Source organism: Pseudomonas sp. E6002, assembly GCF_013385565.1.
Classification (GTDB): domain Bacteria; phylum Pseudomonadota; class Gammaproteobacteria; order Pseudomonadales; family Pseudomonadaceae; genus Aquipseudomonas.
On sequence record NZ_JACAPT010000029.1, the window covers coordinates 1 to 55491 of the forward strand.

General features: G+C 57.7%; 61 protein-coding genes and 4 tRNA genes (1 of these 65 only partly in view). 56 read left to right on the forward strand and 9 right to left on the reverse strand.

The window, feature by feature from the left end:
* Positions 1–128 precede the first annotated feature (128 nt).
* The 49 genes from birA to bfr all read left to right on the forward strand — a co-directional run bounded on the left by birA (position 129) and on the right by bfr (position 35546).
* Positions 129–1088: a bifunctional biotin--[acetyl-CoA-carboxylase] ligase/biotin operon repressor BirA gene (gene birA, locus HX815_RS23385; RefSeq protein ID WP_003210105.1), complete on the forward strand. Its 960-nt coding sequence runs from the start codon at positions 129–131 to the stop codon at positions 1086–1088.
* Entirely contained in the window at positions 1078–1827 is a 750-nt protein-coding gene (locus HX815_RS23390; protein WP_087692333.1) for a pantothenate kinase, read from the forward strand. The genes birA and HX815_RS23390 overlap by 11 nt, the downstream gene beginning before the upstream one ends.
* 7 nt (positions 1828–1834) lie before the next feature.
* Positions 1835–2281 carry a hypothetical protein gene (locus HX815_RS23395; protein ID WP_087692334.1) on the forward strand — a complete coding sequence of 149 codons (447 nt, stop codon included), beginning with the start codon at positions 1835–1837 and terminating at the stop codon, positions 2279–2281.
* 143 nt (positions 2282–2424) lie between these two features.
* Positions 2425–2509: transfer RNA gene (locus HX815_RS23400), tRNA-Tyr, on the forward strand.
* A gap of 23 nt (positions 2510–2532) precedes the next feature.
* Positions 2533–2606: transfer RNA gene (locus HX815_RS23405), tRNA-Gly, on the forward strand.
* Positions 2607–2632: 26 nt separating this feature from the next.
* Positions 2633–2708, forward strand: a tRNA-Thr gene (locus HX815_RS23410).
* A 163-nt stretch (positions 2709–2871) separates the two neighbouring features.
* Positions 2872–2947: transfer RNA gene (locus HX815_RS23415), tRNA-Trp, on the forward strand.
* 45 nt (positions 2948–2992) lie between these two features.
* Positions 2993–3361 (forward strand): preprotein translocase subunit SecE, encoded by a 369-nt coding sequence (gene secE, locus HX815_RS23420; RefSeq protein WP_003210099.1) that lies wholly within the window; start codon positions 2993–2995, stop codon positions 3359–3361.
* Between the two features lie 9 nt (positions 3362–3370).
* Positions 3371–3904 carry a transcription termination/antitermination protein NusG gene (gene nusG / locus HX815_RS23425; protein ID WP_003176436.1) on the forward strand — a complete coding sequence of 178 codons (534 nt, stop codon included), beginning with the start codon at positions 3371–3373 and terminating at the stop codon, positions 3902–3904.
* 117 nt (positions 3905–4021) lie between these two features.
* The gene (gene rplK / locus HX815_RS23430) at positions 4022–4453 is read left to right on the forward strand and encodes a 50S ribosomal protein L11 (RefSeq protein WP_003210097.1); all 432 of its coding nucleotides are present in this window, start codon (positions 4022–4024) and stop codon (positions 4451–4453) included.
* On the forward strand, positions 4453–5148 hold the full coding sequence (gene rplA, locus HX815_RS23435) for a 50S ribosomal protein L1 (RefSeq protein ID WP_003176434.1): 696 nt from the start codon (positions 4453–4455) through the stop codon (positions 5146–5148). Before rplK ends, rplA begins: the two co-directional genes overlap by 1 nt.
* A gap of 198 nt (positions 5149–5346) precedes the next feature.
* Positions 5347–5847 (forward strand): 50S ribosomal protein L10, encoded by a 501-nt coding sequence (rplJ, locus tag HX815_RS23440; RefSeq protein ID WP_003210095.1) that lies wholly within the window; start codon positions 5347–5349, stop codon positions 5845–5847.
* 78 nt (positions 5848–5925) lie between these two features.
* Positions 5926–6291, forward strand: coding sequence for a 50S ribosomal protein L7/L12 (rplL, locus tag HX815_RS23445; RefSeq protein ID WP_003210093.1), 366 nt, complete (start codon positions 5926–5928; stop codon positions 6289–6291).
* A 220-nt stretch (positions 6292–6511) separates the two neighbouring features.
* The gene (gene rpoB / locus HX815_RS23450; protein ID WP_008436421.1) at positions 6512–10585 is read left to right on the forward strand and encodes a DNA-directed RNA polymerase subunit beta; all 4074 of its coding nucleotides are present in this window, start codon (positions 6512–6514) and stop codon (positions 10583–10585) included.
* 64 nt (positions 10586–10649) lie between these two features.
* Complete coding sequence (gene rpoC, locus HX815_RS23455) at positions 10650–14849, forward strand: DNA-directed RNA polymerase subunit beta' (RefSeq protein WP_003210090.1); 4200 nt, start codon at positions 10650–10652, stop codon at positions 14847–14849.
* A 216-nt stretch (positions 14850–15065) separates the two neighbouring features.
* Positions 15066–15437, forward strand: a complete 372-nt coding sequence (rpsL, locus tag HX815_RS23460) for a 30S ribosomal protein S12 (protein WP_002555494.1) — start codon at positions 15066–15068, stop codon at positions 15435–15437.
* Between the two features lie 118 nt (positions 15438–15555).
* Entirely contained in the window at positions 15556–16026 is a 471-nt protein-coding gene (rpsG, locus tag HX815_RS23465) for a 30S ribosomal protein S7 (RefSeq protein WP_002555493.1), read from the forward strand.
* Positions 16027–16056: 30 nt separating this feature from the next.
* Positions 16057–18162, forward strand: coding sequence for an elongation factor G (fusA, locus tag HX815_RS23470; protein WP_003210087.1), 2106 nt, complete (start codon positions 16057–16059; stop codon positions 18160–18162).
* 30 nt (positions 18163–18192) lie between these two features.
* Positions 18193–19386 (forward strand): elongation factor Tu, encoded by a 1194-nt coding sequence (gene tuf, locus HX815_RS23475; RefSeq protein ID WP_003210085.1) that lies wholly within the window; start codon positions 18193–18195, stop codon positions 19384–19386.
* Between the two features lie 141 nt (positions 19387–19527).
* Positions 19528–19839: a 30S ribosomal protein S10 gene (rpsJ, locus tag HX815_RS23480; RefSeq protein ID WP_003210084.1), complete on the forward strand. Its 312-nt coding sequence runs from the start codon at positions 19528–19530 to the stop codon at positions 19837–19839.
* An 81-nt stretch (positions 19840–19920) separates the two neighbouring features.
* Positions 19921–20556 carry a 50S ribosomal protein L3 gene (gene rplC / locus HX815_RS23485; protein WP_003194649.1) on the forward strand — a complete coding sequence of 212 codons (636 nt, stop codon included), beginning with the start codon at positions 19921–19923 and terminating at the stop codon, positions 20554–20556.
* 12 nt (positions 20557–20568) lie between these two features.
* The gene (rplD, locus tag HX815_RS23490; RefSeq protein WP_003210082.1) at positions 20569–21171 is read left to right on the forward strand and encodes a 50S ribosomal protein L4; all 603 of its coding nucleotides are present in this window, start codon (positions 20569–20571) and stop codon (positions 21169–21171) included.
* Positions 21168–21467, forward strand: a complete 300-nt coding sequence (gene rplW, locus HX815_RS23495; protein ID WP_002555488.1) for a 50S ribosomal protein L23 — start codon at positions 21168–21170, stop codon at positions 21465–21467. Before rplD ends, rplW begins: the two co-directional genes overlap by 4 nt.
* Positions 21468–21481: 14 nt before the next feature.
* Positions 21482–22306, forward strand: coding sequence for a 50S ribosomal protein L2 (gene rplB, locus HX815_RS23500; RefSeq protein ID WP_003210080.1), 825 nt, complete (start codon positions 21482–21484; stop codon positions 22304–22306).
* A gap of 16 nt (positions 22307–22322) precedes the next feature.
* A complete protein-coding gene (gene rpsS, locus HX815_RS23505; RefSeq protein ID WP_002555486.1) occupies positions 22323–22598 on the forward strand; it encodes a 30S ribosomal protein S19 in 276 nt (91 codons plus the stop codon).
* Between the two features lie 13 nt (positions 22599–22611).
* Positions 22612–22944 (forward strand): 50S ribosomal protein L22, encoded by a 333-nt coding sequence (gene rplV / locus HX815_RS23510; RefSeq protein WP_003210077.1) that lies wholly within the window; start codon positions 22612–22614, stop codon positions 22942–22944.
* A gap of 13 nt (positions 22945–22957) precedes the next feature.
* Positions 22958–23644, forward strand: coding sequence for a 30S ribosomal protein S3 (gene rpsC, locus HX815_RS23515; RefSeq protein ID WP_003176422.1), 687 nt, complete (start codon positions 22958–22960; stop codon positions 23642–23644).
* Positions 23645–23656: 12 nt separating this feature from the next.
* On the forward strand, positions 23657–24070 hold the full coding sequence (rplP, locus tag HX815_RS23520; RefSeq protein WP_003210075.1) for a 50S ribosomal protein L16: 414 nt from the start codon (positions 23657–23659) through the stop codon (positions 24068–24070).
* Positions 24070–24261 (forward strand): 50S ribosomal protein L29, encoded by a 192-nt coding sequence (gene rpmC / locus HX815_RS23525; protein WP_002555481.1) that lies wholly within the window; start codon positions 24070–24072, stop codon positions 24259–24261. The genes rplP and rpmC overlap by 1 nt, the downstream gene beginning before the upstream one ends.
* Before the next feature lie 2 nt (positions 24262–24263).
* Positions 24264–24530 (forward strand): 30S ribosomal protein S17, encoded by a 267-nt coding sequence (rpsQ, locus tag HX815_RS23530; RefSeq protein WP_003176419.1) that lies wholly within the window; start codon positions 24264–24266, stop codon positions 24528–24530.
* Positions 24531–24553: 23 nt separating this feature from the next.
* Positions 24554–24922 (forward strand): 50S ribosomal protein L14, encoded by a 369-nt coding sequence (gene rplN / locus HX815_RS23535; protein ID WP_002555479.1) that lies wholly within the window; start codon positions 24554–24556, stop codon positions 24920–24922.
* 11 nt (positions 24923–24933) lie between these two features.
* The gene (gene rplX, locus HX815_RS23540) at positions 24934–25248 is read left to right on the forward strand and encodes a 50S ribosomal protein L24 (protein WP_007896770.1); all 315 of its coding nucleotides are present in this window, start codon (positions 24934–24936) and stop codon (positions 25246–25248) included.
* Positions 25249–25268: 20 nt separating this feature from the next.
* On the forward strand, positions 25269–25808 hold the full coding sequence (gene rplE, locus HX815_RS23545) for a 50S ribosomal protein L5 (RefSeq protein ID WP_003210069.1): 540 nt from the start codon (positions 25269–25271) through the stop codon (positions 25806–25808).
* Between the two features lie 13 nt (positions 25809–25821).
* A complete protein-coding gene (gene rpsN, locus HX815_RS23550; RefSeq protein ID WP_003176414.1) occupies positions 25822–26127 on the forward strand; it encodes a 30S ribosomal protein S14 in 306 nt (101 codons plus the stop codon).
* A 208-nt stretch (positions 26128–26335) separates the two neighbouring features.
* Positions 26336–26728, forward strand: coding sequence for a 30S ribosomal protein S8 (gene rpsH, locus HX815_RS23555; RefSeq protein ID WP_003186040.1), 393 nt, complete (start codon positions 26336–26338; stop codon positions 26726–26728).
* A gap of 12 nt (positions 26729–26740) precedes the next feature.
* Complete coding sequence (gene rplF / locus HX815_RS23560) at positions 26741–27274, forward strand: 50S ribosomal protein L6 (RefSeq protein ID WP_003176412.1); 534 nt, start codon at positions 26741–26743, stop codon at positions 27272–27274.
* A 10-nt stretch (positions 27275–27284) separates the two neighbouring features.
* Entirely contained in the window at positions 27285–27635 is a 351-nt protein-coding gene (gene rplR, locus HX815_RS23565; RefSeq protein ID WP_003186037.1) for a 50S ribosomal protein L18, read from the forward strand.
* A gap of 3 nt (positions 27636–27638) precedes the next feature.
* Complete coding sequence (gene rpsE, locus HX815_RS23570) at positions 27639–28139, forward strand: 30S ribosomal protein S5 (protein ID WP_003186035.1); 501 nt, start codon at positions 27639–27641, stop codon at positions 28137–28139.
* 2 nt (positions 28140–28141) lie between these two features.
* Positions 28142–28318 (forward strand): 50S ribosomal protein L30, encoded by a 177-nt coding sequence (rpmD, locus tag HX815_RS23575; protein ID WP_003186033.1) that lies wholly within the window; start codon positions 28142–28144, stop codon positions 28316–28318.
* A 4-nt stretch (positions 28319–28322) separates the two neighbouring features.
* Positions 28323–28760 (forward strand): 50S ribosomal protein L15, encoded by a 438-nt coding sequence (gene rplO, locus HX815_RS23580; RefSeq protein WP_177028962.1) that lies wholly within the window; start codon positions 28323–28325, stop codon positions 28758–28760.
* A complete protein-coding gene (secY, locus tag HX815_RS23585) occupies positions 28761–30089 on the forward strand; it encodes a preprotein translocase subunit SecY (RefSeq protein ID WP_003210064.1) in 1329 nt (442 codons plus the stop codon). It begins immediately after the preceding gene.
* A gap of 27 nt (positions 30090–30116) precedes the next feature.
* A complete protein-coding gene (gene rpmJ, locus HX815_RS23590) occupies positions 30117–30233 on the forward strand; it encodes a 50S ribosomal protein L36 (protein WP_002555468.1) in 117 nt (38 codons plus the stop codon).
* 129 nt (positions 30234–30362) lie between these two features.
* Positions 30363–30719, forward strand: coding sequence for a 30S ribosomal protein S13 (rpsM, locus tag HX815_RS23595; RefSeq protein ID WP_003210063.1), 357 nt, complete (start codon positions 30363–30365; stop codon positions 30717–30719).
* A gap of 30 nt (positions 30720–30749) precedes the next feature.
* Positions 30750–31139, forward strand: coding sequence for a 30S ribosomal protein S11 (gene rpsK, locus HX815_RS23600; protein WP_002555466.1), 390 nt, complete (start codon positions 30750–30752; stop codon positions 31137–31139).
* Between the two features lie 18 nt (positions 31140–31157).
* The gene (gene rpsD / locus HX815_RS23605; RefSeq protein ID WP_003210056.1) at positions 31158–31778 is read left to right on the forward strand and encodes a 30S ribosomal protein S4; all 621 of its coding nucleotides are present in this window, start codon (positions 31158–31160) and stop codon (positions 31776–31778) included.
* A 22-nt stretch (positions 31779–31800) separates the two neighbouring features.
* Entirely contained in the window at positions 31801–32802 is a 1002-nt protein-coding gene (rpoA, locus tag HX815_RS23610) for a DNA-directed RNA polymerase subunit alpha (protein WP_003176403.1), read from the forward strand.
* Between the two features lie 41 nt (positions 32803–32843).
* Entirely contained in the window at positions 32844–33230 is a 387-nt protein-coding gene (gene rplQ / locus HX815_RS23615) for a 50S ribosomal protein L17 (RefSeq protein WP_003210053.1), read from the forward strand.
* 247 nt (positions 33231–33477) lie between these two features.
* A complete protein-coding gene (locus HX815_RS23620; RefSeq protein ID WP_008436430.1) occupies positions 33478–34926 on the forward strand; it encodes a catalase in 1449 nt (482 codons plus the stop codon).
* A 155-nt stretch (positions 34927–35081) separates the two neighbouring features.
* The gene (bfr, locus tag HX815_RS23625; protein WP_003210048.1) at positions 35082–35546 is read left to right on the forward strand and encodes a bacterioferritin; all 465 of its coding nucleotides are present in this window, start codon (positions 35082–35084) and stop codon (positions 35544–35546) included.
* A 68-nt stretch (positions 35547–35614) separates the two neighbouring features.
* Here the strand turns inward: bfr and uvrA are convergent, their stop codons facing one another.
* On the reverse strand, positions 35615–38449 hold the full coding sequence (uvrA, locus tag HX815_RS23630) for an excinuclease ABC subunit UvrA (RefSeq protein ID WP_003210046.1): 2835 nt from the start codon (positions 38447–38449) through the stop codon (positions 35615–35617).
* Positions 38450–38627: 178 nt separating this feature from the next.
* Between uvrA and HX815_RS23635 the strand changes: the two genes are divergently transcribed.
* Complete coding sequence (locus HX815_RS23635; protein ID WP_003210044.1) at positions 38628–40022, forward strand: MFS transporter; 1395 nt, start codon at positions 38628–38630, stop codon at positions 40020–40022.
* A 9-nt stretch (positions 40023–40031) separates the two neighbouring features.
* Positions 40032–40550: a single-stranded DNA-binding protein gene (locus HX815_RS23640; RefSeq protein WP_003210042.1), complete on the forward strand. Its 519-nt coding sequence runs from the start codon at positions 40032–40034 to the stop codon at positions 40548–40550.
* Between the two features lie 91 nt (positions 40551–40641).
* On the opposite strand, the gene HX815_RS23645 is transcribed toward HX815_RS23640, so the two are convergent.
* On the reverse strand, positions 40642–41550 hold the full coding sequence (locus HX815_RS23645; protein ID WP_177028963.1) for a LysR family transcriptional regulator: 909 nt from the start codon (positions 41548–41550) through the stop codon (positions 40642–40644).
* A gap of 103 nt (positions 41551–41653) precedes the next feature.
* On the opposite strand from HX815_RS23645, the gene tam reads away from it, so the two are divergent.
* Positions 41654–42415 carry a trans-aconitate 2-methyltransferase gene (gene tam, locus HX815_RS23650; RefSeq protein WP_102370003.1) on the forward strand — a complete coding sequence of 254 codons (762 nt, stop codon included), beginning with the start codon at positions 41654–41656 and terminating at the stop codon, positions 42413–42415.
* 12 nt (positions 42416–42427) lie between these two features.
* Here the strand turns inward: tam and HX815_RS23655 are convergent, their stop codons facing one another.
* The gene (locus HX815_RS23655) at positions 42428–42979 is read right to left on the reverse strand and encodes a cysteine hydrolase family protein (protein ID WP_102370002.1); all 552 of its coding nucleotides are present in this window, start codon (positions 42977–42979) and stop codon (positions 42428–42430) included.
* A 95-nt stretch (positions 42980–43074) separates the two neighbouring features.
* Here HX815_RS23655 and HX815_RS23660 point away from each other — a divergent pair, with 95 nt between their 5' ends.
* The 3 genes from HX815_RS23660 to HX815_RS23670 all read left to right on the forward strand — a co-directional run bounded on the left by HX815_RS23660 (position 43075) and on the right by HX815_RS23670 (position 46078).
* Positions 43075–44055 carry a GlxA family transcriptional regulator gene (locus tag HX815_RS23660; RefSeq protein WP_177028964.1) on the forward strand — a complete coding sequence of 327 codons (981 nt, stop codon included), beginning with the start codon at positions 43075–43077 and terminating at the stop codon, positions 44053–44055.
* 171 nt (positions 44056–44226) lie between these two features.
* Positions 44227–45336 (forward strand): DUF3182 family protein, encoded by a 1110-nt coding sequence (locus HX815_RS23665; protein WP_177028965.1) that lies wholly within the window; start codon positions 44227–44229, stop codon positions 45334–45336.
* Positions 45326–46078: a S9 family peptidase gene (locus tag HX815_RS23670; RefSeq protein ID WP_177028966.1), complete on the forward strand. Its 753-nt coding sequence runs from the start codon at positions 45326–45328 to the stop codon at positions 46076–46078. Before HX815_RS23665 ends, HX815_RS23670 begins: the two co-directional genes overlap by 11 nt.
* Here the strand turns inward: HX815_RS23670 and HX815_RS23675 are convergent.
* From HX815_RS23675 to HX815_RS23695, 5 genes are all read right to left on the reverse strand, one after another.
* On the reverse strand, positions 46065–47045 hold the full coding sequence (locus HX815_RS23675; protein ID WP_177028967.1) for a lysylphosphatidylglycerol synthase domain-containing protein: 981 nt from the start codon (positions 47043–47045) through the stop codon (positions 46065–46067). The genes HX815_RS23670 and HX815_RS23675 overlap by 14 nt on opposite strands.
* Positions 47023–48321, reverse strand: coding sequence for a cardiolipin synthase ClsB (gene clsB, locus HX815_RS23680; protein WP_177028968.1), 1299 nt, complete (start codon positions 48319–48321; stop codon positions 47023–47025). The genes HX815_RS23675 and clsB overlap by 23 nt, the downstream gene beginning before the upstream one ends.
* On the reverse strand, positions 48318–49094 hold the full coding sequence (locus tag HX815_RS23685) for an endonuclease/exonuclease/phosphatase family protein (RefSeq protein ID WP_003210026.1): 777 nt from the start codon (positions 49092–49094) through the stop codon (positions 48318–48320). Before HX815_RS23685 ends, clsB begins: the two co-directional genes overlap by 4 nt.
* Positions 49091–50017 (reverse strand): DUF72 domain-containing protein, encoded by a 927-nt coding sequence (locus tag HX815_RS23690; protein ID WP_177028969.1) that lies wholly within the window; start codon positions 50015–50017, stop codon positions 49091–49093. Before HX815_RS23690 ends, HX815_RS23685 begins: the two co-directional genes overlap by 4 nt.
* Before the next feature lie 213 nt (positions 50018–50230).
* Positions 50231–51433, reverse strand: coding sequence for an MFS transporter (locus HX815_RS23695; RefSeq protein ID WP_177028970.1), 1203 nt, complete (start codon positions 51431–51433; stop codon positions 50231–50233).
* Positions 51434–51610: 177 nt separating this feature from the next.
* Between HX815_RS23695 and HX815_RS23700 the strand changes: the two genes are divergently transcribed.
* A complete protein-coding gene (locus tag HX815_RS23700) occupies positions 51611–53725 on the forward strand; it encodes a mechanosensitive ion channel family protein (protein WP_087692343.1) in 2115 nt (704 codons plus the stop codon).
* Between the two features lie 131 nt (positions 53726–53856).
* Here the strand turns inward: HX815_RS23700 and HX815_RS23705 are convergent, their stop codons facing one another.
* Positions 53857–55491, reverse strand: the final stretch of a protein-coding gene (locus HX815_RS23705; RefSeq protein WP_177028971.1) for a DEAD/DEAH box helicase. It continues 2646 nt past the right edge of the window; 1635 of the gene's 4281 nt are visible here — the last part of the coding sequence; the start codon falls outside the window, past its right edge — the gene reads right to left on this strand; its stop codon occupies positions 53857–53859.

Sequence of the window (55491 nt, forward strand, 5' to 3'; positions counted from 1 at the left end):
TTTGTTTTGCGCGGTCGGAAAATTTGGGCGGTCGAATTTCAAGCATCTTCAATGCTAACGTCCTGCCTTTCTATGCAATGGCCTAATGCATGGCTATCATGCGTGCCTCATTGTGAGGCGAGACCTGCATGCTGACGTTGTTGAAACTTCTAAAAGATGGTCGATTCCACTCCGGGGAGGCGCTCGGTGCTGCCTTGGGTGTCAGTCGCAGTGCTGTATGGAAGCAGCTTCAGCATCTCGAGGCGGAATTGGGTCTACCTATCCATAAAGTGCGCGGCAGGGGGTATCAGTTGGCTGCGCCCCTGATACTGTTAAGTGCCGATGAAATAGCTCGGCATGTACCTGTTCCTGCATGGCCTGTTCATATCTCTGACTCCATTGACTCTACCAATGCCGAGGCATTGCGGCTGATTGAATCGGGTCGCACTGCGCCATTTCTTGTGCTTTCAGAGCAGCAAACTGCAGGCAGGGGAAGGCGCGGACGAAAGTGGGTCAGTCCTTTCGCTCAAAACGTCTACTACAGCCTTGTGATGCGGATCGAAGGCGGCATGCGTCAGTTGGAAGGGCTAAGCCTGGTGGTCGGACTTGCAGTTATGCAGGCGCTGCGCGACGCGGGTGTTCGTGGTGCAGGATTGAAGTGGCCAAATGACGTTTTGGTCGGGCAGAAAAAAATCGCCGGAATTCTCCTGGAACTGGTCGGGGATCCCGCTGACGTCTGTCACGTCGTTATTGGTATCGGCATCAACGTGAACATGCAGAAGGCGGATGAGGTCGATCAGCAATGGAGCTCCGTACAGTTGGAGAGCGGCAGTGCTGTTGATCGCAACTACCTGGTAGCGCGTCTTGGAGTGCAGCTGCAGGCTTATCTTGAGCGTCACCAGGCATCTGGATTTTCGGCAATCCAGGGTGAGTGGGAGCAAAGCCATTTATGGCAGGGCCGGCCTGTATCGCTCATCGCGGGCGTGAACCAGATTGACGGCGTGGTGCTGGGGGTCGATGGGCAAGGTGCATTGCGGTTGAGCGTGGATGGTGTTGAGAAAGTATATAGCGGTGGTGAGCTAAGCCTGAGGTTGCGTGATGATTCTTGAGCTCGACTGTGGGAATAGCTTTATCAAATGGCGGGTACTTGAGTCGGATAAGGCTCGTATCTTTGCCGAAGGTGTCGTTGGGTCGGATGCCTCGCTGATCGACAGCTTGTTCGCGCTCACGGGGCTCGCGTTAAAAGACTGCCGGCTGGTGAGTGTTCGCGCTTCGGATGAGACAAGTCAACTGGTCGCTACCCTGGTCGAGGCATTTGGCGTCAAGGTGCTGTGTGCTGCTTCGGCGAGGCAGATGGGTGGGGTGCGGAACGGGTACGAAGATTTCGAGCGCCTGGGACTGGATCGTTGGCTCGCGATGCTGGGTGGGTTTCAGCTGGCGTCGGGCGCGTGCCTGGTGCTCGATTTTGGCACCGCCGCAACAGCAGACTTCATTTCCGCAGACGGTGAGCATCTCGGCGGTTTCATTTGTCCGGGGATGCCGCTGATGCGTAATCAGCTTCGAACACATACCCGCAAAATACGCTATGACGATATCGCCGCTGAACGGGCTCTTGAGGCACTGTCTCCAGGGCGCACAACTGTGGAGGCGGTAGAGCGCGGCTGTACGCTCATGCTGAGGGGCTTTGTGTTGACCCAGCTGGAGTTGGCTCGAAGCTATTGGGGGAGCGATTTTACCGTCTTCCTTACCGGTGGGGATGCTGAGCTCGTGGCTGACGCTGTGCCTCACGGTAGGCTTGTCCCTGATCTGGTTTTTGTTGGCTTGGCGATGGCGTGCCCTTTGTCCTGAGGTTTTTATGCGTTGGCTGTTTCTGCTTTTGCTGGTCCTCAATGTCTTCTATTACATCTGGCATCAGCAGGAGGCCCCTCTGCGCGCTAAAGATGTCACGCCTTTGGCTCTCTATCGTGGTTCTCAGCAAGATATCCGCCTGTTGAGCGAATCGGCTGATGCGATGGTTCGGCGAGACAGGGCAAAAGCGCCTGATGCGCAGGCGACGTGCTTGTATATCGGCGGTTTGCCTGATCAGAAAGAGGCTCAGTCCGTTGAGCAGCGCCTCACCAGCCTGGATATCAAGGTCAGGCTGCAGTCTCTGAACCTGCCTGATGCGTCGGGATACTGGCTGCGAGTGGCCCCTGAAAGCAGGCGTCTGGCCGATGATCTGCCCTTTGAAAACCTTGCTAATGAATTCAATGAGTTAAAACATAAAATAATGCCGTGCGAAGGCATTGCAACCTTCGAATAGTTTGCATAGAATGGCGCCCGCTTCGCAGTGAAGACCTTCTAGGTCGACACGGTGAAGTGAAGGTCAACGCAGCTAACCTCATATTTTTTAATGAGAAAATGCTTGACAGAAGGCTGGCATGATGTAGAATGCCGGCTCGCTTAGGAGGGGTTCCCGAGCGGCCAAAGGGATCAGACTGTAAATCTGACGTCTACGACTTCGAAGGTTCGAATCCTTCCCCCTCCACCATTTTAGCGTGAGCTGCAAGCTCCGCGGGTATAGTTTAGTGGTAGAACCTCAGCCTTCCAAGCTGATGATGCGGGTTCGATTCCCGCTACCCGCTCCAAGTTTGCAGGTTGTGCAAGTTGTTTCGCTCTTGTAGCTCAGTTGGTAGAGCACACCCTTGGTAAGGGTGAGGTCAGCGGTTCAAATCCGCTCAAGAGCTCCATATAACAAGGCAGATATGAAAATATCTGCCTTTGTTTTAACAGCTACCTCCGGTTGAATATGCCCTCTCTCGCTGTTTTGTTTGGGTGGGTTTCAGGTCTGCAGGGGTTTGTTGTTGTAAAGTCTTTTTCAGATCGGCATAATTGTCGGCCTGATTTTGTTTTAGGTCAGTAGCTCAATTGGCAGAGCGACGGTCTCCAAAACCGTAGGTTGGGGGTTCGATTCCCTCCTGACCTGCCAGATTCACTTGGTGTGTCTGGCTTTCTTTTCACAGGATCTTCATAGATGACTCCTAAGGCTGAAGCTCAAGGCTCTCGCTTCGATCTGCTCAAGTGGCTTGTAGTAGTCGCTGTTGTGGTTGTAGGCGTTGTTGGCAACCAGTACTACTCTGGGTCGCCAATCCTGTACCGTGTCCTCGCATTGCTCGCCCTTGCTGCTGTTGCTGCCTTTGTTGGCCTGCAGACTGCAAAAGGCAAGTCGTTTGCGGTCCTGGTGAAGGAAGCTCGTACCGAGATCCGTAAAGTCGTTTGGCCGACTCGCCAAGAAACCACGCAGACCACGTTGATCGTGGTAGCTGTTGTTCTGGTTATGGCGTTGCTGTTGTGGGGGCTTGATTCCCTGCTCGGCTGGCTTGTTTCCTTGATTGTTGGCTAAGGGTGTCCCGTGGCTAAGCGTTGGTACGTTGTGCATGCTTACTCGGGTTACGAGAAGCATGTCATGCGCTCTTTGCTAGAGCGCGTAAAGCTGGCAGGCATGGAAGATGGCTTCGGCGAAATTCTGGTTCCCACTGAAGAAGTGGTTGAAATGCGTAATGGCCAGAAACGCAAAAGCGAACGTAAGTTCTTCCCTGGCTACGTGCTGGTTCAAATGGATATGAATGAGGGTACTTGGCACTTGGTCAAGGACACTCCTCGCGTCATGGGTTTCATCGGCGGTACCGCTGATAAGCCTGCTCCGATCACTGACAAAGAAGCAGAAGCAATTCTGCGTCGCGTTGCTGATGGTAGCGACAAGCCCAAGCCGAAGACGTTGTTCGAGCCGGGTGAGGTTGTTCGTGTCACAGATGGTCCGTTCGCTGATTTTAACGGCACCGTCGAAGAAGTTAACTACGAAAAGAGCCGGATCCAAGTGGCAGTGCTCATTTTCGGTCGCTCTACTCCGGTAGAGCTAGAGTTCAGCCAGGTCGAAAAAGTCTAGCTGAGCAAGCATCCCAACCCCGCAGCCTTAGGCTGTGGGGTTTTGTCGTCACTGGGATAAACGCGCAAGTAACCGGGGAGCCTTTCGAGGCGTTCGAACCCGTAATTGGAGTGCCTCATGGCCAAGAAGATTACCGCTTACATCAAGCTGCAAGTGAAGGCCGCTCAGGCCAACCCAAGCCCACCTGTTGGTCCAGCTCTGGGTCAGCACGGCGTGAACATCATGGAATTCTGCAAGGCCTTCAACGCCCGTACTCAGGGTATTGAGCCAGGTCTGCCGACTCCAGTGATCATCACTGTATACAGCGACCGTAGCTTCACCTTCGAAACCAAGTCGACCCCGGCTTCGGTTCTGTTGAAGAAAGCTGCTGGTCTGACTAGCGGTTCCGCTCGTCCTAACACCGTTAAGGTTGGCACCGTGACCCGTGCTCAGCTGGAAGAAATCGCGAAAACCAAAAACGCGGATCTGACTGCAGCTGATATGGATGCAGCCGTGCGTACCATCGCCGGTTCTGCTCGTAGCATGGGCCTTAACGTGGAGGGTGTGTAATGGCTAAGCTGACCAAGCGCCAAAAGGCTATCGCCGGCAAAATCGAAGCGGGCAAGTCCTACAATTTTGTAGACGCTGCTGCTCTGCTGACCGAGCTGTCGACTGTCAAGTTCAGCGAGTCTGTTGACGTTGCTGTAAACCTGGGCGTTGACCCACGTAAATCCGACCAGGTCGTTCGTAGCGCTACTGTGCTGCCACACGGTACTGGCAAGACCGTACGTGTAGCTGTCTTCACCCAAGGCCCAGCAGCTGAAGCTGCTCTGGCCGCCGGCGCCGATCGCGTTGGCATGGACGACCTGGCTGCCGAAATGAAAGGCGGCGACCTGAACTATGACGTCGTAATTGCTTCCCCGGATGCAATGCGCGTTGTAGGTCAGCTGGGTCAGATCCTTGGTCCACGTGGTCTGATGCCTAACCCTAAAGTCGGCACCGTGACTCCAGACGTAGCTACCGCGGTTAAAAACGCCAAGGCTGGTCAGGTTCGTTATCGCACCGACAAAAACGGCATCATTCACACCTCCGTTGGCAAAGTCGGCTTTGATGCCGTCAAGCTGAAGGAAAACGTTGAAGCCCTGATCGCTGATCTGAAGCGTATCAAGCCAGCTTCCTCGAAAGGTATCTACGTCAAGCGCGTTACCCTGAGCACCACTATGGGCCCAGGTCTGGTCATCGACCAAGGCTCGCTGGACGTATAAGACACAAATTGGCGCAAGTAATTGCGCCAATTGAAAGATTGGGGTCCCTGCCTGGCGGGGGCTATCCAAGACCGTAGGCGACGCAAGTCTTAAACCACAAGCCTACGCAGATGGTGCTCCCGGTTCCTTACCGAATCAGACACCAAAACGACATCCGGCCCAGGCCAGATGAAACGGTAACAAGCAGGAGTTAAACCCGTGGCAATTAATCTCGAAGACAAGAAGGCCATCGTCGCTGAAGTCAACGAGGCTGCCAAAGCTGCTCTGTCCGCTGTCGTGGCTGATGCCCGTGGTGTGACAGTAAGCGCTATGACCGGACTCCGTAAAGAGGCTCGTGAAGCTGGCGTATACGTACGTGTTGTACGTAACACCCTGCTCAAGCGCGCTGTTGCTGACACTGAATACAGTGTCCTCAACGACGTGTTCACTGGCCCGACCCTGATTGCGTTCTCCAAGGAACATCCTGGCGCTGCTGCCCGTTTGTTCAAGGAATTCGCCAAGGGTCAGGATAAGTTCGAGATCAAGGCAGCTGCGTTCGAGGGCAAGTTCCTCGCAGCTAACCAAATCGACGTACTGGCAACACTGCCGACCCGTAACGAAGCTATTTCTCAGCTGATGAGCGTGATTCAAGGCGCTACCAGCAAGTTGGCTCGTACTCTGGCCGCAGTTCGCGAGCAAAAAGAAGCTGCCGCAGCCTAAGGCTGAGCATCTCCTCTCGCGTATTTTTGTTTATTTCGATGGCCGCGTAGGCCGTCCCCCAATTCAGGAATTACAGCAATGTCTATCTCCCAAGACGATATCCTCAACGCCGTAGCTGAAATGTCGGTTCTGCAGGTTGTTGAGCTGATCAAAGCTTTCGAAGAAAAATTCGGTGTTTCCGCTGCCGCTGCTTCGGCTGGCCCAGCTGTTGCCGCTGTTGCTGCTGAAGAGCAAACCGAATTCAACGTCATGCTGCTGGAAGCTGGCGAGAAGAAAGTAAACGTGATCAAGGCAGTACGTGAACTGACCGGTCTGGGCCTGAAAGAAGCCAAGGCAGTAGTTGACGGCGCCCCTGCCCAGGTTCTGGAAGCAGTGTCGAAAGACGCAGCTGACAAAGCTAAAGCAGTGCTGGAAGAAGCAGGCGCTAAAGTCGAGCTGAAGTAAGCATCGACCTTGCGTCTCCAGCCCAAGCGTTAAGCTGAAGGCTGATGGCTGGTGGCTCTTGCCACCGGCCTTTTTCCGTTATTGGCAATCGACTCGGTCGTCGCCTATAACGCGCTGTAACCACCCGATGCGGTGGCGCAAACCATGGGGTTTGCAAGATTTTCTGGCTGCTCCCGTCGGGAGGGGCCAAACAAGCAGGTGACCAAGCTGGGGAACGCTGATGGCTTACTCATATACTGAGAAAAAACGTATCCGCAAGGACTTTAGCAAGTTGCCGGACGTCATGGATGTCCCGTACCTTCTGGCTATCCAGCTGGATTCGTATCGTGAATTCTTGCAGGCGGGAGCGACCAAAGATCAGTTCCGCGACGTGGGCCTGCATGCGGCCTTCAAATCCGTTTTCCCGATCATCAGCTACTCCGGCAATGCTGCGCTGGAGTACGTCGGTTATCGCCTGGGCGAACCGGCATTTGATGTCAAAGAATGCGTGTTGCGCGGTGTTACGTACGCCGTACCTTTGCGGGTAAAAGTCCGTCTGATCATCTTCGACAAAGAGTCGTCGAACAAAGCGATCAAGGACATCAAAGAGCAAGAAGTCTACATGGGTGAAATCCCCCTGATGACTGAGAACGGTACCTTCGTTATCAACGGTACCGAGCGCGTTATCGTTTCCCAGCTGCACCGTTCCCCGGGCGTGTTCTTTGACCACGACCGCGGCAAGACGCACAGCTCCGGCAAGCTCCTGTACTCCGCGCGGATCATTCCGTACCGCGGTTCGTGGTTGGACTTCGAGTTCGACCCGAAAGACTGCGTGTTCGTGCGTATCGACCGTCGTCGCAAGCTGCCGGCCTCAGTACTGCTGCGCGCGCTCGGCTATACCACTGAGCAAGTGCTGGACGCTTTCTACACCACTAACGTATTCCACCTGAGCGGCGAAACCCTCAGCCTGGAGTTGGTGCCTCAGCGCCTGCGTGGTGAGATTGCCGTTCTGGACATCCAGGACGACAAAGGCAAGGTCATCGTTGAAGCCGGCCGTCGTATTACCGCGCGCCACATCAACCAGATCGAAAAAGCCGGTATCAAGACGCTGGAAGTGCCTCTGGACTACGTCCTGGGTCGCACCACCGCCAAGGTCATCGTGCACCCGGCCACCGGCGAAATCCTGGCTGAATGCAACACCGAGCTGAACACCGAGATCCTGGCGAAAATCGCCAAGTCCCAGGTTGTTCGCATCGAGACCCTGTACACCAATGACATCGACTGCGGCCCGTTCGTCTCCGACACCCTGAAGATCGACTCCACCAGCAACCAATTGGAAGCGCTGGTCGAGATCTATCGCATGATGCGTCCTGGCGAGCCACCAACCAAAGACGCTGCCGAGACCCTGTTCAACAACCTGTTCTTCAGCCCTGAGCGCTATGACCTGTCTGCGGTCGGCCGGATGAAGTTCAACCGTCGTATCGGTCGTACCGAGATCGAAGGTTCGGGCGTGCTGTGCAAGGAAGACATCGTCGCGGTACTGAAGACCCTGGTCGACATCCGTAACGGCAAAGGCATCGTCGATGACATCGACCACCTGGGTAACCGTCGTGTTCGCTGCGTAGGCGAAATGGCCGAGAACCAGTTCCGCGTTGGCCTGGTACGTGTTGAGCGTGCGGTCAAAGAGCGTCTGTCGATGGCCGAAAGCGAAGGCCTGATGCCGCAAGACCTGATCAACGCCAAGCCAGTGGCTGCGGCGGTGAAAGAGTTCTTCGGTTCCAGCCAGCTCTCGCAGTTCATGGACCAGAACAACCCGCTCTCCGAGATCACCCACAAGCGCCGTGTTTCCGCACTGGGCCCGGGCGGTCTGACTCGTGAGCGTGCAGGCTTTGAAGTCCGTGACGTACACCCGACTCACTACGGTCGTGTATGCCCGATTGAAACGCCGGAAGGTCCGAACATCGGCCTGATCAACTCCCTGGCTGCCTATGCGCGCACCAACCAGTACGGCTTCCTCGAGAGCCCGTACCGCGTGGTGAAAGACGCACTGGTCACCGACGAGATTGTGTTCCTGTCCGCCATCGAAGAAGCTGATCACGTGATCGCTCAGGCTTCGGCCACGATGAACGACAAGAAAATGCTGATCGACGAGCTGGTAGCTGTTCGTCACTTGAACGAGTTCACCGTCAAGGCGCCGGAAGACGTCACCTTGATGGACGTATCGCCGAAGCAGGTAGTTTCGGTTGCAGCGTCGCTGATCCCGTTCCTGGAACACGATGACGCCAACCGTGCGTTGATGGGTTCCAACATGCAGCGTCAAGCTGTACCGACCCTGCGCGCTGACAAGCCGCTGGTAGGTACCGGCATGGAGCGTAACGTAGCCCGTGACTCCGGCGTTTGCGTCGTGGCTCGTCGTGGCGGCGTGATCGACTCCGTTGATGCCAGCCGTATCGTGGTTCGTGTTGCCGATGACGAAGTTGAAACTGGCGAAGCCGGTGTCGACATCTACAACCTGACCAAATACACCCGCTCCAACCAGAACACCTGCATCAACCAGCGTCCGCTGGTCAGCAAGGGTGATCGGGTTCAGCGCAGCGACATCATGGCAGACGGTCCGTCCACCGATATGGGTGAGCTGGCACTGGGTCAGAACATGCGCATCGCGTTCATGGCCTGGAACGGTTACAACTTCGAAGACTCCATCTGCCTGTCCGAGCGTGTGGTTCAGGAAGATCGCTTCACCACGATCCACATTCAGGAACTGACCTGTGTGGCGCGTGACACCAAGCTTGGGCCAGAGGAAATCACTGCAGACATCCCGAACGTGGGTGAAGCTGCACTGAACAAGCTGGACGAAGCCGGTATCGTTTACGTAGGTGCTGAAGTTGGCGCAGGCGACATTCTGGTAGGTAAGGTCACTCCGAAAGGCGAGACCCAACTGACTCCGGAAGAGAAGCTGTTGCGTGCCATCTTCGGTGAAAAAGCCAGCGACGTTAAAGACACTTCCCTGCGTGTACCTACCGGTACCAAGGGCACTGTCATCGACGTACAGGTCTTCACCCGTGACGGCGTTGAGCGTGATGCTCGTGCGCTGTCCATCGAGAAGACCCAACTCGACGAGATCCGCAAGGATCTGAACGAAGAGTTCCGTATCGTTGAAGGCGCGACCTTCGAACGTCTGCGTTCCGCCCTGGTAGGCCACAAGGCTGAAGGCGGCGCAGGTCTGAAGAAAGGTCAGGACATCACCGACGAAGTACTCGACGGTCTTGAGCACGGGCAGTGGTTCAAACTGCGCATGGCTGAAGATGCTCTGAACGAGCAGCTCGAGAAGGCCCAGGCCTACATCGTCGATCGTCGCCGTCTGCTGGACGACAAGTTCGAAGACAAGAAGCGCAAACTGCAGCAGGGCGATGACCTGGCTCCAGGCGTGCTGAAAATCGTCAAGGTTTACCTGGCAATCCGTCGCCGCATCCAGCCGGGCGACAAGATGGCCGGTCGTCACGGTAACAAAGGTGTGGTCTCCGTGATCATGCCGGTTGAAGACATGCCGCACGATGCCAATGGCACCCCGGTAGACGTCGTCCTCAACCCGTTGGGCGTACCTTCGCGTATGAACGTTGGTCAGATCCTTGAAACCCACCTGGGCCTCGCGGCCAAAGGTCTGGGCGAGAAGATCAACCGTATGATCGAAGAGCAGCGCAAGGTCGCAGACCTGCGTAAGTTCCTGCACGAGATCTACAACGAGATCGGCGGTCGCAACGAAGAGCTGGACACCTTCTCCGACCAGGAAATCCTGGATCTGGCGAAGAACCTGCGCGGCGGCGTTCCAATGGCTACCCCGGTGTTCGACGGTGCCAAGGAAAGCGAAATCAAGGCCATGCTGAAACTGGCAGACCTGCCAGAAAGCGGCCAGATGCAGCTGTTCGACGGCCGTACCGGCAACAAGTTTGAGCGCCCGGTTACTGTTGGCTACATGTACATGCTGAAGCTGAACCACTTGGTAGACGACAAGATGCACGCTCGTTCTACCGGTTCGTACAGCCTGGTTACCCAGCAGCCGCTGGGTGGTAAGGCTCAGTTCGGTGGTCAGCGTTTCGGGGAGATGGAGGTCTGGGCACTGGAAGCATACGGTGCTGCTTACACTCTGCAAGAAATGCTCACAGTGAAGTCGGACGATGTGAACGGTCGGACCAAGATGTACAAAAACATCGTGGACGGCGATCACCGTATGGAGCCGGGCATGCCCGAGTCTTTCAACGTGTTGATCAAAGAAATTCGTTCCCTCGGCATCGATATCGATCTGGAAACCGAATAACACGTGACGCGAATCGAGAGCGGGGCTGTTTAGCCCGCTCTCTGCTCCGCCAGGAGGAAAGGCCTTGAAAGACCTACTGAATTTGCTGAAAAACCAGGGTCAAGTCGAAGAGTTCGACGCCATCCGTATTGGGTTGGCATCGCCTGAGATGATCCGTTCGTGGTCGTTCGGTGAAGTTAAAAAGCCGGAAACCATCAACTACCGTACGTTCAAACCAGAGCGTGACGGCCTGTTCTGCGCCAAGATCTTTGGCCCGGTAAAGGATTACGAGTGCCTGTGCGGTAAGTACAAGCGCTTGAAGCACCGTGGTGTGATCTGCGAGAAGTGCGGCGTTGAAGTTGCACTGGCCAAGGTTCGTCGTGAGCGCATGGCGCACATCGAGCTGGCTTCGCCGGTTGCCCACATCTGGTTCCTGAAATCACTGCCGTCCCGTATCGGCTTGCTGATGGACATGACCCTGCGTGATATCGAACGCGTTCTCTACTTCGAGAGCTATGTCGTTATCGATCCAGGCATGACCACCCTTGAAAAGGGTCAGCTGCTGAACGACGAGCAGTATTTCGAAGCGCTGGAAGAGTTCGGCGACGATTTCGATGCCCGCATGGGTGCCGAAGCTGTCCGCGAACTGCTGCACGCTATCGACCTGGAACACGAGATTGGCCGTCTGCGTGAAGAAATTCCGCAAACCAACTCCGAAACCAAGATCAAGAAACTGTCCAAGCGTCTGAAGTTGATGGAAGCCTTCCAGGGTTCCGGCAACTTGCCAGAGTGGATGGTGCTGACCGTTCTGCCGGTTCTGCCGCCAGACCTGCGTCCGCTGGTACCGTTGGATGGTGGTCGCTTCGCGACTTCCGACCTCAACGACCTGTACCGTCGCGTGATCAACCGTAACAACCGCTTGAAGCGTCTGCTCGACCTGTCCGCTCCGGACATCATCGTGCGCAACGAAAAGCGTATGTTGCAGGAAGCTGTCGATGCCCTGCTCGACAACGGTCGTCGTGGCCGCGCTATCACCGGTTCGAACAAGCGTCCTCTGAAATCCCTGGCTGACATGATCAAGGGTAAGCAGGGTCGTTTCCGTCAGAACTTGCTCGGTAAGCGTGTTGACTACTCCGGTCGTTCGGTAATTACCGTAGGCCCGACCCTGCGTCTGCACCAGTGCGGTCTGCCGAAGAAGATGGCTCTCGAGCTGTTCAAGCCGTTCATTTTCGGCAAGCTGGAAATGCGTGGTCTCGCGACCACCATCAAAGCTGCCAAGAAAATGGTCGAGCGCGAGCTGCCAGAGGTTTGGGACGTTCTCGCTGAAGTGATCCGTGAACACCCGGTTCTCCTCAACCGTGCACCGACCCTTCACCGTCTGGGTATCCAGGCGTTTGAACCAGTACTGATCGAAGGTAAGGCTATCCAGCTGCACCCGCTGGTCTGTGCTGCGTACAACGCCGACTTCGACGGCGACCAAATGGCCGTGCACGTACCGCTGACGCTGGAAGCCCAGCTGGAAGCGCGTGCGTTGATGATGTCGACCAACAACATTCTGTCGCCAGCCAACGGTGAGCCAATCATCGTTCCGTCGCAGGACGTTGTATTGGGTCTGTACTACATGACTCGTGAAGCGATCAACGCCAAGGGCGAAGGTCGTGTGTTCGCGGATCTGCAGGAAGTTGACCGTGTGTTCCGTGCCGGCGAAGCCGCACTGCACGCCAAGGTTAAAGTCCGCATCCACGAAACTATCAACGATCGTGACGGTGGCAGCGTCAAGAACACCCGTATTGTCGACACCACTGTCGGCCGTGCGCTGCTGTTCCAGGTTGTTCCGCCTGGCCTGTCGTACGACGTGGTCAACCAGCCAATGAAGAAAAAGGCGATCTCCAAGCTGATCAACCAGTGCTACCGCGTGGTTGGTTTGAAAGAGACCGTTATCTTCGCTGACCAGTTGATGTACACCGGTTTTGCTTATTCGACCATTTCCGGCGTTTCCATCGGTGTTAACGACTTCGTTATCCCGGACGAGAAAGCCGCCATCATCGGTGCTGCCACCGATGAAGTGAAAGAGATCGAAAGCCAGTACGCCTCCGGCCTGGTAACCCAGGGCGAGAAGTACAACAAAGTGATCGACCTTTGGTCCAAGGCCAACGACGAAGTGTCGAAGGCGATGATGTCGAACCTCTCGAAAGAGCGTGTTATCGACCGTCATGGCGTGGAAGTCGATCAAGAGTCGTTCAACTCGATGTACATGATGGCCGACTCGGGCGCACGGGGTTCTGCTGCGCAGATCCGTCAGCTCGCCGGTATGCGTGGCCTGATGGCCAAGCCGGACGGTTCCATCATCGAAACGCCGATTACTGCGAACTTCCGTGAAGGTTTGAGCGTACTTCAGTACTTCATCTCGACTCACGGTGCTCGTAAAGGTCTGGCGGATACCGCGTTGAAAACCGCTAACTCCGGTTACCTGACTCGTCGTCTGGTAGACGTTGCGCAAGACTTGGTTGTGACTGAAGTTGACTGCGGCACCGAACACGGTCTGCTGATGACTCCGCACATCGAAGGCGGCGACGTTGTAGAGCCGTTGGGTGAGCGCGTACTGGGTCGAGTAATCGCCCGTGACGTATTCAAGCCAGGTACCGAGGAAGTCATCGTTCCTGCCGGCACCCTGGTAGACGAGAAGTGGGTCGAGTTCATCGAACTCAACAGCATCGACGAAGTGATTGTTCGCTCGCCGATCAGCTGCGAAACCCGCTACGGCATTTGTGCCAAGTGCTACGGCCGTGACTTGGCTCGTGGTCACCAGGTGAACATCGGTGAAGCGGTCGGCGTTATCGCTGCCCAGTCCATCGGTGAGCCGGGTACCCAGCTGACCATGCGTACGTTCCACATCGGTGGTGCGGCAAGCCGGACCTCCGCAGCCGACAGCGTTCAGGTGAAGAATGGCGGTACCGTCCGTCTGCACAACCTGAAGCACGTTGAGCGAGTGGATGGCCACCTGGTTGCTGTGTCCCGTTCCGGTGAGCTGGCAATCGCTGATGACTACGGTCGTGAGCGCGAGCGTTACAAGCTGCCGTACGGTGCTGTGATTTCGGTTAAAGAAGGTGACAAGGTCGACGCTGGCGCAATCGTGGCCAAGTGGGATCCGCACACTCACCCAATCGTTACCGAAATGAAAGGTACCGTGACCTACGTGGGCATGGAAGAAGGCATCACGATCAAGCGTCAGACTGACGAATTGACCGGTATGACCAACATTGAAGTACTCGACGCCAAAGACCGTCCAGCTGCAGGCAAAGATATCCGTCCTGCCGTGAAGATGGTTGATGACAACGGCAAGGATCTGTTGCTGCCAGGCACTGACGTTATCGCTCAGTACTTCCTGCCAGCCAACGCCCTGGTCGGTGTTGCGGATGGTGCGAAGATCGCGATCGGTGATGTTATCGCTCGTATCCCGCAAGAAACTTCGAAGACCCGTGACATCACCGGTGGTCTGCCGCGTGTTGCCGACTTGTTCGAAGCTCGTCGTCCGAAAGAAGCGTCGATTCTGGCTGAAGTCAGCGGCACCATCGCGTTCGGTAAAGAGACCAAGGGCAAGCGCCGCCTGGTTATCACCCCGAACGACGGTAGCGATCCGTACGAAGAGCTGATTCCGAAGTGGCGTCACCTGAACGTTTTCGAAGGCGAACAGGTAAACCGCGGCGAAGTTATCTCCGACGGCCCGAGCGATCCACACGACATCCTGCGTCTGCTGGGTGTGAGTGCGCTGGCCAAGTACATCGTTAACGAGATCCAGGACGTTTACCGTCTGCAAGGCGTGAAGATCAACGATAAGCACATCGAGACCATCCTGCGTCAGATGCTGCGTAAAGTTGAAATCGCTGAATCCGGCGATTCGAGTTTCATCAAGGGCGACCAGATGGAACTGACTCACGTACTGGTAGAGAACGAGCGCCTGGCGAACGACGAGAAATTCGTTTCCAAGTTCACTCGTGTGTTGCTGGGTATCACCAAGGCGTCGTTGTCCACTGAGTCGTTCATCTCGGCGGCCTCCTTCCAGGAGACCACTCGCGTACTGACCGAAGCAGCGGTAACCGGCAAGCGCGATTACCTGCGCGGCCTGAAAGAAAACGTGGTTGTGGGTCGTCTGATCCCGGCCGGTACCGGTTTGGCCTACCACAGCGAGCGTAAGCGTCGCCGTGAACTCGACAAGCCGTTGCGCGTAAGCGCCAGTGAAGTGGAAGCTGCACTGACCGAAGCGCTGAACTCAAGCGGTAACTGAGTTCTGCGGTAAATAAGACCGGGCCCTGGCAGCCCCGTTCGTCGGATCGAGACAGATTTGTCCCGGTTCGATGGAAGGGGAGGTCGGGGCCTTGCCTTGACTGGGGACAAGATCCTCTTTAGACTCTTGTACCCCTAAATTTGGCGGGAATTCGTTCCTGCCATTTTGCTTTTCTTGCAAGACAATAGCGTCGCAAGACAACAGTGGAGCTAGTAGATGGCAACTATCAACCAGCTGGTACGTCAGCCGCGTAAGCGTATCGTCGAGAAATCCGACGTGCCTGCGCTGCAGAACTGCCCGCAACGTCGTGGCGTATGCACTCGCGTGTATACCACTACGCCGAAAAAACCTAACTCGGCACTGCGTAAAGTATGCCGTGTGCGCCTGACCAACGGTTTCGAGGTTTCCTCGTACATCGGCGGTGAAGGTCACAACCTGCAAGAGCACAGCGTGGTACTGATCCGCGGCGGTCGTGTAAAAGACTTGCCAGGTGTTCGTTACCACACCGTACGCGGCTCCTTGGATACTTCCGGCGTTAAAGGTCGTAACCAGGGTCGTTCGAAGTACGGTACCAAGAAGCCTAAGTAGTAGCGGCTTTTTGTAAAACTGAATCATCTTATTTTCTGAGTCGATAAGAGTAAGGTCGGAGGCGTCCCGAAAGGGCACCGATTCCGAGCGAACCTGAAGACCGTTTGAGGGCTTATCCATGCCAAGAAGACGCGTAGCAGCCAAGCGCGAAGTGCTTGACGATCCAAAATACGGAAGCCAAATCCTGGCCAAGTTCATGAACCACGTAATGGAAAGCGGCAAGAAAGCCGTTGCCGAGCGTATCGTTTATGGCGCGCTGGAAAAGGTTAAAGAACGCAAGAACAGCGACCCCCTGGAAATCTTCGAGAAAGCTCTCGACGCCATCGCTCCGCTGGTCGAAGTGAAGTCGCGCCGTGTAGGCGGTGCTACTTACCAGGTTCCGGTTGAAGTTCGCCCGTCCCGTCGTAACGCTTTGGCAATGCGCTGGTTGGTAGACTTCGCCCGTAAGCGCGGCGAGAAGTCTATGGCCCTGCGTTTGGCTGGCGAACTGTTGGACGCTGCTGAAGGTAAAGGTGCTGCTGTTAAGAAGCGTGAAGACGTGCACCGTATGGCTGAAGCCAACAAAGCTTTCTCGCACTACCGCTTCTAATTCTAGCTTCACTAATTTTGCGAGGGCTTTATGGCTCGTACTACTCCGATTAGCCGCTACCGTAACATCGGTATCGTTGCTCACGTGGATGCTGGTAAAACCACCACCACCGAGCGCGTACTGTTTTACACCGGCAAAAGTCACAAAATGGGCGAGGTGCATGACGGCGCCGCGACCACAGACTGGATGGTTCAGGAGCAGGAGCGTGGTATTACCATTACTTCTGCTGCTATTACCGCCTTCTGGAAAGGTTCCGAGAAGCAGTACAAGGACGAGCACCGCTTCAACGTAATCGATACCCCGGGCCACGTAGACTTCACCATTGAAGTTGAGCGTTCCCTGCGTGTACTCGACGGCGCTGTCGTTGTGTTCTGCGGTACTTCGGGTGTTGAGCCTCAGTCGGAAACCGTATGGCGTCAGGCCAACAAGTACGGCGTTCCACGTCTTGTTTACGTAAACAAGATGGACCGTGCTGGTGCCAACTTCCTGCGCGTGATCGGTCAGATCAAACAGCGTCTGGGTCATACTCCGGTGCCAATCCAGTTGGCTATCGGTTCCGAAGACAACTTCCAGGGTCAGATCGATCTGATCAACATGGAAGCTGTTTACTGGAATGACGCTGACAAAGGCATGGTTCCTGTTCGTAAGCCTATCCCTGCAGAGCTGCAGGAGCTGGCTGACGAGTGGCGTAACAACATGGTTGAGGCTGCTGCCGAAGCCAGCGAAGAGCTGATGAACAAGTACCTCGAAGGTGAAGAACTCACCAACGTGGAAATCAAGGCCGCTCTGCGTCAGCGTACTATCGCTGGTGAGATCGTTCTGGCTGTTTGCGGTTCTTCCTTCAAGAACAAGGGTGTTCCCCTGGTTCTCGACGCCGTTATCGACTACCTGCCTGCTCCAACCGACATTCCTGCTATCAAGGGTACCAACCCTGATAACGAGGAAGAAGAGATGGAGCGTCACGCCGATGACAGCGAGCCGTTCTCGGCTCTGGCGTTCAAGATCGCTACTGACCCATTCGTGGGTACTTTGACCTTCGTCCGCGTTTACTCGGGCGTGTTGGCCTCCGGCGACGGCGTGATCAACTCGGTTAAAGGCAAGAAAGAGCGTGTGGGTCGTATGGTGCAAATGCACGCAAACGCCCGTGAAGAGATCAAGGAAGTACGCGCTGGTGACATCGCGGCCCTGATCGGCATGAAGGACGTCACCACTGGTGAGACCTTGTGCGACGCTGCCAAGCCAATCATCCTGGTTCGCATGGACTTCCCGGAGCCGGTTATTTCGGTTGCCGTTGAGCCTAAGACCAAGGATGACCAGGAAAAAATGGGTATCGCTCTGGGCAAGCTTGCTCAGGAAGATCCATCTTTCCGCGTCAAGACTGATGAAGAGACTGGTCAAACGATCATCTCCGGCATGGGCGAGCTTCACCTGGACATCCTGGTTGACCGGATGCGCCGTGAGTTCAACGTCGAAGCCAACATCGGTAAGCCTCAGGTTTCCTATCGTGAGCGCATCACGAAGAACTGCGAAATCGAAGGCAAATTCGTTCGTCAGTCCGGCGGTCGTGGCCAGTTCGGCCATTGCTGGATCCGTTTTGCTCCTGCTGATGAAGGTCAGGAAGGTCTGCAATTCGTGAACGAAGTAGTGGGCGGTGTTGTTCCTAAGGAATACATCCCGGCTATCCAGAAGGGTATCGAAGAGCAGATGAAGAACGGTGTTGTTGCCGGCTATCCGCTCATCGGCCTGAAGGCGACCGTTTTTGACGGTTCTTACCACGACGTCGACTCCAACGAGATGGCGTTTAAGGTGGCTGCTTCCATGGCTACCAAGCAACTGGCCCAGAAGGGCGGTGGTGAGTTGCTTGAGCCAATCATGGCAGTAGAAGTCGTTACGCCTGAAGACTACATGGGTGACGTGATGGGCGACCTTAACCGTCGTCGCGGCATGATCTTGGGTATGGAAGATACGGTTTCCGGCAAAGTGATTCGTGCCGAGGTTCCGTTGGGCGAGATGTTCGGTTATGCGACCGACGTTCGTTCCATGTCTCAGGGTCGCGCAAGCTACTCTATGGAATTCAAAAAATACAACACAGCTCCGGCGCACATCGCTGAAACTGTATCCAAAAAACAAGGCTGATTCAGTCCTTTAGGCAAGGAGTTAATTGTCGTGGCTAAAGAAAAATTTGATCGTTCCCTACCGCACGTAAACGTTGGCACTATCGGCCACGTTGACCACGGTAAAACCACTCTGACCGCTGCTCTGACTCGCGTCTGCTCCGAAGTTTTCGGTTCGGCTCGTGTTGACTTCGACAAGATCGACAGCGCACCAGAAGAAAAAGCTCGTGGTATCACCATCAACACCGCGCACGTTGAATACAACTCGCTGATCCGTCACTACGCTCACGTTGACTGCCCAGGTCACGCTGACTATGTGAAGAACATGATCACCGGTGCTGCCCAGATGGACGGCGCGATCCTGGTTTGCTCGGCCGCTGATGGTCCGATGCCACAAACCCGTGAGCACATCCTGCTGTCCCGTCAGGTAGGCGTTCCGTACATCGTGGTTTTCCTGAACAAGGCTGACCTGGTAGACGACGCTGAGCTGCTGGAACTGGTTGAGATGGAAGTGCGCGATCTGCTGAGCACTTACGACTTCCCAGGCGACGACACTCCGATCATCATCGGTTCTGCTCGTATGGCTCTGGACGGTCTTGACGACAACGAAATGGGCACCACTGCCGTTCGTAAACTGGTTGAGACTCTGGACAGCTACATCCCAGATCCAGTTCGTGTTATCGACAAGCCGTTCCTGATGCCAATCGAAGACGTATTCTCGATCTCCGGTCGTGGTACTGTTGTGACTGGTCGTATCGAGCGCGGTATCGTTAAGGTTCAAGATCCACTGGAAATCGTTGGTCTGCGTGACACTACTGTCACCACCTGCACCGGTGTTGAAATGTTCCGTAAACTGCTCGACGAAGGTCGTGCAGGCGAGAACTGCGGCGTTCTGCTGCGTGGTACCAAGCGTGACGACGTTGAGCGTGGCCAGGTTCTGGTCAAGCCAGGTTCGGTTAAGCCGCACACTACCTTCGAAGCTGAAGTGTACGTGTTGAGCAAAGAAGAAGGCGGTCGTCACACTCCGTTCTTCAAAGGCTACCGTCCACAGTTCTACTTCCGGACCACTGACGTGACCGGTAACTGCGAACTGCCGGAAGGCGTTGAAATGGTAATGCCAGGCGACAACATCAAAATGGTTGTCACCCTGATCAAAACCATCGCAATGGAAGATGGTCTGCGTTTCGCTATCCGTGAAGGCGGTCGTACCGTCGGCGCTGGCGTCGTAGCCAAAATCATCGCTTAATAAGTGATGACTTGAAAAAGCCCCCGCTCAGCGGGGGCTTTTTTATTGAGTTGACACCCATATGGGGCGTCTATAGAATTGCGCCTCCTTTTAACGGGCGTGTTGCGCTCGCTGGGAATAGCAGCCGGAGTCTGAAATCCAATGGCAAATCAGCAAATTCGTATCAGGTTGAAGGCTTTTGACCACAAACTGATCGACCAATCCACCCAGGAAATCGTGGAAACCGCGAAACGTACTGGTGCTCAAGTGCGTGGTCCAATTCCACTGCCTACCCGTAAAGAGCGGTTCACCGTTCTGGTCTCCCCGCACGTCAACAAAGACGCGCGTGACCAGTACGAGATCCGTACTCATAAGCGCGTGCTGGACATCGTCCTGCCAACGGATAAAACCGTTGATGCACTTATGAAGCTTGATCTGGCGGCCGGTGTGGAAGTACAGATCAGCCTCGGCTAAGACTTGGGTCTTAGTCGTGTAACGCTCTGAAATGGGCGGCCATAGCGGGTGAAAGCCCCGTACACTCATGAGGTTTACAACATGACTATTGGTGTAGTCGGTCGTAAATGCGGTATGACCCGTATTTTCACCGAAGAAGGTGTCTCCATTCCGGTCACGGTCATTGAGATCGAACCGAATCGCGTCACCCAGTTTAAAACTGAAGAAACCGATGGCTATCGTGCAGTGCAAGTCACTGTCGGCGAGCGTCGTGCTTCGCGTGTGACTGCTGCTCAAGCAGGTCACTTCGCTAAAGCAAACGTTGCAGCTGGTCGTACTGTCATGGAGTTCCGTCTTGAAGACGGCGACTACCAGGCTGGCGATCTGATCAACGCTGAAATCTTCGCCGCTGGTCAACTGGTTGATGTAACCGGTCAGTCCAAGGGTAAAGGCTTCCAGGGTACGATCAAGCGTTGGAATTTCCGTGGCCAAGACAACACTCACGGTAACTCCGTTTCCCACCGCGTCCCGGGCTCTATTGGCCAGTGCCAGACTCCTGGTCGTGTATTCAAGGGCAAAAAAATGTCCGGTCATATGGGCGCTGAGCGCGTGACCGTGCAGTCCCTCGAAGTAGTGCGCGTCGACGCTGAACGCAATCTGTTGTTGGTCAAGGGTGCTGTTCCTGGCGCTACTGGCGGCAACCTGGTTGTACGTCCAGCGGCCAAGGCTCGCGGTTAAGGGGAAGCTGACATGCAATTAAACGTAAATGACGCTCAAGCGATCGAAGTTTCCGAACTGACATTTGGCGGCGAATTCAACGAGACGCTGGTTCACCAAGCAGTCGTGGCCTACATGGCCGGCGGCCGTCAAGGTAGCAAGCAGCAAAAGACCCGTTCCGACGTTCGTGGTGGCGGTAAGCGCCCTTGGCGTCAGAAAGGTACTGGCCGCGCTCGTGCCGGTACTATCCGTAGCCCAATCTGGCGTGGCGGCGGTACCACTTTCGCAGCACGTCCACAGGATCACACCCAGAAGCTCAACAAGAAGATGTATCGCGCAGCACTGCGCTCCATCCTTGCTGAACTCGTGCGTACTGATCGTCTGGTCGTGGTTCAGGACTTCGCTGTTGAAGCGCCGAAAACCAAAGATCTGCTGAACAAGCTGAACGGCATGGGCCTGACTGACGTCCTGATCGTGTCTGAAGCTGTTGATCAGAACCTGTACCTGGCTGCTCGCAACCTGCCACACGTTGATGTACGTGACGTGCAAGGTTCCGATCCAGTTAGTCTGATCGCATACGACAAGGTGTTGATCACCGTGTCGGCCGTGAAGAAATTCGAGGAGCTGCTGGGATGAACCAGGAACGCGTATTTAAAGTTCTGCTTGGCCCGCACGTTTCCGAAAAGGCTACGGTTCTGGCTGACAAGAAAGGCCAGTTCGTTTTCAAGGTTGCAACTGACGCAACCAAGCTGGAAATCAAGAAGGCCGTCGAAAGCCTGTTCAGCGTGAAAGTAGAGCGTGTTACTACCCTGAATGTTCTGGGTAAGAGCAAGCGCACTGCTCGCGGTCTGGGCAAGCGTAATGACTGGAAGAAGGCAGTTATCTCCCTTCAGCCAGGCCAAGATCTCGATTTCAGCAGCAGTGCTGAGTAAGGAAGGGGTGCATCATGGCAATCGTTAAATGCAAACCGACTTCCCCTGGCCGCCGTTTTGTGGTCAAGGTGGTCAACCAGGAGCTGCATAAAGGCGCTCCTCACGCACCGCTGCTCGAGAAGAAATCGAAGACTGGTGGTCGTAACAACAATGGTCGTATTACCACTCGTCACATCGGTGGTGGCCATAAGCAGCATTATCGTCTGGTCGACTTCCGTCGCAACGACAAAGATGGCATCGCTGCCACTGTCGAGCGTATCGAATACGATCCAAACCGTACTGCTCACATCGCTCTGCTGCTGTACGCAGATGGCGAGCGTCGCTACATCATCGCCCCTAAAGGCGTGAGTGCTGGTGACCAGCTGATCGCAGGTGCTTTGGCACCGATCAAGCCGGGCAACGCTCTGCAACTGCGCAACATTCCAGTTGGTAGCACCGTACACGGCATCGAATTGAAGCCGGGTAAAGGCGCGCAAATCGCTCGTTCCGCTGGTGCTTCGGCTCAGCTGATCGCTCGTGAAGGTGTCTACGTGACCCTGCGTCTGCGCTCTGGTGAAATGCGTAAAGTATTGGCTGAATGCCGTGCGACCCTGGGCGAAGTCTCGAACTCCGAGCACAGCCTGCGTTCGCTGGGTAAAGCTGGTGCCAAACGCTGGCGTGGCGTTCGCCCAACCGTTCGTGGTGTTGCCATGAACCCGGTTGACCACCCACACGGTGGTGGTGAAGGTCGTACCTCTGGTGGTCGTCATCCGGTATCGCCATGGGGCTTCCCGACTAAGGGCGCGAAGACTCGTGGTAATAAGCGTACCGACAAAATGATCGTCCGTCGTCGCAAGTAAATAGAGGGATACGACAGTGCCACGTTCTCTGAAAAAAGGTCCTTTTATTGATCTTCACCTACTGAAGAAGATCGAAGTGGCGGCGGAAAAGAACGATCGCAAACCGGTGAAAACCTGGTCGCGTCGTTCGATGATCCTGCCACAAATGGTCGGTCTGACCATTGCAGTGCATAACGGTCGTCAACATGTTCCAGTTCTCGTGAACGAAGACATGGTCGGCCACAAACTAGGCGAGTTTGCCGGTACCCGCACATATCGTGGGCACGTGGCAGACAAGAAAGCCAAGCGTTAAGGGGTAAGGAACGATGGAAGTAGCCGCTAAGTTGTCGGGCGCTCGAATCTCCGCCCAGAAAGCCCGCTTGGTCGCCGACCAGATCCGCGGGAAGAAGGTGGGCGAAGCGCTCAACCTGTTGGCTTTCAGCAGTAAGAAAGCCGCCGAGATCATCAAGAAAGTGCTGGAGTCGGCCGTAGCCAACGCCGAGCACAACGAAGGCGCAGACGTTGATGACCTGAAGGTCAGCACCGTTTTCGTCAACGAAGGGCGTTCGCTGAAGCGCATCATGCCTCGTGCCAAAGGCCGAGCTGATCGCATCGTCAAGCGGTCTTGCCATATCACTGTCAAGGTTGCTGACAAGTAACGGAGTCGAAGAGATGGGTCAGAAAGTACATCCCATTGGCATTCGCCTGGGAATCGTCAAGGAGCACACCTCCGTCTGGTACGCAGACGGTCGGACTTATGCGGACTACTTGTTCGCTGATCTGAAGGTGCGTGAGTATCTCCAAGACAAACTAAAAAGCGCGTCCGTGAGCCGTATCGATATCCATCGTCCTGCTCAAACTGCACGTATCACCATCCACACCGCTCGTCCAGGTATCGTTATCGGGAAGAAAGGTGAAGATGTTGAGAAACTGCGTCAGGACCTGACCAAGCAAATGGGTGTGCCTGTGCACATCAATATCGAAGAGATCCGCAAGCCGGAGCTCGACGGTATGCTGGTTGCGCAGAGCGTAGCTCAGCAGCTGGAGCGTCGCGTTATGTTCCGTCGCGCTATGAAGCGCGCAGTACAGAACGCCATGCGCATTGGTGCCAAAGGCATCAAAATCCAAGTGAGCGGTCGTCTCGGCGGTGCTGAAATCGCACGTACTGAATGGTATCGCGAAGGTCGTGTGCCACTGCACACCCTGCGTGCCGACATCGACTATGCCAACTACGAAGCTCACACCACCTACGGTGTGATCGGTGTAAAGGTTTGGATCTTCAAAGGCGAAGTAATTGGTGGTCGCCAAGAAGAACTGAAACCACAAGCACCAGCGCCTCGTAAAAAAGCTGCTAAGTAAGGGGTACGCCAAATGTTGCAACCAAAGCGTACGAAGTTCCGCAAGCAGATGACAGGCCACAACCGTGGTCTGGCTCAGCGCGGTAGCAAAGTCAGCTTCGGCGAATATGCGCTGAAGTCTGTAGCTCGTGGTCGTCTCACCGCTCGTCAGATCGAGTCAGCGCGTCGTGCACTGACCCGTCACGTTAAACGTGGCGGCAAGATCTGGATCCGTGTATTCCCGGACAAGCCTATCTCCAAAAAGCCCCTCGAAGTTCGGATGGGTAAAGGTAAGGGTAACGTGGAATATTGGGTTGCCCAGATTCAGCCAGGCAAAGTCCTGTATGAAATCGAGGGTGTTACTGAAGAGCTGGCGCGTGAGGCTTTCGCCCTGGCTGCTGCAAAGCTGCCGCTCGCCACCTCCTTTGTTAAACGGACGGTGATGTGATGAAAGCGAATGAACTTCGTGAAAAATCCGCACAGCAGCTGAACGAGCAACTGCTCGGCCTGCTGCGCGACCAGTTCAATCTGCGTATGCAGAAAGCAACTGGCCAGTTGGGGCAGTCTCATCTGCTCTCGCAAGTTAAGCGTGACATTGCTCGCGTGAAGACTGTGCTCAACCAGCAGGCAGGTAAGTGATCATGGCTGAAGCCGAAAAGACTGTCCGTACGCTGACTGGCCGTGTTGTCAGCGACAAGATGGACAAAACCATCACCGTTTTGATCGAGCGTCGCGTTAAGCACCCGATCTACGGTAAATACGTTAAGCGTTCGACTAAGCTGCACGCGCACGACGAAACCAACCAGTGCCACATCGGCGACAAAGTCACTATTCGTGAAACTCGTCCGTTGGCCAAGACCAAGTCTTGGGCCCTGGTTGATGTTCTCGAACGCGCTGTGGAAGTCTAAGGACTAGGGGTCGGAGAAATTATATGATTCAGACTCAATCCATGCTCGATGTGGCCGATAACAGCGGCGCACGCCGCGTTATGTGCATCAAGGTGCTGGGTGGCTCCCATCGTCGTTACGCTGGTATCGGTGACATCATCAAAGTTACCGTGAAGGAAGCAATTCCTCGCGGTAAAGTGAAAAAAGGCCAAGTGATGACTGCTGTTGTAGTCCGCACTCGTCACGGCGTACGCCGTGCAGATGGCTCCATTATCCGCTTTGATGGCAACGCTGCTGTTCTTCTGAACAACAAGCAAGAGCCGATCGGCACCCGTATCTTTGGGCCAGTGACCCGTGAACTTCGTACTGAGAAGTTCATGAAGATCGTCTCGCTCGCCCCAGAAGTGCTGTAAGGAGATCCGACATGCAAAAGATTCGTCGTGACGACGAGATCATCGTGATCGCCGGCAAAGACAAAGGTAAGCGCGGTAAGGTGCTGAAGGTTCTTGCTGATGACCGTCTGGTCGTTGGTGGTCTGAACCTGGTCAAGCGTCATACCAAGCCTAACCCGATGTCGGGCGTACAAGGCGGTATCGTCGAGAAAGAAGCGCCACTGCACGCTTCTAACGTCGCCATCTTCAACGGCGAAACCAACAAGGCTGACCGCGTTGGTTTCAAAGTAGAAGACGGTAAGAAAATTCGTGTCTTCAAGTCGACCCAAAAAGCGGTTGATGCTTGAACACTGCTAGGTAGAAGACCATGGCACGACTAAAAGAGATTTACCGGAAGGAAATCGCACCGAAACTTAAGGAAGAACTTAAGCTTTCGAACGTGATGGAAGTTCCGCGCGTTACCAAAATCACCCTGAACATGGGTCTGGGCGAAGCGATCGGCGACAAAAAAGTCATCGAGCACGCTGTTGCTGACCTGGAAAAGATCACCGGCCAAAAAGTCGTTGTGACCTACGCTCGTAAATCCATCGCTGGCTTTAAAGTCCGTGAAGGATGGCCGATCGGCGTCAAAGTGACTCTGCGCCGTGAGCGTATGTACGAATTCCTGGATCGTCTGCTGTCGATCTCCCTGCCTCGGGTCCGCGACTTCCGCGGCCTGAATGCCAAGTCCTTCGATGGTCGTGGTAACTACAGCATGGGCGTTAAAGAGCAGATCATCTTCCCGGAAATCGACTACGACAAGATCGATGCTCTCCGCGGTCTGGACATCACCCTGACCACCACTGCCAAGAACGATGATGAAGGCCGCGCTCTGCTGCGTGCGTTCAAATTCCCGTTCCGCAACTGATTGGAGTAGGACCATGGCCAAGATGAGCATGAAAAACCGCGAGCTGAAGCGTCAGCTCACGGTTGCCAAGTACGCCAAGAAGCGTGCAGCACTGAAAGCAATCATCGTTGATCTGAACGCAAGTCCAGAAGCACGTTGGGAAGCTACAGTTGCTCTGCAGAAGCAGCCACGTGACGCAAGCGCTTCGCGCATGCGTAACCGCTGCCGCCTGACCGGTCGTCCACACGGCGTTTACCGCAAGTTCGGCCTCGGCCGTAACAAACTGCGTGAAGCGGCAATGCGTGGTGACGTACCAGGTCTGGTTAAAGCCAGCTGGTAAGTACGTTCGAAGTCTCGGTGGCCAGGATCGCAAGATACTGACCACCGGTGGCCTAGAATCTGGAACAAGCCCCTTTTGGGGCTTGTTTCATTTCCGGAGTGTGTCTAAAATACGCGGCTCGCCTGAGCCCGTGTGTTTTGTGCTCGGAGATTCTCGGCGACACGTAATGGCCGCAAGGCTAATTTTTTTGTATTAGGAGCGTCTAGCCATGAGTATGCAGGACCCGTTAGCGGACATGCTAACTCGTATCCGTAATGCCCAGATGGCTGAAAAGTCCGTCGTAAGCATGCCATCTTCCACGTTGAAGGTTGCTGTTGCCAAAGTCCTGAAAGACGAAGGCTACATTGCGGGTTATCAGATCAGCAGCGAAATCAAACCACTGCTGTCCATCGAGCTGAAGTACTTCGAAGGCCGTCCGGTCATCGAAGAAGTGAAGCGCGTTAGCCGTCCAGGCCTGCGTCAGTACAAGTCCGTTGATGATCTGCCAAAAGTTCGTGGCGGTCTCGGTGTGTCTATCGTCTCCACCAACAAAGGTGTGATGACGGATCGTGCTGCGCGCGCTGCCGGTGTCGGCGGCGAAGTTCTTTGCACTGTGTTCTAAGGGGGGATAAGCATGTCACGCGTCGCTAAGAACCCCGTTAAGCTGCCAGCCGGTGTCGAAGTAAAATTCGCAGGCCAACAGCTTTCGGTGAAGGGTGCCAAGGGCACTCTGGAACTGAACATCCATTCGTCCGTTGAGATCGTTGAAGAAGCTGGTGAGCTGCGTTTCGCTGCTCGCAATGGCGATCAACAAACTCGCGCAATGGCCGGTACCACTCGTGCGTTGGTAAACAACATGGTCCAAGGCGTAAGCCAAGGCTTCGAGCGCAAGCTCCAGCTGGTCGGTGTTGGTTACAAAGCGCAAGCAAAAGGCACGGTTCTGAACCTGGCCCTTGGCTTCTCGCACCCAGTGGATTACGAACTGCCGGAAGGCATCACCGCTGAGACCCCTAGCCAAACCGATATCCTGATCAAGGGTATTGATAAGCAGCTGGTAGGTCAGGTGGCCGCTGAGATCCGCGACTTCCGTCCACCAGAGCCGTACAAAGGCAAAGGTGTGCGCTACGCGGACGAAGTCGTCCGTCGTAAAGAAGCCAAGAAGAAGTAGGGCATAGCAAATGACCGACAAAAAAGTTACTCGACTGCGTCGCGCTCGCAAAGCACGCCTGAAAATGCACGAACTCGAAGTCGTGCGTCTCTGCGTGTTCCGCTCGTCGCAGCACATCTACGCCCAGGTCATCTCGGCCGACGGCAACAAAGTCCTGGCAAGCGCCTCGACTTTGGATAAAGAACTGCGTGATGGTGCCACTGGCAACATCGACGCGGCCACTAAGGTTGGCCAGCTGGTCGCTACGCGTGCTAAGGCCGCCGGCGTCTCGCAAGTGGCTTTCGACCGCTCTGGCTTCAAGTACCACGGCCGCGTGAAAGCGCTGGCTGATGCTGCTCGTGAAGCTGGGCTGGAGTTCTAAGTTATGTCAAATAACGACCAAAAGCGCGACGAAGGCTACATTGAGAAGCTGGTTCAAGTTAACCGCGTAGCCAAAACCGTTAAAGGCGGCCGTATCTTCACTTTCACCGCGTTGACCGTGGTAGGTGATGGTAAAGGGCGCGTTGGCTTCGGCCGTGGCAAGTCACGTGAAGTGCCTGCTGCGATCCAGAAGGCAATGGAAGCTGCTCGTCGCAACATGATCCAAGTTGATCTGAACGGCACCACTCTGCAGTACGCAATGAAGTCCGCTCACGGCGCTTCGAAGGTGTACATGCAGCCTGCCTCTGAAGGTACCGGTATCATCGCTGGCGGCGCTATGCGTGCTGTCCTCGAAGTTGCTGGCGTTCAGAACGTTCTGGCCAAGTGCTACGGCTCGACTAACCCGGTAAACGTGGTTCACGCCACTTTCAAGGGTTTGAAAGCAATGCAGTCTCCTGAATCCATTGCCGCCAAGCGTGGCAAAAGCGTCAAGGAGATCTTCTGATCATGGCTACCGTTAAAGTAACGCTGATCAAAAGCATGACCGGCCGCATCCCTAACCACAAATTGTGCGTTAAGGGTTTGGGTCTGCGTCGCATCGGTCACACTGTAGAAGTACTTGATACTCCCGAGAATCGCGGGATGATCAACAAGGCTTACTACATGCTGCGTGTCGAGGGTTAATTCGATGAAACTCAATGATCTGAGTCCAGCGCCGGGTTCCCGTCGCGAAAAGCATCGTCCGGGCCGTGGTATCGGTAGTGGTTTGGGCAAGACCGGTGGCCGTGGCCACAAAGGTCAGTCCTCCCGCTCCGGTGGCACCATCGCTCCAGGCTTTGAAGGCGGTCAACAGCCGCTGCATCGTCGCCTGCCGAAGTTCGGTTTCGTTTCCCTGAAAGCCATGGACCGCGCAGAAGTGCGTCTGTCCGAGCTGGCCAAAGTGGAAGGCGACATCGTTACCGTGCAGACCCTGAAAGATGCCAACGTGATCAACGTCAACGTACAGCGTGTGAAAATCATGCTGTCCGGTGAAGTGGCTCGCGCTGTCACTATCGGCAAGGGAATCGGCGCCACCAAAGGTGCGCGTTCGGCTATCGAAGCAGCTGGCGGCAAGTTCGAGGAATAAATGGCTAAGCAAGGTGCTCTCTCAGCGCTCGGCAAAGGCGGTATGTCTGAACTTTGGGCTCGTCTGCGTTTTCTGTTCCTGGCGATTATCGTCTACCGAATAGGCGCACACATCCCGGTTCCAGGTATCAACCCGGACCGACTCGCAGACCTGTTTCGACAGAATGAGGGGACCATTCTTAGCTTGTTCAACATGTTTTCCGGCGGCGCGCTGGAACGGATGAGCATCTTTGCACTGGGGATCATGCCGTACATCTCGGCATCGATCATCATGCAACTGATGACCGCCGTCAGTCCGCAGTTGGAGCAGTTGAAGAAGGAAGGTGAAGCTGGCCGTCGCAAGATAAGCCAGTACACCCGCTACGGCACTGTCATCCTCGCTCTGGTCCAGGCTATCGGCATGTCCGTTGGCCTGGCCGGGCAGGGTGTTGCGTTCACTGGTGACTTTGGCTTCCATTTCGTCGCGGTATCCACATTTGTGGCTGGTGCGATGTTCATGATGTGGCTGGGTGAGCAGATTACTGAGCGTGGTGTTGGTAACGGTATCTCGATGTTGATTTTCGCAGGTATCGTTGCCGGTCTTCCGAGAGCGATTGGGCAGTCTTTCGAGTCTGCACGTCAGGGTGATATCAATATCTTCGCCCTGGTTGCCATCGGTTTGTTGGCAGTAGCGATTATCGGTTTTGTGGTGTTCATTGAGCGTGGCCAGCGTCGTATTGCTGTTCACTACGCCAAGCGTCAGCAGGGCCGCAAGGTCTTTGCCGCGCAGACCAGCCACCTGCCGCTGAAAGTGAACATGGCCGGGGTTATTCCTGCCATTTTCGCGAGCAGCATTTTGCTGTTTCCGGCTTCGTTGGGTGCCTGGTTCGGTCAGTCTGAAGGTATGGGCTGGTTGCAGGACATCTCGCAGTCGATCGCTCCTGGTCAGCCGTTGAATATTCTGCTGTTTAGTGCAGGGATTATTTTCTTCTGCTTCTTCTATACGGCGTTGATGTTCAATCCGAAAGACGTAGCGGAAAACCTGAAGAAGTCCGGTGCCTTTATTCCGGGTATTCGTCCAGGTGAGCAGTCTGCGCGCTACATTGATGGCGTTCTGACTCGCTTGACCATGTTCGGTGCTCTATATATGACGGCCGTCTGCCTGTTGCCCCAGTTCCTGGTGGTTGCAGCAAACGTTCCGTTCTACCTTGGCGGGACCTCGTTGCTGATCGTCGTCGTGGTTGTGATGGACTTCATGTCCCAAGTACAATCGCACCTCGTTTCGCACCAGTACGAATCCCTGATGAAGAAAGCCAACCTGAAGGGTTACGGCAGCGGCATGTTGCGCTGAGTACCCATAAGGTTCGAGGAGTTGGTGATGAAAGTTCGTGCATCGGTGAAAAAGCTGTGCCGTAACTGCAAGATTATTCGCCGCGAAGGTGTTGTTCGAGTAATTTGCAGCGCGGAACCGCGTCACAAACAGCGCCAAGGCTGAGTGTGATCCGCTTGAAGCCCGGCAGCTAGTGCGCTGCCGGGTTGATTATTTGTTATTACAGCGATATTATCTCGCGCCCTATTTCTTGGCTTCCGGGGCGTAGGTAGCTGTCAATTGGAGTCCCACTGAATGGCCCGTATTGCAGGCGTTAACATTCCAGATAACAAGCACACTGTTATCTCGCTGACCTACATCTATGGTGTTGGTCGCACTACTGCGCAGAAAATTTGCGCAGATACTGGGGTAAACCCAGCCGCAAAGATCAAGGATCTGAGCGACGAGCAGATTGAGCTGTTGCGTGGCGAAGTGGCGAAGTTCACCACTGAAGGTGACCTGCGTCGCGAAATCAACATGAAAATCAAGCGTTTGATGGACCTCGGTTGCTACCGTGGTCTGCGTCATCGTCGTGGTCTTCCAGTACGCGGTCAGCGTACCAAGACTAACGCGCGTACCCGTAAAGGTCCGCGTAAGCCGATCCGCAAGTAATCGCCCACGCGAATCGACAGGAAATTAATCATGGCAAAACCTGCTGCTCGTCCTCGTAAAAAAGTTAAAAAGACAGTGGTTGATGGCATCGCCCACATCCATGCATCTTTTAACAACACAATCGTGACCATCACCGACCGTCAAGGTAACGCGCTTTCTTGGGCTACCTCCGGTGGTTCGGGTTTCCGCGGTTCCCGCAAGTCCACCCCGTTTGCTGCTCAAGTAGCTGCTGAACGTGCTGGTCAAGCTGCGCTGGAATATGGCCTGAAAAACCTCGACGTCAACGTCAAAGGTCCAGGTCCAGGTCGTGAGTCTGCTGTCCGTGCATTGAACGGCTGTGGCTATAAGATCGCCAGCATCACCGACGTGACGCCAATCCCGCACAACGGGTGCCGTCCGCCGAAGAAGCGCCGCGTGTAATCCAGGAGATTGTAAAGAATGGCTCGTTACATTGGTCCAAAATGCAAACTCGCTCGTCGTGAAGGCACCGATCTCTTTCTGAAGAGCGGCGTGCGCGCGATCGAATCGAAGTGCAACATTGAAGCAGCACCTGGTATCCACGGCCAACGCCGCGGTCGCCAGTCCGACTACGGCACCCAACTGCGTGAAAAGCAGAAGGTCCGTCGTATCTACGGCGTTCTCGAGCGTCAGTTCAGCGGCTACTACAAAGAAGCTGCTGGCAAGAAAGGTGCAACCGGTGAAAACCTGCTGCAACTGCTCGAATGCCGTCTGGACAACGTTGTATACCGTATGGGCTTTGGTTCGACTCGTGCCGAATCCCGTCAGCTGGTATCGCACAAATCCGTCAGCGTAAACGGCCAAACCGTTAACGTCCCGTCGTACCAGGTTCGTGCTGGTGACGTGGTCGCGATTCGCGAGAAAGCAAAAAATCAACTTCGCATTGTCCAAGCTCTCGATCTGTGTGCCCAACGTGGCCGCGTAGAATGGGTAGAAGTAGACACTGAGAAGAAGTCGGGCGTTTTCAAGAACGTTCCTGCTCGCAGTGATCTGTCCGCCGACATCAACGAAAGCCTGATTGTCGAGCTCTACTCCAAGTAAGGGCTAGAAAATAGGTGCATCCATGCAGATTTCGGTAAATGAGTTCCTGACACCCCGTCACATTGATGTGCAGGTTGTCAGTCCAACCCGCGCCAAGATCACTCTCGAGCCTCTCGAGCGTGGTTTTGGCCACACCCTGGGCAACGCGCTGCGCCGCATCCTGTTGTCCTCAATGCCCGGCTGTGCAGTAGTCGAGGCCGAGATTGACGGTGTGCTCCACGAGTACAGCGCCATCGAAGGTGTACAGGAAGACGTAATTGAAATCCTGTTGAACCTTAAAGGTCTGGCTATCAAGCTGCACGGCCGTGACGAAGTTACGCTGACCTTGTCGAAGAAGGGTTCGGGGGTGGTTACCGCTGCCGATATTCAGCTGGATCATGATGTCGAGATCGTTAATCCCGATCACGTAATCGCTAACCTGGCGTCTAACGGCGCCCTGAACATGAAGCTCACCGTAGCTCGTGGTCGTGGTTATGAACCGGCCGACTCGCGTCAGAGCGATGAAGACGAAAGCCGCAGCATTGGTCGCTTGCAGCTCGACTCTTCGTTCAGCCCGGTTCGCCGTATCGCATACGTGGTGGAAAACGCCCGTGTCGAACAGCGTACTAACCTGGACAAGCTGGTTATTGATCTGGAAACCAACGGTACTCTGGATCCTGAAGAGGCTATCCGCCGCGCTGCAACCATTCTGCAACAGCAGTTGGCTGCGTTCGTCGACCTCAAGGGTGACAGCGAACCAGTGGTAATCGAGCAGGAAGACGAGATCGATCCGATCCTGCTTCGCCCGGTTGACGATCTGGAACTGACTGTACGTTCGGCTAACTGCCTTAAGGCGGAAAACATTTACTACATCGGTGATCTGATTCAGCGCACCGAAGTAGAACTGTTGAAGACTCCGAACCTGGGCAAGAAATCCTTGACTGAAATCAAGGACGTTCTGGCCTCCCGCGGTCTGTCCCTCGGCATGCGCCTCGACAACTGGCCGCCTGCAAGTCTTAAGAAGGACGACAAGGCGACTGCCTGATCGTCGTAATCACCGAACGTGAGTTTGGTAAGGAATGAACCATGCGTCATCGTAAAAGTGGTCGTCACCTGAGCCGTACCAGCTCGCACCGTAAGGCTATGTTCCAGAACATGGCGGTGTCGCTGTTCGAGCACGAGCTGATCAAAACTACACTGCCGAAAGCTAAAGAACTGCGTCGCGTTGCTGAGCCGCTGATTACTTTGGCCAAGACAGACAGCCTGGCTAACCGCCGTCTGGCTTTCGACCGTACTCGTTCGAAAGCTATCGTTGGTAAGCTCTTCAACGACCTGGGCAAGCGTTACGCTACCCGTGAGGGTGGCTACCTGCGCATCCTCAAGTGCGGTTTCCGCGCTGGTGACAACGCGCCTATGGCGTACGTTGAGCTGATCGATCGTCCAGTTGGCGGTGAAGCTGTATCCGCTGAGTAAGACGTCAGTCTGTAACGAAGAACCGGGCCTAGTGCCCGGTTTTTTGTGCGCGTTGAAAACTGGAATTACCTCGAGCGAATACACGTTCAGCCCGTGCAGCTACTTCTGATATCCGTTCGGATGGATCGTTAGTTAATTTCTATCGGTGGGTATGATTTAATAAATTTGATGGTGTCATCTTCCTGATCAATAATCGCTCCAAGCCGATTAGCCGGCAGTTCCAAGACTGACCTGAGGAAGATTGAGCATGAGCCAGAATAAAACCCTTACTACCGCCAGCGGCGCACCTGTCGCGGATAACCAGAATTCCCGTTCCGCCGGCCCACGCGGCCCGCTGCTGCTCGACGACTTTCACCTGATCGAGAAGCTCGCTCACTTCAACCGTGAAAACATTCCTGAGCGTCGTGTACACGCCAAAGGCTCGGGCGCTTACGGTACCTTCACCGTCACTCAAGACATCACGCAGTACACCAGCGCCAAGCTCTTCGATTCTGTGGGCAAGCAAACTCCGACTTTCCTGCGCTTCTCCACGGTGGGTGGCGAGCGTGGTTCGGCTGATACTGAGCGCGACCCGCGTGGTTTCGCGTTGAAGTTCTACACCGAAGAAGGCAACTGGGACATCGTTGGTAACAACACCCCGGTGTTCTTCATCCGCGACCCGCTGAAGTTTCCCGACTTTATCCACACCCAAAAGCGCCTGCCGCAAAGCAACCTGAAAAGTGCACAGATGATGTGGGACTTCTGGTCGCACTCCCCTGAGGCGCTGCACCAGGTCACCATCCTGTTTTCGGACCGTGGCATCCCGGACGGCTACCGTCACATGCACGGCTTCGGCAGTCACACCTACAGCTTGATTAACGCCAAAGGCGAGCGTCACTGGGTGAAGTGGCACTACAAGACCAAGCAAGGTATCAAGAACCTGGCGCCGGCTGACGCTGCACGCCTGGCGGGTACCGACCCTGATTACGCTCAGCGCGATCTGTTCGGTGCTATTGAGCGTGGTGACTTCCCGAAATGGCGTGTGTGCATTCAGATCATGACTGAGGCCCAGGCCAACGCTCACTACGAAAACCCGTTCGACGTGACCAAGACCTGGTCGCAGAAAGAGTTCCCGCTGATCGAAGTGGGTGAGCTGGAACTGAACCGCAACCCGCTGAACTACTTCGCTGAAGTTGAACAGGCGGCTTTCGGTCCAAGCAACATGGTCCCGGGTGTTGGCCTGTCGCCAGACCGCATGCTGCAAGGGCGCGTGTTCGCTTACGCCGATGCCCATCGCTACCGCGTAGGTACCAATCACCAGCAACTGCCGGTGAATGCGCCACGCAGCCCGGTCAACAGCTACCAGCGTGATGGTTCGATGGCATTCGGCTCCAATGGTGGTGCGGCCCCCAATTACGAGCCAAACAGCTACGCCGATGCGCCGAAGCAGGCTCCTCAGTACGCCGAGCCAGCCTTGGCCCTGAGCGGTGCGGCTGATCGTTACGATCACCGCGAAGATACCGACTACTACAGCCATGCCGGTGCGCTGTTCCGCCTGATGAACGATGAGCAGAAAGCCCTGCTGATCAACAATATCGCCGGCGCAATGGCGGGTGTTTCCAGCGACGTGGTGCAGCGCCAGTTGCAGTACTTCTTCAAGGCCGACCCGGCTTATGGAGAAGGGATCGCATCTGCACTGGGTGTATCGCTTAACTGACTCTAAACGATAAGCAGAACCGCCCTCATTTGGGCGGTTTTTGCGTTATTTAAGCTACTTTTCACCGGAAATCTTCACTTTTCTGCCGTTGGTCCCGTGACCTCCGGGTCATCATGGTTCAAACTACAGACTTTCAAGCAGGGAGATGTAGGGCGATGCAAGGTCACCCCGACGTAATCGATTACCTCAACACGTTGCTGACGGGCGAACTGGCAGCTCGTGACCAATATTTCATTCACTCGCGGATGTACGAAGACTGGGGCTTTACCGAGCTCTACGAGCGTATCAACCATGAAATGGAAGAAGAGGCACAGCACGCCGACGCACTGATGCGCCGTATCCTGATGCTCGAAGGCACGCCCCGTATGCGTCCCGACGACCTGGATACCGGCACCACGGTGCCTGAGATGCTCGCCAGCGACTTGCGCCTTGAGTACAAGGTCCGTGCCGCGCTCTGCAAGGGCATTGAGCTCTGCGAGCAGCACAACGACTACGTCACGCGGGAAATCCTGCGGGTGCAGTTGAATGACACCGAAGAAGATCACACCTACTGGCTGGAAAAGCAGTTGGGCCTGATCAAGCTGATTGGCCTGGAGAATTACCTGCAATCGCAGTTCTGATTCCTCCAGCTACTAAAAAGCCCCTGTCACTTACACGGTGACAGGGGCTTTTTCGTGGGGCTGAACAATCAGTCCTTGTCGCGAGCCAGCAGAGGCTTGAGGTAGAAGCCGGTGTGAGACTGCTTCATCTCCGAGACTTGCTCCGGTGTGCCGACCGCAATGATCTGCCCACCTTTGGAACCGCCTTCCGGCCCCAGGTCCACCAGCCAGTCGGCGGTCTTGATCACATCCAGATTGTGCTCGATCACTACCACCGTATTGCCGTGGTCACGCAGGCGATGCAGCACGTCCAGCAATTGCTGAATATCCGCGAAGTGCAGGCCTGTGGTCGGCTCGTCGAGGATGTACAGCGTCTTGCCGGTGTCACGCTTGGACAGCTCGCGAGACAGCTTGACCCGCTGGGCCTCGCCGCCCGACAGCGTCGTCGCCGACTGACCCAGCTTGATGTACGACAGGCCAACATCCATCAGTGTCTGCAGCTTGCGCGCCAGGGCCGGTACCGCGTCGAAGAACACCCGCGCTTCCTCGATCGTCATCTCGAGGGTTTCGTGGATGCTCTTGCCCTTGTACTTGATCTCCAGGGTTTCGCGGTTATAGCGTTTGCTCTTGCACACGTCGCACGGCACGTAGATGTCCGGCAGGAAGTGCATCTCCACCTTGATCAAGCCATCGCCCTGGCACGCTTCGCAGCGGCCGCCCTTGACGTTGAACGAGAACCGGCCAGGCCCGTAGCCACGGGAGCGCGATTCCGGCACGCCGGCGAACAGCTCGCGAATCGGCGTGAACAGCCCGGTGTAGGTCGCCGGGTTGGAGCGCGGTGTGCGGCCAATCGGGCTTTGGTCGATATCGACCACCTTGTCCAGGTGTTCCAGGCCCTTGATGCTGTCGTGAGCGGCGGCTTCCAGGGTGGTCGCGCCGTTCAGTGCAGTGGCACTCAACGGGAACAGCGTGTTGTTGATCAGCGTTGATTTGCCCGAACCGGATACACCGGTCACACAGGTCAGCAGGCCCAGCGGGATCTCCAGGTCGACATTGCGCAGGTTGTTGCCACGCGCGCCCTTGAGGTGCAGTGCCATCTTCTTGTTGCGCGGGGTGCGTTTGGCCGGCACGGCGATCTTCACGCGACCCGACAGGTACTTACCGGTCAGCGAGTCAGGATGCGCCATTACTTCAGCCGGCGTGCCCTCGGCGACAATATGCCCACCGTGAACACCCGCTCCCGGGCCGATATCGACCACATAATCGGCCAGGCGAATCGCGTCTTCATCGTGCTCGACCACGATCACCGTATTGCCGATGTCCCGCAGGTGCTTCAGCGTGCCCAGCAAGCGGTCGTTGTCCCGTTGATGCAATCCAATCGACGGTTCATCGAGGATGTACAACACGCCCACCAGGCCGGCACCGATCTGGCTGGCCAAGCGAATCCGCTGGGCTTCACCGCCGGAAAGCGTGTCGGCACTGCGGTCCAGCGACAGGTAGTCCAGGCCCACGTTGACCAGGAACTGCAGCCGTTCACGAATCTCCTTGAGGATCTTGTCGGCAATTTCCCCGCGGCGGCCCGTCAGTTTCAGCGTGCCGAAGTATTCGCAGGCATCGCCAATCGGCAGGTTGGTCACTGCCGGCAGGGTCTTCTCGCCAACCCACACATGCCGAGCCTCACGGCGCAGGCGTGTGCCACGGCAATCCGGGCAAGGCTGGGTGCTGAGGAACTTGGCCAGCTCCTCGCGCACGCTGGCGGACTCTGTCTCGCGGTAGCGCCGCTCCAGGTTCGGCACGATGCCTTCGAACGGGTGCGAGCGTTTGACGATATCGCCACGGTCGTTCAAATACTTGAAGTCGACGTTCTGTGAACCGCTGCCATGCAGGATGAATTTCTGCTGTTCGGCCGGCAGTTCGTTGAACGGCACTTCCAGGCTGAACTTGTAGTGCGAAGCCAACGACCCCAGCATCTGGAAGTAATAGACGTTACGCCTGTCCCAGCCACGTATCGCACCCTCCGCCAGTGTGAGGTCACCGTTGACCAGGCGCTTGATGTCGAAGAATTGCTTAACCCCGAGGCCATCACAGGTCGGGCAAGCGCCGGCCGGGTTGTTGAAGGAAAACAGCTTCGGTTCCAGCTCGCTGATGGCATGGCCGCAGATCGGGCAGGCGAAGCGCGCGGAGAAGATGATTTCTTCCCCGGGTTCGTCGTCCATCGGCGCCACCAGGGCGATACCGTCTGCCAGCTTCAGCGCGGTCTCGAAAGACTCCGCCAGGCGCTGCTGCAAATCGGCACGCACCTTGAAACGGTCGACGACCACATCAATCGAGTGCTTTTTCTGTTTATCCAGCTTCGGCGCTTCGTCCAGCTCGTAGAGCTTGCCGTTGATGCGGGCACGCACGAAACCCTGGGCACGCAGTTCTTCAAAGACCGAAAGGTGTTCACCCTTGCGCTCGCGAATCACCGGTGCCAGCAGCATCAGCTTGGCGCCCTCCGGCTGGGCCAGCACCAGGTCGACCATCTGGCTGACGGTCTGGGCTTCCAGGGGAATGTCGTGGTCCGGGCAGCGGGGAATACCGACGCGGGCATACAGCAGGCGCAGGTAGTCGTAGATCTCGGTGATGGTGCCCACGGTGGAACGCGGGTTGTGGGAGGTGGATTTCTGTTCGATGGAAATCGCAGGCGACAGGCCTTCAATGGTGTCGACGTCGGGCTTTTCCATCATCGACAGGAACTGGCGGGCATAGGCCGACAGGGATTCCACGTAGCGGCGCTGGCCTTCGGCGTACAGCGTGTCAAACGCCAGGGACGACTTGCCGGACCCGGACAAGCCGGTGATGACGATCAGTTTGTCCCGTGGCAGGGTCAGGTCGATGTTCTTCAGGTTGTGGGTTCGAGCCCCACGAATCAGGATCTTGTCCAAGATGGCCTCGCACGGCGGGCGTAAATAATGCAGGAGTATACGGCTAAAGACTGGATGAATATACACTGTCAAAGTGCCGGGTGCCGCCTTACATGAAAGCTGCGCGGCAAAGCGCCGCATATACCCTCTCAATCGATGGGACTGGTAGAATCGCCGCCGGTTCACACGAGGTTTATCCATGCACGATCCCCACAGCGAACGCATGAGTGGCAGCGAGACCCGCGCAGCAAGCGGTCTGGCCCTAGTGTTCGCATTCCGTATGCTTGGCATGTTTATGGTGTTGCCGGTGCTGGCGACCTATGGAATGGATCTCGCAGGAGCGACCCCGGCCCTGATCGGCCTGGCGATTGGCGCCTATGGCCTGACCCAGGCGCTGTTTCAGATTCCGTTCGGCGTCATTTCCGACCGCATCGGCCGCCGGCCGGTGATCTACCTCGGCCTGATCGTCTTCGCCCTGGGCAGTGTGCTTGCGGCCAATGCCGACTCTATCTGGGGCGTGATCGCCGGACGCGTCCTGCAAGGCGCCGGCGCGATTTCCGCCGCCGTCATGGCACTGCTCTCCGACCTGACCCGCGAACAACACCGTACCAAGGCCATGGCGATGATCGGCATGACCATCGGTCTTTCGTTCGCCGTGGCGATGGTAGTCGGCCCGCTGCTGACCCGCGCGTTCGGCTTGCACGGTCTGTTCCTGGCCACCGGTGGCATGGCGCTGTTCGGCATCGTGATTGTCGCCTTCATGGTTCCGCATTCCACGGGGCCGTTGCAGCACCGTGAGTCGGGCGTCGCCAAGCAGGCATTGCTGCCGACACTCAAGCACCCGGACCTGTTGCGCCTGGATTTGGGTATCTTCGTATTACACGCAATGCTGATGTGCAGCTTCGTCGCCTTGCCCCTGGCCCTGGTGCAAAAAGCCGGGCTGCCCAAGGAGCAGCACTGGTGGGTGTACCTGACCGCGCTGCTGATTTCGTTCTTCGCCATGATCCCGTTCATCATCTATGGCGAGAAGAAACGCAAAATGAAACGAGTTCTGCTGGGCGCCGTCGCGACATTGATGCTCACTGAGCTATTCTTCTGGCAGTTCGGCGACAGCCTGCGGGCGCTGGTGATCGGCACGGTGGTGTTCTTCACCGCGTTCAACCTGCTGGAGGCTTCACTGCCTTCGCTGATCAGTAAGGTTTCACCGGCCGGCGGCAAAGGCACGGCGATGGGCGTGTATTCCACCAGCCAGTTCCTCGGTTCTGCACTGGGCGGGATCATGGGCGGCTGGATGTTCCAGCATGGCGGTTTGTCGGTTGTGTTCCTGGGATGCGCAGGTCTGGCTGCCCTCTGGCTAGCCTTTGCTGTTACCATGCGCGAACCTCCCTATGTGACGAGCCTGCGCTTGCCGTTATCGCCCGAAGCGATCCGCGAAGCCGGTCTGGTCGAGCGCCTTAAGGCCGTTGTTGGGGTTACGGATGCTGTGGTTGTTACTGAAGAAGCCGCCATCTACATCAAATTGGACACCGAATTATTGGATCGCGCGACGCTCGAGCAACTGGTCAACCCAGTGCCGACAGCGCGCCCAGCCTAGGAGAACGTTATGGCCCGTGGGGTTAACAAAGTCATATTGGTCGGTACATGCGGCCAGGATCCCGAAGTTCGCTACTTGCCGAACGGTAACGCCGTGACCAACCTGAGTCTGGCAACCAGCGAACAGTGGACCGACAAGCAAACCGGCCAGAAGGTCGAGAAAACCGAATGGCACCGTGTGTCGATGTTCGGCAAGGTTGCAGAGATCGCCGGTGAGTACCTGCGCAAAGGTTCGCAGGTCTACATCGAAGGCAAGCTGCAAACCCGCGAGTGGGAAAAAGACGGCATCAAGCGTTACACCACCGAAATCGTGGTCGACATGCAAGGCACCATGCAACTGCTGGGCGGCCGTCCACAGGGCGACCAACAGGGCCAGGGCGGCATGTCCAACTCGGCACCGCGTCCACAGCAGCAGTCCCGTCCGCAGCCAACCCAGCAGCCACAGCGTGAGTCGCGTCCAGCGCCACAGCAGGCCGCTCCTCAGCCGGCAGCCGACTTCGACAGCTTTGATGACGATATTCCGTTCTAAGGTCGCTTGAGACCCAGAACTGTCGCGTAACACCAGAAAACCCCCGGTGGCCTTGGCCCCGGGGGTTTTTCATTGCGGACACGGCAATCCGCTAAACGTCAGTAGAAGCGGCGCTCACCACCAACTCCCGAAACCTCTCCAATACCGACGACGTATCACCTACCCGGGTAGCCAGGTGCAACGGCGCCACCAGGCTCCGGCACTCCGAAAGCTCGCGATAAACAATCCCGTCGCCCCGCAACCGTTGCATTGAGGCAGGCACAATCGAAACCCCAAGCCCCGCAGCCACCAGGCTCAACGTCGCCGTCATGCGCGGCGCCTCTTGCACAACCTGCGGGCTGAAACCCGCTTCTCGACACGCCACCAGAATCGCGTCATACAACCCAAGCCCCACCCGGCGGCGATACAGCACAAACGCCTCGGTGGCCAATGCCGCCAATGGCAGCGGCGTCGACGGGTTGATAGCCAGTGGGTGGTCGGTAGGCAGCGCCAGCAACATTGGCTCCACCAGAATTGGCTGGTCCTGCAACGCCTGCGTCCCGCTCAGCGGCGAGCGAATGAACGCCGCGTCGAGCTTTTCGTGCAGCAACGCGTCCAGCAGTTCACCGGTACCGGCTTCTTCCAGTACCACTGAAACGCCGACAAAGGTTTCCCGAAACAGGCGCAGTACGCTGGGCACAAACGGATGCAAGGCGGCAGAGCTGGTGAAACCAATCGCCAGGCGTCCGCGTTCACCTCGGGCGGCGCGGCGCACAATGTCGGCCACACCATCGACGCTGCCCAAGATATGCCGCGCCTCTTCCAGCAAGGCCAGCCCCGCGGTGGTCGGGCGCACGCCTCGTGGCAGGCGCTCCATCAGCACCACACCCAACTCGGCTTCAAGACTTTGCAACAGGCGGGTCAGCGGCGGTTGCTGCATGCCCAGTCGTTCTGCCGCGCGGGTGATATAGCCTTCTTCGGCAATCGCGACGAAGGCCCTGAGCTGCCTGAGTTCCAGCATAGGGATACTTTTCAGGTATGGGAGATGATCAATCGTGGCATTTGTTCTCATGGATCACAAGATTTAGGCTGTCCTCACTCCTCACAGAAGAAGGAATGCCGCAATGACCTGGTCAGCCAAGCAATACTCGATGTTCGAACAACAGCGCACTCGTCCCGTCCGGGATCTGGTAGCAGCCATCCCTGAGGGTGACGTGCGTACCGCTGTCGACCTGGGTTGCGGCCCGGGCAATTCGACTGAAGTCCTGGCTGATCGCTTTCCGCAGGCAGTGGTCACCGGCATGGACAGTTCCGATGACATGCTGGTCGACGCCCGCAAGCGCCTGCCCGCGTTGAACTTCGAATTGGCTGATATTGGCGCCTGGAACCCGGCGCAGAAATTCGACGTCATCCTCGCCAATGCGTCGCTGCAATGGCTGCCTGATCACGCCACGCTGTATCCGCATTTAGTCAATCAACTGACCTCCGGCGGCACCCTGGCGGTGCAGACGCCCGACAATCTTGACGAGCCGGCCCACAAGCTGGCGCGGGAAGTCGCGGCGGACGGCCCGTGGGCCGCAAAGATCGGCAGCGTCAAACACAATGAACGCCATACCGCGAGCTACTACTTTGAGTTGCTGAGCCAACACTGTTCCACCGTGGATGTATGGCGCACCACTTACCACCATCCGCTGGCAGGTTCCGCCGCGGTGGTGGAGTGGTTCAAGGGTTCGGCGTTGCGTCCATTCCTGGCGCCCCTGACCGAGTCAGAAAGGAACGCCTTCCTCGACGAGTACCTGGCGCGGATCACCAAGGCTTATCCAGCGCTGGCCGATGGCACTGTGTTGCTGCCGTTTCCGCGCCTGTTCATCATCGCTACCCGGTAAGCGCGGAGAAGGTCAATCGGCGGACAAGAACTGTTCCGCCGATACCACGCTCGCATAAGCAAACCCCAGCGACGACATAAACGCCGCATGCACCTGGGCTGCCGGCACGACGCTGCCATTGAATTCCAGGTCCCGCGTGGCGCAGGCATCGTGGATCACGGTCACGCTGTAGCCCAGGTCCGACGCGGCGCGCACCACGCCGTCGATGCACATATGGCTCATGCTGCCCACCACCACCAGTTCGGTGATGCTGCGTTGTTCCAGCAGGGCCCGCAGGTTGGTTTCGCGGAACGCATTGACGAAATGCTTGAGCACCACGGGCTCGTCGGCCTGGTTCAGCACCTTGGGGTGCAGGTGTGCACCTTCCGAGCCCGGGGTGAAGAAGGGGGCATCGTCGGAGGTGAATTCGTGGCGTACGTGAATCACCGTATCGCCTGCCTGGCGAAATGCCTGTAGCACTTGCTGCGCCTTGTCTGCCGCCGCGTCCACTCCGTCTAGCGGCCACTTGCCCTGGGGGAAGTAGTCGTTCTGGATATCGATTAGGATGAGCGCTTGCTTGGCCATGTTGGTTTCCTTGTGAGGGTTGATGCGTCCAGTATCCTGGCTGGCGTGACGCCTGGGGATTGGCCGCACCGACAATAACAGAGGGAAAACTGACAATGGCGATCGTCGAACTCGGCGTGCTGATCTACAGCGGTGCGCAAATGGCCGCCGTGCATGGCTTGACCGACCTGTTCGCGGTCGCCAACCGGATTGCGACCGAGCATCAGTCCGAGCAACTGCCGTCCCTGCGCATCAGCCATTGGCAGGCTGAAACAGGCGGTGCGCCGACCCGCGTATTCGACAGCCAGCCCGGCCCAGGGCACGCGCTGACGTCCTTGCTGATTCCACCCTCCATTGCCGGCTTTTCCGAGGGCCAGGCGTCCGCCGAATTGCTGGATTGGCTGCGCCAGCAACATCGGTCCGGGACCATTCTGGGCGGGGTGTGCGTGGGCTCGATCCTGATGGCGGAAAGCGGCCTGTTGGACGGTCGCAGCGCCACCACGCACTGGACGTCGGCCAAGTCCTTCGCCGCGCGTTACCCGGCGATTCGCCTGGAGGCCGACAAACCCATCGTCGACGACGGTGACTTGATCACCACCGCCGGCCTCATGGCCTGGTCCGAATTGGGCCTGCGCCTGGTGGACCGTTTGCTCGGCCCGAGCATCGCTGCCAGCACCGCGCGTTTCCTGGTGATCGAACACAGTGACAGCGCCAGTGAGTGCGGCAGTAACTTTGCGCCGATCCTTGCCCATGGCGACGCTGCGATTCTCAGGGTGCAACATTGGCTGCAGGCCAGCGGTGCGGTGGATGTTTCGTTGGCTGCCATGGCGCAGGAGGCGGGACTTGAGGAACGCACCTTCCTGCGACGGTTCCGCGCCGCTACGGGGTTGAAACCCACCGAATACTGCCAGCACCTGCGAGTGGGTAAGGCGCGGCAGATGCTCGAGTTCACCAACGGCACCATTGATCACATCGCCTGGACCGTGGGGTATCAGGACCCCGGCGCCTTCCGCGCCACCTTCAAGAAAATCACCGGGCTGGCGCCAAGTGATTACCGCAGCCGTTTCGGCGTGACGCCCACCAAGGCGCAAGCCTGAATCGTGCAGAACGCCGCGACACCTTGAGCACTTCGTGCAGAATAAAACAGGCCAAGTGCTATCGCTTTTCCCGCAACTGATTGATTCCCCGCGCGTTTAAACAAACGCCGCCTTGGCTTGATCCCTGCTACCGTTTCCTTACACACATGGCAGCAGAGCCAAGGGGGACGCATGACCCCGACAAATCGCAAAAAAATCGTGGTGGCGCATTCAATCCGTCCGCAAGCGCCATTGCACGAAGTGGAGACCAACCGCGCCCTGGCCCGTTGGCTGGCGCACGTCCTCGGGCTCAAATATGGCGGCAGCTATAACCCTGAGCTGCACAGTGGGCGCGAGCTCTACCTGTTACCCACTCAGACGCTGGTCGGTGCGGCCCAGGCGCGGCAATTCGGCGTCAAAGGCCCTGAGGATCTGTGGGGCGGCTACGTCGATCACGATTTCATCTGCACCAAGGCCATCAGCCACGGTTTGCTGAATAAAAACGCGGTTGCGCCCGAAGGCTGGTCGCCGCTGTTTTCCGAGCGCATCCGCAATGTGGTGCTGGATGGGTTGAGTGTGCACGCCCTGGCAGATGCGCGGCCGGCGGCGACCCATTTGCTGTACACCGGCCCGATCCGTCTCAAGCCCGTGCATGCCTGCGCCGGTCGCGGCCAGGAAGTGATCCGCAGCCTCGACGAGTTCGATGCCATCCTCGCGCGCCCTGATGCGGCGCAATTGTTCAGCGACGGCGTGGTGCTGGAGCAGGACCTGAGTGACGTGGTCACCCACAGTGTCGGCCAGAGCTTTATCGGCGATCACGTCATCAGCTACTGCGGCGATCAATACCTGACCCGGGACGGGCAGGGCGAAGAGGTCTATGGTGGTTCCAACCTGTTGGTGGTCCAGGGCTACTACGAAGACCTGCTCAAGCTCGACCTGCCCGATGACGTGCGCCTGGCCATCCAGCAAGCGCAGGTCTTCGATAACGCGGCGGATGAGGCCTATCCCGGGTTCTACGCTTCGCGGCGCAATTACGATATCGCCCAGGGCCTGGACAGCGACGGCCAACGCCGCAGCGGCGTGCTCGAGCAATCCTGGCGCATGGGCGGGGCCAGCAGCGCGGAAGTCGCGGCGCTGCAAAGCTTCGTCAACAATCCCGGGCTGCGGGCGATTTATGTCTCGTCGGTAGAAACCTACGTCGACCAGCCACTGCCGGCTGACGCGATCGAGGTGTACCGGGGCCCGGCAGAAAACAGCGACTTTCTTCTCAAGTACGTGACGGTCAAATCCTATGACGGCTAGAAGCGAAACCATTGCCATTGATATCGACGACGAACAGATGAGCGGGACCTTCCTCAGTCCCAAATCGAAAGTACCGGGGGTGTTGTTTGTGCACGGCTGGGGCGGGAGCCAGGAGCGTGACCTGGAACGCGCCAAGGGTATCGCCGGGCTCGGTTGTGTATGCCTTACATTCGACCTGCGCGGCCATGCCGGCAACGGCATTCCGTTATCCCGCGTCACCCGCGAAGACAACCTGCGCGACCTGCTCGCGGCCTACGACCGCCTGTTGTCACACCCGGCCATCGACACCTCGGCGGTGGCGGTGGTGGGCACCAGCTACGGCGGTTACCTGGCCGCCATCCTCACTTCGCTGCGCCCCGTGCGCTGGCTGGCTTTGCGGGTGCCCGCGCTGTACCGCGACCAGGAATGGCTCAAGCCCAAGCGCGACCTCGATAAAGCCGACCTGATGGATTATCGCGGCACCTTTGTGCACGCCGAAACCAATCGCGCCCTGCATGCTTGCGCGGCGTTTACCGGTGATGTGTTGATCGTGGAGTCGGAGACCGACGACCACGTGCCCCACGCCACCATCATGAGCTACCGCGCCGCCTGCCGGCAGACGCATTCGCTGACTCACCGGATTATCGACGGTGCGGATCATTCCCTGAGTGATCCGGTTTCCCAGCAGGCCTACACCTCGATCCTGGTGGACTGGATTACCGAGATGGTGGTGGGCGAGCGCTTGAGCATCATCCAGTCGTAGGCGTTTTCTTCACGCGCAATGCCTTGGCCTTGGCTTCGACCGCGAGGTACATCACCAGGGCCACCAGCAGCGGCAGGATGAAGTAGATTGCGCGGTAGGCGATCAGCCCCGCGAGCAGACTGCCGCGGGACGCTTCGTGCTGCAGCAAGGCAATGAAGACAGCCTCCAGCACACCCAGCCCCGCCGGGATGTGTGTGACCACTCCGGCAATGCTGCTGATCAGCAACACCCCGAGCACCACGGGGTAATCCAGCTGCTTGGGCAGCAGGGTAAAAATCACTGCTGCCATCAGCGACCAGTTCAGCGCGCCGAGCGCCAACTGCAACACTGCCATGCGCAGCGACGGCAGGCTGATTTCAATCCCGCGTATCGACCATGCGCGCTTTTTCGACAAGCGACAGGCCAGCAGGTAACCCAGGCTCGCCAGTACCAACAGCACGCCGACGCCTTGCAACGCACCGCTGCTGAGCTTCCACCCCGGCGGCAATGTCACCAGCCCGCTGCTGAATACCGCGCCGGCGATCGCCATGTAGCCGAACCAGTTGGTGGCCAGGCTCAAGCCGAGGATCTTCGCGATGTTCCCGCTGCTCACCCCGAGTCGGGAATACAACCGATAGCGCATGGCGATGCCACCTACCCACGCGCTCAGGTTGAGGTTGAACGCATAGCTGATGATGCCCACCGGCAAAATCTGTTTCCAGCCCAACGGCTGGCGGATGTAGGTGCGGCCGATCAGGTCGAAGCACGAATACACCAGGAAACTGCACAGGGTCAGCGCACCCGCGATGAGCAGCGTGCGCAGCTTGAAGTTGCCCAGGGTGTCGAGCACTTCGCTCCAGTCGATACGCCGGGCGAGCAGGGTGAACAACACGATCAGCACCAGGAAAAACACTACCGTCAGCGGCTTTTTCCAGCGTTTCAAGAAGCCGGGGCGAGCGCTTTCTTCAGCGATGCGAGCTTGGGTCATGATCCGCACGCTCCTCAAGAACGAAGGGTTTCAACCTCGGCTTGTGGGCCGGCAACCAGCCAGTCCACGACGGAAAATGCCGCAGCACATGGAACACCACGAAACCCACGGTCACCCGCCAGAACCAGCCGCGAGGCGCGCGGTTTTCCGGCATGGTCTTGCAGTGGTTCTGGCTCAGATATTCCAGGCGCTCGAACAACTGCTGGTTGAAGCCACGATCACGAACCAGCACATTCGCTTCCAGGTTCAGCGACAGGCTCAGCGGGTCGAGATTGCTCGAACCCACCGTGCTCCACTCTTCATCCACCAGCGCCACCTTGCCGTGCAACGGACGCTGGCAATACTCGTGGATCACCACGCCTTCCTTGAGCAAATAGTCATAGAGCATGCGTGCCGCCAGCTTGGCCAGCAGCACATCCGGCTGGCCCTGCATGATCAACTGCACGTGCACGCCGCGCCGCGCGGCATTACGAATTTCCCGCAGCAGGCGGTAGCCGGGAAAGAAATAGGCGTTGGCGATCACCACCCGCCGCTCGGCCTTGCGCAGGGCGTGCAGGTAGGCCTCTTCGATATCGGTACGGTGTTGCAGATTGTCCCGGTAGATCAGCCGTACCAGGCCATCGCCTTCGCCGGCAGCCCATGGCGACGGGCGTTGCTCGCGCCGCCAGCCGCGCCGCTTGCGCACGCGCCGGCCGCTTTGTGCGAGGGCGAAATGATGCAGGTCGGCGACTGCCGGGCCCTGCACCTGCACGGCATAATCCTGCTTGGCTTCGGGGCCGAAATCCCCCAGATGATCCGCCGAGAAATTGATCCCGCCGATAAACGCCACACTGGCATCCACCACCACAATCTTGCGGTGCAGGCGGCGAAACCAGTTGGTGCGAAAACCCAGGGTCTTGGTGGCCGGGTCGAACATCTGCACGGTCACGCCGGCCTGGCTCAATTCGCTGAGAAACCCCGGCGTCAGCTCGCCACAACCAAAGCCGTCGAGGCTGGCGACAACCTTGACGCCACGCTGCGCCGCCTCGATCAAAATGCCTTTGAGCTCGTGGCCGACCTTGTCTTCGAAAAGGATAAAGGTCTCCAGCAAGATCTCCCGCTGGGCCTGGCGCATCGCCTCGAACACTTTGGGAAAGTAGGCCTCGCCGTTCTCCAGCAACTCGATCTGGTTACCGCTTTGCCAGCCGTAATCCAGGTCCCGGGCCACGGCATCATCCGGCGGTTGGTCGGTCGCGATGTGTTCCACCGCGACCTTTTCCAGTGGTGCGCTGTTCATAACTCGATCTCCACCGACAGCGGCGCATGGTCCGACAAGTGTGACCACGGGCGGCTGGTCAGGACTTGGGGCTGATGCACCTTGAGGTTGCGCACATAGATGCGGTCCAGCGGCAGCAGCGGCAGGCGCGCCGGGAAGGTGCGGGCCGGCTTGCCGTGGGTTTCGATAAACACTTCCCGCAGCCCGCAGTGGGCGAGATCGGCGCGCTGGCGCCAGTCATTGAAATCACCGGCGACAATCACCGGCGCGTCGGCGGGAATCTCGGCGACCCGCTGCGCGATCAGGCGCAGTTGCTGCTGGCGATGGACTTCCCGCAGCCCCAGGTGCACGCAGATGGCATGCACGTCCTGCACGTTGCCCGGCAAGCGCAGCACGCAATGCAGCAGCCCGCGACTTTCGTGGCCGCTCTGGGAGATGTCGAGATTGTCGTAGCGGATGATCTGGAATTTCGACAGCAACGCATTACCGTGGTCGCCATGGGGATACACCGCGTTGCGACCGTAGGCGTATTGCGGCCAGATACTGTCGGCGAGGAACTCGTATTGCGGCATGCTCGGCCAGTTACTGTAGCGCTTGGGGTGGCGTTCATGGGTGCCGTGGATTTCCTGAAGGAACACCACGTCGGCGGCCACACTGCGAATCGCCTCACGCAACTCGGGCAATATGAAGCGCCGGTTGAGCGCGGTGAAGCCCTTGTGGGTATTGACCGTCAGCACCCTGAAGCGGGTGATGGTTTCGGTGGGCGTGGTTGGCATCAGCTCCGGATGGGTCATGGCAACACTCCCGTGTCCGGCAACTTGCCGGGTTCGGTGGCCAGTGCCTGGTCCAGGCCAAAACGCTGCAGTAATTGGCGCGCGTCGAAGGGCGCGCGCACCTTGATGTCGTTATCGAAGTAGCAAAACACCTCGCGCTGCTTGCGGGCGCGGGGTTTGTGCTTCGGGTCGATCAACTGTGCATCGGCGGGTTGTTTGCCGTGGCTCCAGCGTTCGATGCGATCGCCCCAGCGCTTGAGCGCTTCGGGCGTATAGCCGCTGGCATACAGCGCTTTGTCCCCATGCAGGCGCAGGTACACAAAGTTGGCCGTGACGTCTTCCAGGTAGGGCCACTTGCCGGCTGTGTCCGCCACCACCAGGGCCACGCCGTGCTTGTCGAGCATCTCGACAAACTCCGGCACGGCGAAACTCTTGTGGCGAATCTCCACCGCATGGCGCAGCGGCTTTTTACCGTGGGCTTGCAGGCTCGCCTTGCCGTTCAGGCGCGGCTCATGCTCGCGGGCGAGGGCGGCGGCCTGCTGGGTAGTAGTGGGTAATTCGGCGAGAAAGGCTTCAAACAACGGCGGGTCGAATTTGAAACTGGGCGGGAACTGCCAGAGGATCGGCCCGAGCTTTTCCTTGAGTTCCAGCACCCCGGAGGCGAAGAAATTCGCCATCGGCTTGTGCACCTCCCGCAACCGCAGGATATGCGTGATATAGCGCGGCGCCTTGACGCTGAACACAAACCCTTCAGGCGTGTCGCCATACCACTCGGCGTAGCGCTTGGGTGTTTGCAGCGCGTAGAACGAGCCGTTGATCTCGATGCTGTTGACCGCCCGTGAGGCAAACTGCAGCTCGCGCTTCTGGGTCAGGCCCTCGGGGTAGAAATCCCCCCGCCAGGGCGTGTAGCGCCAGCCGGAAATGCCGATATGAATCGCGGCCATGGTGACTCCCGTGGGTTAACTGTGTGGTGACCTCCGTTTTTGGATGACTGTGAGGATCGGGAGAAAGTTTCGATGGTCCTACAGACGGCACCTCTCAAAATGTGGGAGCGGGCTTGCTCGCGAAGACGGTGGGTCAGTCGATATCTCTGTTGACTGACACACCGCTTTCGCGAGCAAGCCCGCTCCCACATTGGGTTCTTTATCGCTGCGGGATCAGTGCCCGCCAACCACCCGGGTCGAACTTTCGGCATACACCGGCCCCAGCCGGTCAAGGCGCCCGCTCCAGGCCGTCAGCGCCAAGGCCACCAACACCACCGAGCAGCCAATCCACGCCGTGTGGATCAAGCCCATGTGGGCGACGATCATGCCGCCGGCCCACGCGCCACCGGCAATCCCCAGGTTGAACGCCGCAATGTTCAGGCCCGAGGCCACGTCCACCGCGTTCGGCGTGTGATGTTCCGCCTGGCGCACCACATACACCTGCAAGCCCGGCACATTGCCGAAAGCGACCGCGCCCCACACCAGCACAGTGGCCAGGGCCAGCCATGGATTACCCGCGGTGAAGGTCAGCACGAACAACACAGCGGCGAGCAGGGCAAAGATGATTTTCAGGGCGCTGATCGGGCCGCGTTTGTCGGCCAGCTTGCCGCCCCAGATATTACCGATGGCCACCGAGATGCCATACACCAGCAACACCAGGCTGACGGTGCCGGCGCTGAACCCGGAGATGTCCTGAAGGATTGGCGCCAGGTAGGTGAACGCGATGAACGAGCCGCCGTAACCCACCGCCGTCATGGCGTACACCAGCAGCAGCCGTGGTTGTTTCAACACTTGCAGTTGCTGCAACAGCGACGCGGGCTTGCTGTGGGCGATGTTTTTCGGTACGTAGAGCAGGCTGCCGATAAACGCGATCAAGCCCAGGGCCGAGACGGCGAGGAAGGTTTCGCGCCAGCCGAAGTGCTGGCCGATAAACGTCCCCAGTGGCACACCGGTCACCAACGCGACGGTCAGGCCGGTAAACATGATGGCAATCGCGCTGGCGGCTTTTTCCTTGGGCACCAAGCTTGTGGCGATCGTGGAGCCAATCGAGAAGAACACCCCGTGGGCCAGGCCGGTGACGATCCGTGCCAGTACCAGGGACTCATAACTCGGCGCTTGCCAGGCCAGCAGGTTGCCGAGGGTGAACAGCACCATCAGCGACAACAACAGCAGTTTGCGTGGCACTTTGCCGGTGAGGGCGGTGAGTACCGGAGCGCCGATGGCCACGCCCAGGGCGTAGAGGCTGACCAGCAGGCCGGCGGACGGCAAGTCGACACCCAGGTCGGCGCCGATGGTGGGTAAGAGGCCAACGATGACGAACTCGGTCGTCCCGATGGCAAAAGCGCTGAGGGTCAGCGCGAGCAAGGCAATGGGCATGGCTGCAACTCCGGTGTGTTTCAATCAGGAGCGCAGTCTCGGGGTTCGGCTTGTGCGGAAAAAGACAGGTATTGGCATTTGATATTTGCCTGGGGCGCACGGATCGAAGTATACGGGGAACGATCAGGCGTCAAACCCGTCAGTTCCTTACAGACCCTTCTGAAGGAGCCCGGTGTTTTGTTGAATTTAAAGACTGTGCTACTGCTCGGCACGCTGCTGTTCTGCGGCAGCGGCGCGCTGCAAGCGGCCACCGCCCCCGCGGCTCCAGCGCCTGCCGCCCCGGCCCAGCCGGAACTGTTGGTAGAAGGCGGCCTGCTCGGCGCCATCAGCTCCAGCATCGATGATGTGCAGGACAAACTCGACCTCAACCAGAACCTGGTCGACGCCTGGCGGCTGCGGGCCGACCGGGCGGCGGATGAGGTGGACAAGCTGGTCAACCAGCCGTCCGAACGTTCCTCGTGGAGCGTAGCCGGGGATTTCCTGTTGTTGTCCGGGGTGTGGATCGGCGCGTTCGCCGCGCTGACCCTGCTGGGGCGCTTTATCGTCAAGCGCCTGAGCCTGCAGCGGCATATCGCACCGCGCCAGCGCCTCCAGGCGTTGCTGGGTTACCTGATTCCCTACACGATACCGGCGCTTATCTGCCTGCCATTGACGCTCTACGTCAGCCACTTCCTGCCCACCTCGGTGGGCCGTGCGCTGGCGCTGTGTTTTGCCTACGCCACCAGCAGCGGCATTTTCTCCACCTCGATCCTGTTGTGCGTGATCGTCATGTTCAACGTCGGCCACAAGCGCCCTGCGGTGAAGATTATTCGGGACTACTGCCCCAAGCCGCTGTTCCTGATCGGCTTCCTTGCCGCCCTCAGCGATGCGCTGACCAGCCCACAGATCGCCCGCCAACTGGGGGGCAATATCACCGCCAGCGTCGCGATCTTCACCGGGCTGTTTGCCTCGGTGATTTTCGGCATGCTGGTGATTCGCCTGCGCCGTCCGGTGGCGCATTTGATCCGCAACCGGCCCCTGGCCCAGCGCCTGAAACACCCGGCGGTGCAGCAATCCCTGCGGGTGTTTTCCGGACTGTGGTATTGGCCGATTCTATTGATGGTGCTGGTGTCGGCGATCAACCTGATCGGCGCCGGCGACGACAGCCAGAAAGCCCTGCGCTGCGCACTGTTCACCACGATCCTGCTGATCGGCACGGTGTTTCTCAGCACCGTGTTGCAGCACCTGTTCCAGTCCCGCAGCACGGTGGCGGTGCAGCGCAGCAGTGCCTACAAGGAACGTTTCCTCAGCCTGCTGCACGCGCTGTTGCGCATCGTGATGGCCATCGCCTTTATCGAAATCCTCGGGCGTATCTGGGGCGTTTCGCTGTTTGAGTTTGCCCAGCGCAACTCCGTGGGCCGGGCCATCAGCGACTCCCTGAGCAGCATCGGTTTGATCCTGCTGGTGACCTGGCTGTTCTGGGTGGTGCTCGACACGGCGATTCAGGAAGCATTGAAACCCCCGGTCAACAAACGCTCCAGCCGCCAGCCCAGCACGCGGGTGAAAACCATCCTGCCACTGCTGCGCAACGCAGTGAAAATCATCCTGGTGGTGATCTGCGCGATCACCACCATGGCCAACCTGGGGATCAACGTCGCACCGCTGCTGGCGGGTGCCGGGGTGGTGGGCCTGGCCATTGGTTTTGGCTCCCAGCAACTGGTGCAGGATGTAATCACCGGGCTGTTCATCATCATCGAAGACACCCTGTCGATTGGCGATTGGGTGGTGCTCGACTCCGGCCACGCCGGTACCGTCGAGGGGCTGACCATCCGCACCCTGCGCCTGCGGGACGGCAAGGGGTTTGTGCATTCGGTGCCGTTCGGGCAGATCAAGGCCGTCACCAACCAGTCGCGGCAATTCGCCTATGCGTTCTTCTCGGTGCAGTTCACCTACGACACCGATGTCGACAAGGCCGTGGAGCTGATTCGCGAGGCGGGGCAGTCGATCCGCGACGACGTGTTCCTCAAGTACAACCTGCAAGGGCCGCTGGAGGTATTTGGCGTCGACAAGATGGACCTCAACGGCGTGGTGCTGACGGCGCAGTTCCGCACGGTGTCGGGTGGGCAATATGCGGTGAGCCGCGCGTTTAACCAGCGCTTGAAAAAGCTTGTGGATAACTGTGCCTTTGTTCACTTCGCGCAAACTTATCCACAGCAGGTGATGCTGCCGCAGCGGGTCGGGCAGCAGGTGGATGAGCCGGAGGAAGAAGTGCCTTCGTCGGTGGTGCTTACCGAGCAGCCTAGAACCCAATAGTTTTGTGTTGAGGCCGCCGGCCTCTTCGCGAGCAAGCCCGCTCCCACATTCGACCGCATTCCAAGGGCGGAACCGGATTGAAAGTGGGAGCGGGCTTGCTCGCGAAGGCGTCATTACGGGCGCTGCACAAGTCAGTGTCTGATCAGTTTTTCCCGCACCAACCCGGCCTCCTGCTGATCCAACTCCAGCAACACCTGCTGCTTGCCGGCAATCTCCACCGCCGCCGGCAATCCATCCCGGTACACCAACCGATTGCCGCTCAACGCCGGCACCTTGCTACCCGGCAGCAGCGTACCGACCAGGTTCAGCGGATCCGCCCCACACACGGCAATCAAGCTTCCATCGTGGGGCCGCCGCCGAACTTCCCGCAGCAGCGGAATCGCTTCCGGCAACGCAAACTGTTCCCCCGCCAAACCACTCACAAACCGCCCGCCACGAATCTCGCCCCGGGCCTCCAGCCGGTGGAACGTACGCAGCAATTCGCGCCAACTGGGCAGCCAGTCCGCCTCGCGCTCCAGCAGGCGCCAGAACACCACCCCGTAGCGGCGCAGCAAGGTCATCGCCACATGCTCCAGCGTCTCGGCCGAGTGAGCCCCCGGACGTGTGCCATCCGCCACCGGCGCCCGCCGTACCAGGGCCCAACGCCCGGCATCGTCCATCCCGCCGACAAACGCGCCACGCCCGCGCCGACTGCTGCGGGCCTGACGTTTGCTCGCCGGCGTGGTCAGGGCGCGCAGGCCGGCGAAGCTGTCGGCGTTCGCCAGCCCCGCGCCCACCAGTTCCTGCAACGCGGTTTCCAGTTCGCTGCGCAGCAGATGGGCTTCGTGGATCAATTCATCGAAAAACAGCGCGCCGTTTTCCCGCAGCGCCTGATGGACTTTCTGTGCCTTGGGCGACAGCTCGGTGCTGTCCGGCGCTTCGGTCAGTCCACTCCACAATGGCACCTGGCTGCGGGGCAACAGCACCACTGGCGTGCTGCGCAGGGCCGTCGCGCCGGCCTTGTTGCTCAGGCGCGTCCACACCACTTTGCCGCTGCGGCACAAATCGTCCAGCCAGTGGGGCGCGTAATCCTTGATTCGTGCGCTGAGCAAATCGCTGTCCCAGGCCGAAGTGGCTGCGGCGTACCCTTCCAACTGCGCGACGATCTGCGGCAACACTACGCTGCCCTGGCCGCGGGTACCGTTCGACAGGTGCTGCCAGTCGAACAGAAAACGCATGAAATCCTGCAACGCCACCGGCTCGATTTCCCGGCGCAGGCGCTTGACCGTGTAGCGGTGAATGCGCGCCAGCAGGTGACGTTCGCACCATTGTTCGGCGCTGGCGCCGGGGCTGAAACGGCCGCGCAGCACGTAGCCTTCGCTCTCCAGCCGCGCGAGTGCCTGTGATACGTCGGCCACCGGCAAGGCCAGGGGCGCGGCGATCTCGATCAGCGTCAATGGGCCGAAGCCGCTCAGGCGCGCCCGCAGCACTTCCACCAAGGCTTCATCGAAGGTCCAGGGCTCATCGAAACCGGGCAACAGCGGCAGCTCGTTCGGGTAGATCGCCGTCAAACAGCTCAAGCGCTCCAGAGCGACCCAAACGGCCTGGTCGGTACCGATCTGCAATCGGCTGGCGCGCCCACCGTCGGCCAGGGCTTGCAGCCATTCGGCCCATTGCGGCGCAACTTCCGATTCAGCGATGCACGCCAGGCTCATCAACGCTTCATGCATTTCATCCAGGCCATTAGGCGCAGGCCAGGCTTCCTCGCACACACCAGCAATCGCTTC

What these genes read in the sequence shown, in the direction of transcription:
- birA (WP_003210105.1), top strand. Translation starts at nt 129, where the DNA reads ATGCTGACGTTGTTGAAACTTCTAAAAGATGGTCGATTCCACTCCGGG.
- HX815_RS23390 (WP_087692333.1), top strand. Translation starts at nt 1,078, where the DNA reads ATGATTCTTGAGCTCGACTGTGGGAATAGCTTTATCAAATGGCGGGTA.
- HX815_RS23395 (WP_087692334.1), top strand. Translation starts at nt 1,835, where the DNA reads ATGCGTTGGCTGTTTCTGCTTTTGCTGGTCCTCAATGTCTTCTATTAC.
- secE (WP_003210099.1), top strand. Translation starts at nt 2,993, where the DNA reads ATGACTCCTAAGGCTGAAGCTCAAGGCTCTCGCTTCGATCTGCTCAAG.
- rplK (WP_003210097.1), top strand. Translation starts at nt 4,022, where the DNA reads ATGGCCAAGAAGATTACCGCTTACATCAAGCTGCAAGTGAAGGCCGCT.
- rplA (WP_003176434.1), top strand. Translation starts at nt 4,453, where the DNA reads ATGGCTAAGCTGACCAAGCGCCAAAAGGCTATCGCCGGCAAAATCGAA.
- rplL (WP_003210093.1), top strand. Translation starts at nt 5,926, where the DNA reads ATGTCTATCTCCCAAGACGATATCCTCAACGCCGTAGCTGAAATGTCG.
- rpoB (WP_008436421.1), top strand. Translation starts at nt 6,512, where the DNA reads ATGGCTTACTCATATACTGAGAAAAAACGTATCCGCAAGGACTTTAGC.
- rpsL (WP_002555494.1), top strand. Translation starts at nt 15,066, where the DNA reads ATGGCAACTATCAACCAGCTGGTACGTCAGCCGCGTAAGCGTATCGTC.
- rpsG (WP_002555493.1), top strand. Translation starts at nt 15,556, where the DNA reads ATGCCAAGAAGACGCGTAGCAGCCAAGCGCGAAGTGCTTGACGATCCA.
- fusA (WP_003210087.1), top strand. Translation starts at nt 16,057, where the DNA reads ATGGCTCGTACTACTCCGATTAGCCGCTACCGTAACATCGGTATCGTT.
- rpsJ (WP_003210084.1), top strand. Translation starts at nt 19,528, where the DNA reads ATGGCAAATCAGCAAATTCGTATCAGGTTGAAGGCTTTTGACCACAAA.
- rplC (WP_003194649.1), top strand. Translation starts at nt 19,921, where the DNA reads ATGACTATTGGTGTAGTCGGTCGTAAATGCGGTATGACCCGTATTTTC.
- rplD (WP_003210082.1), top strand. Translation starts at nt 20,569, where the DNA reads ATGCAATTAAACGTAAATGACGCTCAAGCGATCGAAGTTTCCGAACTG.
- rplW (WP_002555488.1), top strand. Translation starts at nt 21,168, where the DNA reads ATGAACCAGGAACGCGTATTTAAAGTTCTGCTTGGCCCGCACGTTTCC.
- rplB (WP_003210080.1), top strand. Translation starts at nt 21,482, where the DNA reads ATGGCAATCGTTAAATGCAAACCGACTTCCCCTGGCCGCCGTTTTGTG.
- rplV (WP_003210077.1), top strand. Translation starts at nt 22,612, where the DNA reads ATGGAAGTAGCCGCTAAGTTGTCGGGCGCTCGAATCTCCGCCCAGAAA.
- rpsC (WP_003176422.1), top strand. Translation starts at nt 22,958, where the DNA reads ATGGGTCAGAAAGTACATCCCATTGGCATTCGCCTGGGAATCGTCAAG.
- rplP (WP_003210075.1), top strand. Translation starts at nt 23,657, where the DNA reads ATGTTGCAACCAAAGCGTACGAAGTTCCGCAAGCAGATGACAGGCCAC.
- rpmC (WP_002555481.1), top strand. Translation starts at nt 24,070, where the DNA reads ATGAAAGCGAATGAACTTCGTGAAAAATCCGCACAGCAGCTGAACGAG.
- rpsQ (WP_003176419.1), top strand. Translation starts at nt 24,264, where the DNA reads ATGGCTGAAGCCGAAAAGACTGTCCGTACGCTGACTGGCCGTGTTGTC.
- rplN (WP_002555479.1), top strand. Translation starts at nt 24,554, where the DNA reads ATGATTCAGACTCAATCCATGCTCGATGTGGCCGATAACAGCGGCGCA.
- rplX (WP_007896770.1), top strand. Translation starts at nt 24,934, where the DNA reads ATGCAAAAGATTCGTCGTGACGACGAGATCATCGTGATCGCCGGCAAA.
- rplE (WP_003210069.1), top strand. Translation starts at nt 25,269, where the DNA reads ATGGCACGACTAAAAGAGATTTACCGGAAGGAAATCGCACCGAAACTT.
- rpsN (WP_003176414.1), top strand. Translation starts at nt 25,822, where the DNA reads ATGGCCAAGATGAGCATGAAAAACCGCGAGCTGAAGCGTCAGCTCACG.
- rpsH (WP_003186040.1), top strand. Translation starts at nt 26,336, where the DNA reads ATGAGTATGCAGGACCCGTTAGCGGACATGCTAACTCGTATCCGTAAT.
- rplF (WP_003176412.1), top strand. Translation starts at nt 26,741, where the DNA reads ATGTCACGCGTCGCTAAGAACCCCGTTAAGCTGCCAGCCGGTGTCGAA.
- rplR (WP_003186037.1), top strand. Translation starts at nt 27,285, where the DNA reads ATGACCGACAAAAAAGTTACTCGACTGCGTCGCGCTCGCAAAGCACGC.
- rpsE (WP_003186035.1), top strand. Translation starts at nt 27,639, where the DNA reads ATGTCAAATAACGACCAAAAGCGCGACGAAGGCTACATTGAGAAGCTG.
- rpmD (WP_003186033.1), top strand. Translation starts at nt 28,142, where the DNA reads ATGGCTACCGTTAAAGTAACGCTGATCAAAAGCATGACCGGCCGCATC.
- rplO (WP_177028962.1), top strand. Translation starts at nt 28,323, where the DNA reads ATGAAACTCAATGATCTGAGTCCAGCGCCGGGTTCCCGTCGCGAAAAG.
- secY (WP_003210064.1), top strand. Translation starts at nt 28,761, where the DNA reads ATGGCTAAGCAAGGTGCTCTCTCAGCGCTCGGCAAAGGCGGTATGTCT.
- rpmJ (WP_002555468.1), top strand. Translation starts at nt 30,117, where the DNA reads ATGAAAGTTCGTGCATCGGTGAAAAAGCTGTGCCGTAACTGCAAGATT.
- rpsM (WP_003210063.1), top strand. Translation starts at nt 30,363, where the DNA reads ATGGCCCGTATTGCAGGCGTTAACATTCCAGATAACAAGCACACTGTT.
- rpsK (WP_002555466.1), top strand. Translation starts at nt 30,750, where the DNA reads ATGGCAAAACCTGCTGCTCGTCCTCGTAAAAAAGTTAAAAAGACAGTG.
- rpsD (WP_003210056.1), top strand. Translation starts at nt 31,158, where the DNA reads ATGGCTCGTTACATTGGTCCAAAATGCAAACTCGCTCGTCGTGAAGGC.
- rpoA (WP_003176403.1), top strand. Translation starts at nt 31,801, where the DNA reads ATGCAGATTTCGGTAAATGAGTTCCTGACACCCCGTCACATTGATGTG.
- rplQ (WP_003210053.1), top strand. Translation starts at nt 32,844, where the DNA reads ATGCGTCATCGTAAAAGTGGTCGTCACCTGAGCCGTACCAGCTCGCAC.
- HX815_RS23620 (WP_008436430.1), top strand. Translation starts at nt 33,478, where the DNA reads ATGAGCCAGAATAAAACCCTTACTACCGCCAGCGGCGCACCTGTCGCG.
- bfr (WP_003210048.1), top strand. Translation starts at nt 35,082, where the DNA reads ATGCAAGGTCACCCCGACGTAATCGATTACCTCAACACGTTGCTGACG.
- HX815_RS23635 (WP_003210044.1), top strand. Translation starts at nt 38,628, where the DNA reads ATGCACGATCCCCACAGCGAACGCATGAGTGGCAGCGAGACCCGCGCA.
- HX815_RS23640 (WP_003210042.1), top strand. Translation starts at nt 40,032, where the DNA reads ATGGCCCGTGGGGTTAACAAAGTCATATTGGTCGGTACATGCGGCCAG.
- HX815_RS23645 (WP_177028963.1), bottom strand. Translation starts at nt 41,550, where the DNA reads ATGCTGGAACTCAGGCAGCTCAGGGCCTTCGTCGCGATTGCCGAAGAA.
- tam (WP_102370003.1), top strand. Translation starts at nt 41,654, where the DNA reads ATGACCTGGTCAGCCAAGCAATACTCGATGTTCGAACAACAGCGCACT.
- HX815_RS23655 (WP_102370002.1), bottom strand. Translation starts at nt 42,979, where the DNA reads ATGGCCAAGCAAGCGCTCATCCTAATCGATATCCAGAACGACTACTTC.
- HX815_RS23660 (WP_177028964.1), top strand. Translation starts at nt 43,075, where the DNA reads ATGGCGATCGTCGAACTCGGCGTGCTGATCTACAGCGGTGCGCAAATG.
- HX815_RS23665 (WP_177028965.1), top strand. Translation starts at nt 44,227, where the DNA reads ATGACCCCGACAAATCGCAAAAAAATCGTGGTGGCGCATTCAATCCGT.
- HX815_RS23670 (WP_177028966.1), top strand. Translation starts at nt 45,326, where the DNA reads ATGACGGCTAGAAGCGAAACCATTGCCATTGATATCGACGACGAACAG.
- HX815_RS23675 (WP_177028967.1), bottom strand. Translation starts at nt 47,045, where the DNA reads ATGACCCAAGCTCGCATCGCTGAAGAAAGCGCTCGCCCCGGCTTCTTG.
- clsB (WP_177028968.1), bottom strand. Translation starts at nt 48,321, where the DNA reads ATGAACAGCGCACCACTGGAAAAGGTCGCGGTGGAACACATCGCGACC.
- HX815_RS23685 (WP_003210026.1), bottom strand. Translation starts at nt 49,094, where the DNA reads ATGACCCATCCGGAGCTGATGCCAACCACGCCCACCGAAACCATCACC.
- HX815_RS23690 (WP_177028969.1), bottom strand. Translation starts at nt 50,017, where the DNA reads ATGGCCGCGATTCATATCGGCATTTCCGGCTGGCGCTACACGCCCTGG.
- HX815_RS23695 (WP_177028970.1), bottom strand. Translation starts at nt 51,433, where the DNA reads ATGCCCATTGCCTTGCTCGCGCTGACCCTCAGCGCTTTTGCCATCGGG.